The 56417-nt window shown below is 66.3% G+C and carries 54 protein-coding genes, 2 tRNA genes and 1 pseudogene (2 of these 57 running past the window's edge); 20 read left to right on the forward strand and 37 right to left on the reverse strand.

Annotation, left to right across the window (positions count from 1 at the left end; all coding sequences use genetic code 11):
- Positions 1-350: the final stretch of a TonB-dependent receptor gene (locus EIK80_RS19655; protein WP_125158714.1), read on the forward strand. It extends 2380 nt beyond the left edge of the window; the window shows 350 of its 2730 coding nt (coding positions 2381-2730); its start codon lies off the left edge, out of view; the stop codon is at positions 348-350.
- Positions 351-492: 142 nt separating this feature from the next.
- Entirely contained in the window at positions 493-1602 is a 1110-nt protein-coding gene (locus tag EIK80_RS19660) for a hypothetical protein (protein ID WP_125158715.1), read from the forward strand.
- Positions 1603-1608: 6 nt separating this feature from the next.
- Here EIK80_RS19660 and EIK80_RS19665 read toward each other — a convergent pair whose 3' ends face one another.
- The 14 genes from EIK80_RS19665 to EIK80_RS19730 all read right to left on the reverse strand — a co-directional run bounded on the left by EIK80_RS19665 (position 1609) and on the right by EIK80_RS19730 (position 14649).
- Positions 1609-1836 (reverse strand): hypothetical protein, encoded by a 228-nt coding sequence (locus tag EIK80_RS19665; protein ID WP_125158716.1) that lies wholly within the window; start codon positions 1834-1836, stop codon positions 1609-1611.
- 12 nt (positions 1837-1848) lie between these two features.
- Complete coding sequence (locus tag EIK80_RS19670; RefSeq protein WP_125158717.1) at positions 1849-2397, reverse strand: lysozyme; 549 nt, start codon at positions 2395-2397, stop codon at positions 1849-1851.
- A gap of 35 nt (positions 2398-2432) precedes the next feature.
- Complete coding sequence (locus tag EIK80_RS19675) at positions 2433-2819, reverse strand: hypothetical protein (RefSeq protein WP_125158718.1); 387 nt, start codon at positions 2817-2819, stop codon at positions 2433-2435.
- Positions 2820-2825: 6 nt separating this feature from the next.
- Positions 2826-3038 carry a hypothetical protein gene (locus EIK80_RS19680; RefSeq protein ID WP_125158719.1) on the reverse strand — a complete coding sequence of 71 codons (213 nt, stop codon included), beginning with the start codon at positions 3036-3038 and terminating at the stop codon, positions 2826-2828.
- Positions 3039-3040: 2 nt separating this feature from the next.
- Positions 3041-4675, reverse strand: a complete 1635-nt coding sequence (locus tag EIK80_RS19685; protein ID WP_125158720.1) for a hypothetical protein — start codon at positions 4673-4675, stop codon at positions 3041-3043.
- Between the two features lie 4 nt (positions 4676-4679).
- Positions 4680-5591, reverse strand: coding sequence for a hypothetical protein (locus EIK80_RS19690; RefSeq protein WP_125158721.1), 912 nt, complete (start codon positions 5589-5591; stop codon positions 4680-4682).
- Positions 5591-10348, reverse strand: coding sequence for a phage tail length tape measure family protein (locus tag EIK80_RS19695; protein WP_125158722.1), 4758 nt, complete (start codon positions 10346-10348; stop codon positions 5591-5593). The genes EIK80_RS19690 and EIK80_RS19695 overlap by 1 nt, the downstream gene beginning before the upstream one ends.
- Before the next feature lie 59 nt (positions 10349-10407).
- Positions 10408-10866 carry a hypothetical protein gene (locus tag EIK80_RS26155; RefSeq protein ID WP_158624736.1) on the reverse strand — a complete coding sequence of 153 codons (459 nt, stop codon included), beginning with the start codon at positions 10864-10866 and terminating at the stop codon, positions 10408-10410.
- Positions 10752-11195 carry a hypothetical protein gene (locus EIK80_RS19705; protein ID WP_125158723.1) on the reverse strand — a complete coding sequence of 148 codons (444 nt, stop codon included), beginning with the start codon at positions 11193-11195 and terminating at the stop codon, positions 10752-10754. The genes EIK80_RS26155 and EIK80_RS19705 overlap by 115 nt, the downstream gene beginning before the upstream one ends.
- Positions 11196-11284: 89 nt before the next feature.
- Positions 11285-12499 carry a phage tail tube protein gene (locus EIK80_RS19710; RefSeq protein WP_125158724.1) on the reverse strand — a complete coding sequence of 405 codons (1215 nt, stop codon included), beginning with the start codon at positions 12497-12499 and terminating at the stop codon, positions 11285-11287.
- A gap of 95 nt (positions 12500-12594) precedes the next feature.
- Positions 12595-12999, reverse strand: coding sequence for a phage tail terminator-like protein (locus tag EIK80_RS19715; protein ID WP_125158725.1), 405 nt, complete (start codon positions 12997-12999; stop codon positions 12595-12597).
- 313 nt (positions 13000-13312) lie between these two features.
- On the reverse strand, positions 13313-14092 hold the full coding sequence (locus EIK80_RS19720; protein WP_158624737.1) for a hypothetical protein: 780 nt from the start codon (positions 14090-14092) through the stop codon (positions 13313-13315).
- Positions 14013-14228, reverse strand: coding sequence for a hypothetical protein (locus tag EIK80_RS19725; RefSeq protein ID WP_125158727.1), 216 nt, complete (start codon positions 14226-14228; stop codon positions 14013-14015). Before EIK80_RS19725 ends, EIK80_RS19720 begins: the two co-directional genes overlap by 80 nt.
- Positions 14229-14232: 4 nt before the next feature.
- Positions 14233-14649 carry a hypothetical protein gene (locus EIK80_RS19730; protein WP_125158728.1) on the reverse strand — a complete coding sequence of 139 codons (417 nt, stop codon included), beginning with the start codon at positions 14647-14649 and terminating at the stop codon, positions 14233-14235.
- A 175-nt stretch (positions 14650-14824) separates the two neighbouring features.
- Here EIK80_RS19730 and EIK80_RS19735 point away from each other — a divergent pair, with 175 nt between their 5' ends.
- Positions 14825-15169, forward strand: coding sequence for a helix-turn-helix domain-containing protein (locus tag EIK80_RS19735; protein WP_125158729.1), 345 nt, complete (start codon positions 14825-14827; stop codon positions 15167-15169).
- 7 nt (positions 15170-15176) lie between these two features.
- Here the strand turns inward: EIK80_RS19735 and EIK80_RS19740 are convergent, their stop codons facing one another.
- Positions 15177-15359: a hypothetical protein gene (locus tag EIK80_RS19740; RefSeq protein ID WP_125158730.1), complete on the reverse strand. Its 183-nt coding sequence runs from the start codon at positions 15357-15359 to the stop codon at positions 15177-15179.
- A 331-nt stretch (positions 15360-15690) separates the two neighbouring features.
- Between EIK80_RS19740 and EIK80_RS19745 the strand changes: the two genes are divergently transcribed.
- On the forward strand, positions 15691-16830 hold the full coding sequence (locus tag EIK80_RS19745; protein ID WP_125158731.1) for a phosphatidylserine decarboxylase: 1140 nt from the start codon (positions 15691-15693) through the stop codon (positions 16828-16830).
- Between the two features lie 20 nt (positions 16831-16850).
- Here EIK80_RS19745 and EIK80_RS19750 read toward each other — a convergent pair.
- Positions 16851-16926 (reverse strand) — tRNA-Ile (locus EIK80_RS19750).
- Between the two features lie 149 nt (positions 16927-17075).
- On the opposite strand from EIK80_RS19750, the gene EIK80_RS19755 reads away from it, so the two are divergent.
- Complete coding sequence (locus EIK80_RS19755) at positions 17076-17825, forward strand: SIMPL domain-containing protein (RefSeq protein WP_125158732.1); 750 nt, start codon at positions 17076-17078, stop codon at positions 17823-17825.
- A gap of 60 nt (positions 17826-17885) precedes the next feature.
- Here the strand turns inward: EIK80_RS19755 and EIK80_RS19760 are convergent, their stop codons facing one another.
- Both EIK80_RS19760 and panD read right to left on the reverse strand, forming a co-directional pair.
- On the reverse strand, positions 17886-18347 hold the full coding sequence (locus EIK80_RS19760; protein WP_125158733.1) for a hypothetical protein: 462 nt from the start codon (positions 18345-18347) through the stop codon (positions 17886-17888).
- Entirely contained in the window at positions 18347-18703 is a 357-nt protein-coding gene (gene panD, locus EIK80_RS19765) for an aspartate 1-decarboxylase (RefSeq protein ID WP_099576484.1), read from the reverse strand. Before panD ends, EIK80_RS19760 begins: the two co-directional genes overlap by 1 nt.
- 186 nt (positions 18704-18889) lie before the next feature.
- Here panD and EIK80_RS19770 point away from each other — a divergent pair, with 186 nt between their 5' ends.
- Together EIK80_RS19770 and EIK80_RS19775 are read left to right on the forward strand one after the other, a co-directional pair.
- Positions 18890-19546 (forward strand): hypothetical protein, encoded by a 657-nt coding sequence (locus EIK80_RS19770; RefSeq protein ID WP_199743553.1) that lies wholly within the window; start codon positions 18890-18892, stop codon positions 19544-19546.
- A gap of 2 nt (positions 19547-19548) precedes the next feature.
- On the forward strand, positions 19549-20451 hold the full coding sequence (locus EIK80_RS19775) for a M23 family metallopeptidase (protein WP_125158735.1): 903 nt from the start codon (positions 19549-19551) through the stop codon (positions 20449-20451).
- Between the two features lie 63 nt (positions 20452-20514).
- Here the strand turns inward: EIK80_RS19775 and EIK80_RS19780 are convergent, their stop codons facing one another.
- The 7 genes from EIK80_RS19780 to glmU form a co-directional block, all read right to left on the reverse strand.
- A complete protein-coding gene (locus tag EIK80_RS19780) occupies positions 20515-21351 on the reverse strand; it encodes an alpha/beta hydrolase (protein ID WP_125158736.1) in 837 nt (278 codons plus the stop codon).
- A gap of 72 nt (positions 21352-21423) precedes the next feature.
- Positions 21424-23214: a long-chain-acyl-CoA synthetase gene (locus EIK80_RS19785; RefSeq protein ID WP_125158737.1), complete on the reverse strand. Its 1791-nt coding sequence runs from the start codon at positions 23212-23214 to the stop codon at positions 21424-21426.
- Between the two features lie 134 nt (positions 23215-23348).
- Entirely contained in the window at positions 23349-24728 is a 1380-nt protein-coding gene (locus tag EIK80_RS19790) for a class II 3-deoxy-7-phosphoheptulonate synthase (protein WP_125158738.1), read from the reverse strand.
- Between the two features lie 112 nt (positions 24729-24840).
- The gene (locus tag EIK80_RS19795; RefSeq protein ID WP_125158739.1) at positions 24841-26076 is read right to left on the reverse strand and encodes an O-antigen ligase family protein; all 1236 of its coding nucleotides are present in this window, start codon (positions 26074-26076) and stop codon (positions 24841-24843) included.
- Positions 26073-27473 (reverse strand): glutathione-disulfide reductase, encoded by a 1401-nt coding sequence (gor, locus tag EIK80_RS19800; protein WP_125158740.1) that lies wholly within the window; start codon positions 27471-27473, stop codon positions 26073-26075. Before gor ends, EIK80_RS19795 begins: the two co-directional genes overlap by 4 nt.
- Before the next feature lie 42 nt (positions 27474-27515).
- Entirely contained in the window at positions 27516-28199 is a 684-nt protein-coding gene (rpiA, locus tag EIK80_RS19805) for a ribose-5-phosphate isomerase RpiA (protein WP_125158741.1), read from the reverse strand.
- Positions 28196-29581 carry a bifunctional UDP-N-acetylglucosamine diphosphorylase/glucosamine-1-phosphate N-acetyltransferase GlmU gene (gene glmU, locus EIK80_RS19810; RefSeq protein WP_125158742.1) on the reverse strand — a complete coding sequence of 462 codons (1386 nt, stop codon included), beginning with the start codon at positions 29579-29581 and terminating at the stop codon, positions 28196-28198. Before glmU ends, rpiA begins: the two co-directional genes overlap by 4 nt.
- 68 nt (positions 29582-29649) lie before the next feature.
- Here glmU and EIK80_RS19815 point away from each other — a divergent pair, with 68 nt between their 5' ends.
- Together EIK80_RS19815 and EIK80_RS19820 are read left to right on the forward strand one after the other, a co-directional pair.
- Complete coding sequence (locus tag EIK80_RS19815) at positions 29650-30363, forward strand: HAD-IA family hydrolase (RefSeq protein ID WP_125158743.1); 714 nt, start codon at positions 29650-29652, stop codon at positions 30361-30363.
- 48 nt (positions 30364-30411) lie between these two features.
- Positions 30412-30486, forward strand: a tRNA-Val gene (locus EIK80_RS19820).
- Positions 30487-30727: 241 nt separating this feature from the next.
- Here EIK80_RS19820 and EIK80_RS19825 read toward each other — a convergent pair.
- The gene (locus EIK80_RS19825) at positions 30728-31663 is read right to left on the reverse strand and encodes a LysR family transcriptional regulator (RefSeq protein ID WP_125158744.1); all 936 of its coding nucleotides are present in this window, start codon (positions 31661-31663) and stop codon (positions 30728-30730) included.
- 90 nt (positions 31664-31753) lie between these two features.
- On the opposite strand from EIK80_RS19825, the gene EIK80_RS19830 reads away from it, so the two are divergent.
- Positions 31754-32167, forward strand: a complete 414-nt coding sequence (locus tag EIK80_RS19830; protein ID WP_125158745.1) for a hypothetical protein — start codon at positions 31754-31756, stop codon at positions 32165-32167.
- Between the two features lie 95 nt (positions 32168-32262).
- Here EIK80_RS19830 and EIK80_RS19835 read toward each other — a convergent pair whose 3' ends face one another.
- The 3 genes from EIK80_RS19835 to EIK80_RS19845 all read right to left on the reverse strand — a co-directional run bounded on the left by EIK80_RS19835 (position 32263) and on the right by EIK80_RS19845 (position 35606).
- Positions 32263-33285 carry an aldehyde reductase gene (locus tag EIK80_RS19835; RefSeq protein ID WP_125158746.1) on the reverse strand — a complete coding sequence of 341 codons (1023 nt, stop codon included), beginning with the start codon at positions 33283-33285 and terminating at the stop codon, positions 32263-32265.
- The gene (locus EIK80_RS19840; RefSeq protein ID WP_158624738.1) at positions 33282-34289 is read right to left on the reverse strand and encodes an AraC family transcriptional regulator; all 1008 of its coding nucleotides are present in this window, start codon (positions 34287-34289) and stop codon (positions 33282-33284) included. The genes EIK80_RS19835 and EIK80_RS19840 overlap by 4 nt, the downstream gene beginning before the upstream one ends.
- A 399-nt stretch (positions 34290-34688) precedes the next feature.
- Positions 34689-35606 (reverse strand): LysR family transcriptional regulator, encoded by a 918-nt coding sequence (locus tag EIK80_RS19845; protein WP_125158748.1) that lies wholly within the window; start codon positions 35604-35606, stop codon positions 34689-34691.
- A 94-nt stretch (positions 35607-35700) separates the two neighbouring features.
- Between EIK80_RS19845 and EIK80_RS19850 the strand changes: the two genes are divergently transcribed.
- A complete protein-coding gene (locus EIK80_RS19850) occupies positions 35701-36534 on the forward strand; it encodes an SDR family oxidoreductase (protein WP_125158749.1) in 834 nt (277 codons plus the stop codon).
- A gap of 44 nt (positions 36535-36578) precedes the next feature.
- Positions 36579-37073, forward strand: a complete 495-nt coding sequence (locus tag EIK80_RS19855; protein ID WP_125158750.1) for a lipocalin-like domain-containing protein — start codon at positions 36579-36581, stop codon at positions 37071-37073.
- A 33-nt stretch (positions 37074-37106) separates the two neighbouring features.
- On the opposite strand, the pseudogene EIK80_RS26460 reads toward EIK80_RS19855, so the two are convergent.
- The 3 genes and pseudogenes from EIK80_RS26460 to EIK80_RS19870 form a co-directional block, all read right to left on the reverse strand.
- A pseudogene (locus EIK80_RS26460) lies at positions 37107-37894 on the reverse strand (SDR family NAD(P)-dependent oxidoreductase).
- 118 nt (positions 37895-38012) lie between these two features.
- Entirely contained in the window at positions 38013-38927 is a 915-nt protein-coding gene (locus tag EIK80_RS19865; RefSeq protein WP_125158752.1) for an SDR family oxidoreductase, read from the reverse strand.
- A 298-nt stretch (positions 38928-39225) separates the two neighbouring features.
- The gene (locus tag EIK80_RS19870; RefSeq protein WP_125158753.1) at positions 39226-40116 is read right to left on the reverse strand and encodes a LysR family transcriptional regulator; all 891 of its coding nucleotides are present in this window, start codon (positions 40114-40116) and stop codon (positions 39226-39228) included.
- A 120-nt stretch (positions 40117-40236) separates the two neighbouring features.
- On the opposite strand from EIK80_RS19870, the gene EIK80_RS19875 reads away from it, so the two are divergent.
- Positions 40237-40698, forward strand: a complete 462-nt coding sequence (locus tag EIK80_RS19875; RefSeq protein ID WP_199743554.1) for a DoxX family protein — start codon at positions 40237-40239, stop codon at positions 40696-40698.
- 66 nt (positions 40699-40764) lie between these two features.
- Entirely contained in the window at positions 40765-40977 is a 213-nt protein-coding gene (locus EIK80_RS19880) for a 4-oxalocrotonate tautomerase family protein (protein ID WP_125158754.1), read from the forward strand.
- 177 nt (positions 40978-41154) lie between these two features.
- Here the strand turns inward: EIK80_RS19880 and EIK80_RS19885 are convergent, their stop codons facing one another.
- Entirely contained in the window at positions 41155-42078 is a 924-nt protein-coding gene (locus EIK80_RS19885) for an AraC family transcriptional regulator (protein ID WP_125158755.1), read from the reverse strand.
- A gap of 163 nt (positions 42079-42241) precedes the next feature.
- Between EIK80_RS19885 and EIK80_RS19890 the strand changes: the two genes are divergently transcribed.
- From EIK80_RS19890 to EIK80_RS19900, 3 genes are all read left to right on the forward strand, one after another.
- Positions 42242-43558 carry an MFS transporter gene (locus EIK80_RS19890; RefSeq protein WP_125158756.1) on the forward strand — a complete coding sequence of 439 codons (1317 nt, stop codon included), beginning with the start codon at positions 42242-42244 and terminating at the stop codon, positions 43556-43558.
- 107 nt (positions 43559-43665) lie between these two features.
- Positions 43666-44517 carry an SDR family oxidoreductase gene (locus tag EIK80_RS19895; RefSeq protein WP_125158757.1) on the forward strand — a complete coding sequence of 284 codons (852 nt, stop codon included), beginning with the start codon at positions 43666-43668 and terminating at the stop codon, positions 44515-44517.
- Between the two features lie 208 nt (positions 44518-44725).
- The gene (locus tag EIK80_RS19900; protein ID WP_233586890.1) at positions 44726-45517 is read left to right on the forward strand and encodes a MipA/OmpV family protein; all 792 of its coding nucleotides are present in this window, start codon (positions 44726-44728) and stop codon (positions 45515-45517) included.
- Between the two features lie 190 nt (positions 45518-45707).
- Here the strand turns inward: EIK80_RS19900 and EIK80_RS19905 are convergent, their stop codons facing one another.
- Positions 45708-46508 carry an SDR family oxidoreductase gene (locus tag EIK80_RS19905; RefSeq protein WP_233586891.1) on the reverse strand — a complete coding sequence of 267 codons (801 nt, stop codon included), beginning with the start codon at positions 46506-46508 and terminating at the stop codon, positions 45708-45710.
- Positions 46509-46629: 121 nt separating this feature from the next.
- Here EIK80_RS19905 and EIK80_RS19910 point away from each other — a divergent pair, with 121 nt between their 5' ends.
- A complete protein-coding gene (locus EIK80_RS19910) occupies positions 46630-47202 on the forward strand; it encodes a TetR/AcrR family transcriptional regulator (protein ID WP_233586892.1) in 573 nt (190 codons plus the stop codon).
- Between the two features lie 72 nt (positions 47203-47274).
- On the opposite strand, the gene EIK80_RS19915 is transcribed toward EIK80_RS19910, so the two are convergent.
- The 3 genes from EIK80_RS19915 to EIK80_RS19925 form a co-directional block, all read right to left on the reverse strand.
- Complete coding sequence (locus EIK80_RS19915; protein WP_125158759.1) at positions 47275-49044, reverse strand: amidohydrolase; 1770 nt, start codon at positions 49042-49044, stop codon at positions 47275-47277.
- A 72-nt stretch (positions 49045-49116) separates the two neighbouring features.
- Positions 49117-51246, reverse strand: a complete 2130-nt coding sequence (locus EIK80_RS19920; RefSeq protein ID WP_233586898.1) for a TonB-dependent siderophore receptor — start codon at positions 51244-51246, stop codon at positions 49117-49119.
- Between the two features lie 240 nt (positions 51247-51486).
- Entirely contained in the window at positions 51487-54204 is a 2718-nt protein-coding gene (locus EIK80_RS19925; RefSeq protein ID WP_125158761.1) for an AAA family ATPase, read from the reverse strand.
- A gap of 224 nt (positions 54205-54428) precedes the next feature.
- On the opposite strand from EIK80_RS19925, the gene EIK80_RS19930 reads away from it, so the two are divergent.
- Together EIK80_RS19930 and EIK80_RS19935 are read left to right on the forward strand one after the other, a co-directional pair.
- The gene (locus EIK80_RS19930) at positions 54429-56054 is read left to right on the forward strand and encodes a hydantoinase/oxoprolinase N-terminal domain-containing protein (RefSeq protein ID WP_125158762.1); all 1626 of its coding nucleotides are present in this window, start codon (positions 54429-54431) and stop codon (positions 56052-56054) included.
- Positions 56044-56417 carry the 5' end (the start) of a DUF917 domain-containing protein gene (locus tag EIK80_RS19935; RefSeq protein WP_125158763.1) on the forward strand. 730 nt of this gene lie beyond the right edge of the window, so 374 of the gene's 1104 nt are visible here — the first part of the coding sequence; it begins with the start codon at positions 56044-56046; the stop codon falls past the right edge of the window. The genes EIK80_RS19930 and EIK80_RS19935 overlap by 11 nt, the downstream gene beginning before the upstream one ends.

The following is a 56417-nucleotide window of genomic DNA, read 5'->3' on the forward strand; positions in this document are numbered from 1 at the left end:
GCACCCCGATCCCGGGCCTGTCGAAGAAGGTCGCCAACCTGACCGTCTACTACGAGAAGAACGGCTTCTCGTTCCGCGTCAGCGACCGCTACCGCTCGAAGTTCCTGGGCGAGGTCACCGGCTTCGGCAACGGCCGCAACTACCGGATGGTCAAGGGCGAGTCCGTCGTCGACAGCCAGATCGGCTACACCTTCAGCGACGGCCCGATGGAAGGCCTTTCGGTCCTGGCCCAGGTCAACAACCTGACCAACGAGCCCTTCGTCACCTACCAGAACAACGACCCGCGTCAGGTCATCGACTACCAGAACTACGGTCGCACCTATCTCGTCGGCCTGAACTATCGGTTCTAAGCCGACCTCTCCTTCCCCAAGAAGCCTTGGCGCCCCTGTCGGTCCTGCCCGACAGGGGCTCTTTTTCGCCTGAAGCTTCACCTTTCAAGCTCTCTTTAGGATTGAGCCGGATAGTGCCGCCCATCTGGGGGAGCGCACGATCATGCCGACCAAGTCCATCCGTCTGGCCGTCCTGCTGGTGAGCGCCGCCGCCGGATTGAGCGCCTGCGCCACCCGCGACGAGGTCGCCGCCCTGCGCCAGCCGGCCATGCCGCCGGTCGCCGTGGCCAAGGCCTCGCCCGCCCGGGCCTTCTATCGCAACGTCGCCGTCCAGGCCGTCGAGGGCGCGCCCGAGTTCCGCTGGTTCGACGGCGGGGCCGTCGTCACCACCCGTCCGACCCGCGTCCAGGTGGTCGAGAGCCTGACCAACCACCTGCGTCACGCCGAGATGCTGGCCCCCACGCGCCTCGACGCCGAGTACATGCTCTACACCACGTTCGAGGAGTTGCGCGGCCCCAACGTCTGGTGGGGAACCGACAAGCTGGCCTCGGCCCGCGTGACCTTCCGCCTGGTGCGCTGGCGCACCGGCGAGGTGGTCCGCGAAAAGACCCTGGAAGCCTCTTACGAGGCGCGCTGGACCGGGATCACGCCCGACGTCACCCGCGCCGCCATCGCTGGTCCGCTGGGCGTCTCGCGCGACCGCGTGCTGGCCCTGCCCGGCGGCGCCATCGGCGGCGTCGCGCTGGGCTACTACGTCAACCAGAACCTGATCGTGTCAATCTACGACGCGCCCTATGCCGGTCTGGCCGGCGCGGCCCAGGCCGCCGCCATCGGTGGTCCCAGCCGCCTGGGCCCCGGCTTCGACGCCGCCTTCAACACCGCCCTGGCCGTCGGCTCGGCCTCGGGCCGCTTCCAGGACCTGGAGGCCATGCTGGCCGGCGGCGTGATCAGCGCCGCCGGCGCCGCGGCTGGCCCCGTCCCGGCCACCCGCGAGATGTCGCAGCAGGGCGAGGTCACCACCGCCTTCAACGGCCGAGACCGCCGCCTGGCCGCCACGCGCGGCCTGATGGACCTGGCTTTCGACCTTTTCATGAACGAGCTCAGCCAGGATGGTTCGGTGATCTACAAGACCGCCGTCTCGTGCCGCGCCCTGAACGGCGACAGCGACCGGGGCCCCTACCTGGCCGAGACCGCCGGGGCCTACGCCGTCGACTGCCCCGGCGCGCGCTACAACGACGCCAAGACCACGAAGGCGTTTCCGAGCCGGTTTTAGCTGCCGCTAGGGCTTTGGCTCCGCAGCCTCGGCCGGCGCGCAGGTTCGGACGACCTTCAGCGAACCCCCGCCGGGCTGGCTCTTGTCGAGATTGAGATCGAGCGTCCGCTCGCAGCCTTCGTTCAGGATCTTCACCGCCTGGGCCAGGGTGACCGGATCGACGCCCATGCCGGCGCAGGCCGACAGACAGACGGTCAGCAGAAGGCCCGCCATCGGGCCGAAGACGCGCTTCATGGAAAGCTCCTTCTAAGGTTTGGAATTCAGGAAGACGGCCCGCTCGGCCTCGCGCCGGGCGACTAGGCCCGGCAATGCGCGGCCGCCGGCGAAGCGCCACATCCGGAAGGCGTCGGCCGCGCCCTGGATGTCGCCGGCGATCAGCCGCCGGCGCACGCTGCTGTCGGCGAAGTCCGCGGCCCCGCCGATCTCGCCGACGCCGATATTGTAGGCCAGGCTGGTCATCGCCCCGAGCTGGGCGTCGCTCAGCGGCGTCCTTGGGAACAGGGCGATGACCTTGTCGCAGACGGCCTGCGCGTCGGCCTTCAGCAGCGCGTCGGCGTCGCCCCGGACCATCCCGGCCGGCCACCGCGCCCGCCACAGGCGGTAGGCGGTCTCGCGATCTCTCACCGGTCGCCCGCCAGCGAACAGGGCGTGCCCCCAGCCGACGGTATAGATGCCGATGGGGTCAGCCTGGGGCTCCAGAACGGCGGTCTTGCGATCCCCGTCGTGCAACCCCTCGAACCGCTGGATCAGCGCGAGCGCGCAGGCGGGAACGTCCCGCGCCAGGGGCGTGGGCATGATCGATCTCCTTGTGTTTGAGGGGTGTCAGGCGGTCAGGCGACCGCGGGCGTGGGCTCGTCGGCCAGACCGTGGGCCGCCAGAATCCGGCGGTAGGCCGCGACCCTGGCCTCGAGCTGACGTTTCTCGCCCTCGAGCGCGGCGATGCGGGCGTCTTTGTCGGAGATCATGCGGCTGTGCTCGCGGCGCAGGTCGCCCAGCTCGGCCTCGACCTGCTCGAGACGCTGGGCCAGGCGTTCGGCCTCCTCGCGCAGGGTGTGGATCACCCCCGAGGCGGCGTCCTGCGCCATCTGCATCAGATCCGCCTCGGCCTTGCGGGCCATCGCCCGCCGGCCGAGGAGGTCCTTGACCACCGCATAGATCCCCGGCGCGGCCACCACGGCGTAGGGCCATGATTTGGCGATGGCGGTGGGGAGGTCCATGGGGGGCTAGTCCTCCGGCGCTTCGTCCGGCGGCGAGGCCGGCAGGACCGGGTCGGCGATATGCCATGCCCCGCCGACCCACACGGCGACATCATCGCCCTCGACGTCCGGCGGCTCGGGCGCCCGGACCCAGGTCGGGAGACAGCCTTCGCGGGCCTCGATCTCAGCGACGCCGCCGGTCCACTGACCGCAGCCATCGATCTCGTAGATCTTGATCATGATCAGGCCGCCTTGATGAAAGCGTTGAGGCCAACGTCAGCAGAGGTGACCTGCGGAACCTTGAACTCGCCCAGCGAGGTGTCGAGGCCGCTCCAAATCCCGCCGCCGGCGCCATTGCCACCACCTGAAATAATCGTCGGACTGGTGATCGCACCGGAAAGCCTAGCGAAGTAGACGACCGTCCCGACATCGGCAGGTAAGTCATAAGCGACCCAAGCATTCAAGTCGGAAGATGTCGCAACCTTATTGCCGCAAGCGACAAATAAGTTCGTACCGTCGTGGTAGATTTTGTTGATCGATCCGGTAAGCGGAAAGTTAGAAACATCAGAAAAGTTCGTCATGCCATCATTTGATGCCAACAATCTATTCTGAGAAGTTCTAGCTATAAATTTCCCGCCACCCAGGATTATATCATATATATATTCTCCAGAATTCAAAGTTATGGAGAAATTCGCCCAGGAAGATCCGGCATTAGTGGAGTACCTATTCGTAGAGCCGTAGGCCAACCACCTGGAAAATCGACTATCGAAAATTGCCCGATCCACTGCAGGACCAGAAACAGTGGAATAGGCTGACCAGCTCGTCCCGTTGCTGGATTTTGATAAATAGTATTCATTGTCCTGAGAATTATAAGCAAAGGCCAACCACTGCCCGCCACCATAAGCTAAATAGGTAATAGTGCCCGAAGAAAATACATTTCTCAATGTCCAATTATAACCATTGTCCGACGTATAAATGTTATTATCTGTAAACCCAATAAAAATTCCACCTCCATATTGAACGTTATATGTAACAGCTCCTGTAGTAGTGCGGGCGGTCCAGGCCGCACCATCGGGCGATGTGTAGACGCCATTGTTGACATTGGCAAAAAATACGCCATTGGCGACATAGATATAGTTTCCGCTATAGAGGCCCAGCCGACGGACCAGCGGCCGCACATACGACGGGATGATGGCACCCAGGGCGGGATAGCTGCTCTTCTGATAGACGAGGCCGGTGCAGGGCAGCCATCGAGCCCCCAGAGGCCCGGCCGCCTGAAGCACGCAGCCGACCGGAACGCCGAACGCAACCGCCGCCTGCGCCGTGCGCTCGGGCGTCATCATGGTCGTCGCGTCGGTTCCGGCCTCGGCCTGGGCCTGCGTCGCCACCGCCATTGGCCGCCCGGCCGAGAGACCACAGTTCCAGGCCGTGAGCGTACCCGAACCGCCGATCGTGTCGACCTGGACTGTCGCCGCGCCGGTGCCCGAATTGTAGGCTGTCAGGATGCCGCTCATCCAGTTCGTCGGCGAGGTCGAGCTGGCGATGAAAAACCCCTGCCCCGCCACCCAAGCCTTGCCGGTCTGGGTCGTAAAGGTCTTTGCCCCGGTCCCGACCGTCAGCGACGTGCTTGAGGTTCCGTTGGTTCCCGGCGCGCTCAGGGCGCTGGTGGCGCTGGTGACGGCCGCCACCCGATCCGCGTTGGTCTGTATCCGGTCGGCCGCGACCTGGGCGGCGTTCGTGGACACCTCCGTTGCCAGGGCATTGGCCTCGGTCACGAAGGTCGGCATCTGTCCCAGGAAGGCGTCGGCGCGGGTGTTGAAGTTGGCGGGGTCGTTGGTGGAGGGCGGCGTCGGGAGCGCCGTGATTTGTGCGGGCACGGGGTCAGACCTCTTCGAGTTCGAGGGAAATCAGGGCGTCTTCCGGCTGGTCCATCGAGATCGTGAACCGCTTGTAGACGCCGACGATAAGCAGGGCCGAGAAGTAGCCGCTCTCCTGGTCGTCCAGCCCAGACCACAGCGCCGGCACGGCGTTGAGGTCGTCGCGCAGCTGCAGGATCCGATCGACGTCGGTCTTGCGACAGCGCAGGGCCTGGACGGTGCGCGGCACCGAGCGGCGCGGCACGAGGGTGGCGGTTCCGAAGTCGTCGCGGTCGATCTTCGAGAAGTTCAGAGCGTCGCTCTCGGCCTGGTGCTGCGTGGCGCCCAGATAGACCGACGAGCCCAGCACCACCCCGCCGCAGGTCACGCTCCCGTTCGCCCTGGTCAGGGTGATGGTGATGACCGCGTTCGTGTACGGCGGCAGGTCGAAGCGCGCGAACTCCTGCCGGTATCGGAAGGCGCCGTAGAAGTAGTCGTACCAGCCGCTGGTCGGCCGTTTCAGCAGGTTCGCCGAGGCGGTGTAGACGGTCGCGCCTGACACGGTCACCGTCACGGCAACGGTGTCGGCGACGATGCCGACCACGCCGATGGCGTCCACCCGCTTGCCCGGCGTCAGCACCACCGTCAGCGGCGAGGCCGCGCTGGTTCCGGTGTTGCGCAGCAGGTCGAACATCGCCCAGCGGTTGGTCGGGCCGACGTCCAGCCACCAGGTCGCGTTGGCGACCAAAGCCGGGTCCTTGCCGACATTGCTGGCCTTCAGGCTTTCATAGACCCGGTGGCTCGTCGTGTTGATCACGCGATCGCCGACGGCGTAGGTGGTTCCGGCGCTCCAGACCGCCTCCCCCGCCGACGGTTCGGCGCAGGTGGTGCTGGTCAGGATGGCCGGCGTGATCGTGATTGGCGGTAGCGCGCGCATCAGGCGGCCGCCTGGGTCTGCATGGCGCGGCCGCCCTCGGTGACATTGGTCAAGGTTCGCTCCATCTTGTCGTTGCTGGCGGCGATGCGGGCGTTGCTGGCGCGCAGGTCGGCGAGCTCGGCGCGCAGGTTCCGCAGTTCGTTGATCAGGCCCCGGTCGTTCTTCTGGTCGGCGCGCTGGACGTTCACCGCCTCGCCCGGGCTGAGGGCCAGGCCGAAGAACTTGGAATCTGGCGGACCGGAACCGCCCACCTCGAAGCTGCCGCCAGTGGCCAACCGCTTCAAGGTGTGCATGTATTCCAGCTCGCTGTACTTCTGCGGGTCTTTGGCCTTGAGGGTCTGCAGGGTCGAATATTCCTGCGTGCCGGGCTTCTCGTAGGGATTGCCGTTGGCCCAGTATTGCGGATCGCGAAGGGACTCCGCGTAGGCGGCCGCCGTGATCACCGGGTCGTAGTTGTAGAGGCCGTCCAGGGTCTTGTTGCTGGTCACCGGCGCGCCCGCGCCCGGCGTGCCGGTGTTCGGCGGACCAGTCGGCGCGCCGGGGATGGGGATCCCGCCCACCGACACCACGCCCGCGTTGCGGGCTTGGGCGTTGGCGGCCTGCAGCGCGATGATCGCCTGCCGCACCGAGACGACGTTCGTGTTGATCTCGATCAGCCCCTGGACCGAGGCGTCCAGCGCATCGAGCTGCCGCTGAGCGATCGACACCTGGCGGTCGGCCGTATCGGCCGCCTCGTCGACGGCCGAGCGGACCAGACCGACGTCGCGCAGGTAGTCCAGGCTGGTCGAGACATAGTCGCGCGAGGCCGCCGTGAAGGCTTCGCCCTCGCTTTGCAGCCGCCCCATGGCGTCGGGGTCGCCAAGGCGGGCCATGGCCGCCGTCGACAGGAACGACTCCCGCGTCCGACGATATCGCGCGCCGGGATCGGTCCCGGCGATCGTTTCGGTCAGGCTGCCGCTGAAGGCCCGCAGTGACGCAGACAGTTCCTTGAACTTGTCCTTGGTCGCCTGAATGGCGTCCTGCTCGCGCTGATAGGCCTGGGTCAGAACATCCCGCGCGGCCGACACCTTCTCGGCGGCGTCCTGCGCGGCCCAGGTACGCCGCATATAGTCCTGCTGCACCGCGTCCTCGACATCCGCGAGGGCCAGGTCACGCCGGATCTTCTTGGCCTGCTCGGCATAGCCTTGGGCGCCCAGGAGATCGGCCAGGGCGCCTGACCGGCTCGCCGCCATGGCCTTGTCCTTGGCCTCCTTTTCGATGGCGGCGGCGCTGGCCTCGGCCGCATCCTCCACCGCCCAAAGGGACTTGAGCAGCGGCAAAAGCGAGGCGTCCAGCGCCTTGACGGCGTCCTCCTCGGCTGTCCGGGACTTGGCCAGCTTCTGGGCCGGTGTCATGATCAGGTCGTCGATCCGGTCCTGGATCGATTTGGCCTTGTCATCCACCGCGGACTTCGTCGTCTCAGCGGCCGTGGCGACCTTGTCGAAGGCCGGCGCCAGCGCCATCATCGCCGCGTAGAGTTCAGCGCCCTCCCTGGTCGATACATCCAGGCCAAGGACCAGATTCTTGAAGCCTTCGCGCGTCATGTTCGTCGGCAGCCGCAGCTCGGTCAGCTTGTCATTGACCGTGTCCTTCACCGGCTTCAGGCGCTCTTCGTCCGTCAGGAAGTTCTCGCCGAAGAAGGATGTCTGCTCAGTCAGGTTGTCGAGGCCGCCGACCAGATCGACCAGGCGCTCGCGGGCCGCCAGCGAGGCCACGCCGACGTCGTTGAACTTCATGCCGACCGACTTCAGCGTAGTGTCGATGACCTCGTACTGACGCGCGACGCGGACCAGGGTCTCGAAGGCCCCCTCGCCCACCTTCTGGAACGCGGCGATGACCGGCACGGCCGCCTTGGCCATGTCGTCGCCCAGCTTGCCGAAGATCGCGTTCAGAGCCTCCTCGATCTGCGTGCCGGTCATGTCCTTGAAGGACAGCTTGCCGAGGTCGACCTTGAACTTGGCCAGAACGGACTCGACATCGGTCTCGCCCAGCGCCTTGGCGGCGTCGGCCACGCCCTTGCCCAGCGACCTGACCAGCTTGGAGACCTGGTCGACGAAATCGGTGTCCAGCGCGCCGGTCTCTGTGATGACCTTACTCTTGTTCGAGGTGGTGATCCCGAACGCCTTCTTCTTGGTCGTTTCCAGCACCTGCTGGTAGGTCGAGCCCGAGAGCTTGCCATCCGTGATGTCGGCCAGGGTAGCGGCGTCGAACTGGATGCCCTGATCCTGCAGCGTCCGGGTCGTGGATTTCGAGAAGCCCAGGTTCGACAATGACGCCGACGCGCCGGTCTTGCCGAGGCTGAGCCCCTCGGTGCTCAGCATCCCGCCGGCCCCGAACGACCGCGCCAGCGCCGCCGCCACCGCGCCGATCTGGCCGTCGATCGACTTCAGCGACCGGACCATGTCGTTGCCGTATTCCAGGTCCTTGTTCTGATACTTCTCGGCATAGCCGAGGGCCTTTTCCAGGCTGTCGGACTTGGCCTTGGAGTCGCCGAGTGAGGAGCCGGTCCCCTGGGCGTCTTGGCGGGTCTTCATGTCGTTGACGCCGGGGACGGAGCCGCCGCCACCGCCGCTTTTCAGGCCTAGGCCGGCCAGCACGCCCACCATGGCCGCTACAACGGGAAAACCCCATGGTCCAAGGGACTCGAAGATCTTCGCCGCGCCGGCAGCCGCCGACGCCGTCGCCTTGGCGAGAGAGCCCGCCACACCCGCGGCCGTCTCCGAAGCATGCGCCGCCGTGGCCTTGACGGAAGCGACCAGCTGCCAGGCGCGATAGGCCTTTTCGATCGTCGAAATGGCGGCGTAGCCGCTCGAATTCTCCTTAAAGAACCCCTTCGCGGCCGTCGCCATGGAGGCGTAACCCTTGATCGCGACCTCGGTGCGCTTTTCGCTCGTGGCGCCCTCCGCGAGCTTGGCGTTTTCAATACCGAAATTGGCCACCGCGCCGACAAGGTCGCCCACTGCCTTCCCCGGTTTGCCGAAAGCCGCCTCGAGCTGCTTGCCAAGCTCGGGAGCCAACTTGGCCATGGCTTCGAAGTGGCCGAGGGTTTCCGCTAACGCATCCTTGAAGGGCTCCAGCGACTCGGGCTGGGGGATCGCTTTGATGACCTGGTCTTCGAGCTTCTGTGCTTTGAGCAACTCAACTTGCACAGTCTCGACACGACGCACGTCCGAGAAATCGCGAACCGAAGTCTCTGCATCCTTGCAGGCGCACGCGGCGCTGTTGGCGGACGTTCGACTGCTGTTGTTCGAAATCGTGTTGTTGGTGACATTGCTCACGACGTCGTTGTCGTTGACGCCATCCCTGCCGGCGACTTCCACCGCCTTGGGCGCCGGCCCGGCCTCCCGGATGACACGCCTGTTCCGCGCCGCCGCTACGCTCTTGACGACGTTCGCCGCCATCTGATCGTAGGCCTTACCGCCGTCGGCGGCGCCCTGGGCCGCGCCCTTGATCATGGCCTTCCCGAGAGAGGCGGCTGCGCCCGCGTACTTGTTCTCTAGCCGCCCGATCGAGACCGTGTCCAACTCGGGCAACTTGATCGGAATACCCAGCTTGGCAGCCGTCTCGTTGGCCATATGGATCAGATTGTTGACGATGCCGATCGCGGTGTTCGCCAACTTCTCAAGTGCGCCCGCCGCGATATTCACCGTCGAGATGACGAGATCCCCGATCGCCGCCGGCAGAGCACCGAAGGCCGCGCGGATGCCGCCAATGAAGCCGCCAACCACCTGGAAGGCCGCCTTCACGGCTCCCATGATGCCGTCGATGATGCCCTGGTAGAGATTTCCGAAGAAATCCCCGACCGCCCTCAGGGCCGGCCCGACGAAGCCGACAATGGCGTCGGCGACGCTTTTCCAGACTCCCGACAGCACGTCGGCGACACCCTTCCAAGCGGCCGCCAGCACGTCACCCATGGTGACGCCCTTGTTCTTGACCCGCTCCAGCTGTTCTTCGGTGAGATGCAGCTGGTCAAGGTTCTCACCGACCGTCTTGCCGATCTGCTGCGCCGTAATGGCCACGGCCCCGACGGCGACCGCCGCCGCCGCCGCAACGCCCGCGAGCGGCACGGCGAGCGGCTCCACCAACGGCGCCAGGCCAGCGAGCGAAGACCCGATTGCATCGACGATCGGTGTGACCTCAGTAGCGATGCCGCCGAGCATCCCTCGGAAACCGCCACTGGCGTCACGGGCCTTGGAGAAGACATCCCAAAGCGCCGGCCCCTTGTCGATCAAGACCTGGAGCGGATTCGTGCCTTTGCGAAGCTCCAAGACGACGTCGAGCACCGACTTGCCCAGCTTCCGAAGTTCGGACGACTGCGAAGCCGCAGCCGTCGCGCCCGAACTCCGGGCCTTGCTGACGGCCTCTTCCGTCTTGGCGGCTGTTGCAGCTGCTTGCTCCAAGCCCTTTTGGGCCTTGGCGTAGCTGTCGATCGCGGCCGCGCCCAGCACCGAAAGTCCCGCCGTTTCGACGAGCCGCTTATTCACGCCCGACAACGCTTCCTCCAACGAGCCGGCCGCCTTCGTCAGCGAAGAGATCTGCTTTTCCAGTACGGTCAGCCCCGCGAGGCTCGTCGTTGTTCGAGTGTTCAGGGCGGCCATCGCGCCGCCGGTCTTTTCAATCGCGTCTTGAAGCGACTTCTGTGCGCGCTCGTGTTTGCCCGCCGCGTCAGCCGCCGCCTTCGAGCCTTTGGCCAGTTCCTCAAGATCCTTGTCAGCCACAGCGGCTCTCCCAAAAAGTTCGGGCCGCGCCTCCTCGCGAAGGCGCAGCCCGGTGGTGGTCAGCCCTTGCTGGGGGCCGTCATGGTCAGAAGGTGTTCGGCGTCGAGGGTCATGACCGCGCGCCGTTCCCAGGGCTCGAGGCGGACGCCCTCGTCGCGCTCCCAGGCCTGGATCTCCAGGCGCGAGAGGCGGGACGGACCGAAGCCGCCGGATTGGCGGGTCTGGCAGAGGTCGGCGTACCAGGCCCACAGGTGGGCCACGTGCGACGACAGCGGCGGCGGGTTGGCGAGCCGCCAGCTGGCCTCGGGGTCGCCCTGGCGAGCCAGGCTCTCAAGGTGGGTCCGCAGCGGCTCGCCGTCGTCCTGGCGCGCGGCGAGCTCGAACTGCTCGCGGGCGTAGGCGATCAGGCCGCGGACTTGCCCGGCATAAAATTTCCGAGGGTGTTCGACGCCGTGGTGATCTGCTCGGCGATCTCGGAATTGCGGCTGACCAGCCGGAAGGCGTTCTCGGCCGACCACTCCTGCTTGATGCCGCGCCAGCCCACCAGGCGGACGGCGGTCAGGCGGTGGCCGAAGGCGATGTCGTCTTCGATCGGGGTGAACTCCGCCTTCTCGGGATTGCTGCGGCCCGTCATGGCGGCGGCCACGGCCTGCTTCTTGCGGCGGTCGTTGACGAGGCGGTTGACCTCGGACTGCACCTTCTCGGACTGACCGCCCAGCACCTGCAGGAAGACGCCGGAGCCCGAGCCGTCGGCGCGGATGTATTCGACCTCGAACGGGGTGTCGCCAGCGGCTACGGCGTCGAGGTCGTTCAGGTCGAACAGGGTTTCGGTCGAGAACTTGGTCATGGGTATGTCCTTGGAAAAGGACGGCCGGGCGCGACCCGGCCGCTAAGTTGAAGGGGACTTCGAGAGGGAGAGAAGAAGAACCGCGCCGGTTAGGCGGCGCTGTCCTGGATGGCGATGATGGTCTGGTCGGTGGCCAGGGCCGCGCCGCCGGCGCCGTTGATCTGGGCCGTGAACGGATAGGTCCGGATCACCGCCTTCTCGCCGTCGTCCGGGGTGTCGCCGGTCAGCTTGATCATCGGCAGGTTGATGACCACGAAGTCGGCGTTGGCCGTGGCGTCCTCGGTCACCGCCAGCACCAGCGAGGTGGTCGAACGGCCTTCGAAGATGGTCTGCAGGGTCACGTTGTCGAACTTGGCCGTGAACGAGCCCGACACGGCCAGGCGACCGCGCTGGATGTCGTCGACCACGTTCGAGCCCACCACGGCGTCGCTGTGGGCGGCGTTGCCGTTGATGGTCACCTGGGCGCCGGTCACGTTGGTCACGGGAACGCCGTTGACCAGGACCACGCCGTTCACGGCCGTCAGGATGTCGGTGACCGTCTCGGCCGTCGGCGTGGTCAGCACCTGGGCCGCGCCCAGCGTGCGAATGCGGCCGACGGTGTCGAGGCTGATGGTGGCGTTGCCGGTGGCCGGAAGGTTCAGCGCCGCCTGGCCGACTTGCTGGTCGGAATAGGCTTCCGAGCGGCCCAGGTCCGGATACCACTCCTCGAAGGTGTAGTAGTCGTTGGTGTGGCCCGACAGCGGGACCAGCGATTTCTTGCCGGTGACCGAGACCGTGGCACTGGCGATGTTGGCCTCGGCGAACATGGCCGAGCCGTTGACCACGCGCACCGTGGCGACCGTGGCCGTGAGAGCGATGATCAGCAGGTTCTTCTGGGTGTTCAGCGCGTTGAAGGCGCCGGCGGTCAGGCGGATGACGTCACCGATCTTGAAGCCGTCGGTCAGGTACGAGCCGGCCGAACGGGTCAGGGTCCAGTTCTGGCCCGAGGCGGCGACGCTGATCGTGGCGCCGGTGGCCGAGACGCCGGCCGTCATGTCCTTGCGCAGCAGCGAGCCCATAAGGGCGCCGTAGGTGCCCGGAGACAGCAGGCCGTCGATCTTGCCAGCCGGCTTGACCACGCCCAGCCCGACGCCCGTCGACTGCTGGTGGCTGACGATTTCGTTGCTTTCGAAGGTGTCCGGCGGGGCCTGGAACACCGAGCTGGTGCGGCGAACGACCTGGCCGCCCGAGCCGGCGGCGGGCGCGCCGAGGCCGGTCTGCTTCTTGTAGACGGTTTTCTTGTTGATGCCCTGGGCGACTGCCATGGGGTCTTCTCCTGAGACGTTATCGGGATGGGTGGATCAGACGAGGCTCCCAAAGAAGGCGACCTGGGGCCTGTCCCTTCGGGCGGAGACCGCCGTCAGCTGGTGATCGTGGCCAGGAATGGGACCTGGACGGGGACCAGGTAGCGGTCGCCCTCCAGGATCGCGGCCAGGATGATGGGGGTGCGGGCGACCGCGGTGGTCAGGCCGTCGGACGTGAAGGCGGCGCCGCGATAGAAGGTCGAGCGCAGCTGCTCGATGCGCGCGGCGGCGTCGGCCGGACCCGCGCCCTGCGGGTAGCAGAGGGTCACCACGAACAGGCCGCCCTGCTGGAAGCTTCGGCCGTACTCGGTATTGACCGGCTCAGCGAAGGTCATGGACACACGCTGGTAGGGCGTTCCTGAAACCGGCGTGTAGTTCGTGTTCTCCCAGGCCGTGGCCAGGGCGGGGCTCATGGCGGCCAGCGCCGTCTCCAGCGCCGCGCGGATCTTCAGCACGCTCATCGGCGGCGCTCCCTCGTCGAGGCTGGCGGGATCGAGGCGCGGGGAGGCGATCCGGAAGCCATGCGGCGCCCGGCGGCGAGGACGAGGGTCATGTCGGAGGTCCCTGGATCAGCGGACGAGACGAAGAACCCGCCCTCCGGGGAGGAAGAGCGGGTTCACGAGGCCGACCGGCTCACGCTTCGTCGAGCGCGCCGTTTCGGAAGAACAGGAAGGTCTGGAGTTCGGTGTCTGGAGGTCTTGATCGCCGCTGAAGGCGCATCTCCGAGACTGTTTTGATTAAACCCTTCACCTTCCCGAACGTCAATCTATTTGTTCATGAAATGTTCTTATTTTGACGGTCACGCGCGACCTGCTTGGCCAAGGCCACGATCAGATCCAAGGCCTTGATCAGGACTTCGCGATTACGGGCGAAAGCACGGCCAGCGCCCCATACGGACAGGCTGGCCCCCTCGCCCGCCACCGAGCGCAGCAGGCGCAGGGCCACGGGCTTGTCGGCCAGACTCATCGCCACGGCGCGGTCGGCGCGGGCCACGAAGTCCAGCATGCGGGCGCGCCGCAGACGGGCGGCGACGAAGCGGTCGTTGTCGTGACCGCCGCCACTCCCTGGCTCCAGGCTGGCGACGCGCAGGTCACGGCCCCGGGCTTCGAAGCCGCCGCGGTACAGCAGGGCGACGGCGTAGTGGGCGTCGTTGATGTGGCCGCTCTGGCGCAAACTACGCAGGCCGTCGCGGCTGGAGACCCGCAACGAACCGCCGTTGGCCTCGACCACCTCGCCCCGCGCCCGCGCCAGGGCCACGGTCTCGACCAGGCCCGCGGCGATATCGGCCTCTTCGGTTCTCGCCAGCTGGGCGCCGGCGATGCGCATAACGGCCTCGCGCGCCGCCTGGCGGGCGGCGGGACTGATCGCCAGGCCCGCCGCGCGGTCGGCGCGGGCCAGGTCTCGAAGCTCGGCCGAGGTCAGCCCCTCGGGCCGGATGAACTGGACGGAAATGATGGTTCCCCTTTCTATATGGTCAGCGCCCGAAACGGACGCCGCGTCGGCTGTCGGCCAGGGCGTGGCGGCGGGCCTCGCCGGCGCAGACCTGGGCGACAAAATCGTGGCCTTCGCTCTCGGCCAGCATCCGGCCGGCGGCGCGAATGATCGCGCACAGCATCGGCTTGCGCGGCCCGCACGCCCGCACGGCCTTGTCGATAGCGCCCTCGGCGATCTCGTCCTGGAGCCCGCCCATGGGTCTAGGCTTCCAGAGCGGTCCGACCGGCCGGCGTCAGGCCGATCCGGCAAGGCCGGCCGCCCAGGCGCTCGACCAGGCCAAGCAGACGGGCGGCTTGGGCGCGGTCGCTGCCGGCCGACAGGCTGACGGCCATCTCGTCCGCCAGGTCGGCAAGGGTCAGGGGCCCGTCGAGCAGCGCCTCCAGCACAGCCAGGACCTTGGCGGGCGCGACGGGATCGGCGGGCGCGGCCCCGAACAGGCGGGCGCGGATCGCCTCGGACACGGCGTAGCGACCGGGGCGCGGATCGCCCATCAGCAGCGCGGTCAGGACGGCGCGCGGCGGCCGGCGATCGGCGTCGGTGCGGCGCGCGACATAGCCCGGCATAGGGGCGTGAATAGGCGCATGACCGGCGTGACCGGTCGCGTGGAGCGGAATCATCTGGGACTTCCTGCGGCTAGGCCGATGAAGGGAATTTCGCGGGAAGCCGCCCGGCTCGCGTCGCCAGGGCGGAGTTCTCGGAATATCTAATTTGTACCAAATACAAATTTGCATGGCAAGCAAATTTTGTGTTTAATGCCTGGACATTCCCTTTCGCACTCACTCCCGGATTTGCATGACCCCCGACCGGCAGGCCAAGGCGAAGCAGCGCGCGAAGACCTTCATCCGCGCCTGGCGCAAGCATCGCGGCATGAACCTGGAGCAAGCCATCGAACGGTTGGAGCTCGAGGTCGGATATCCCTATTCGGTCGCCCAGCTCTCGCGCGTCGAGCGCGGCGAAACCGGCTATTCTCAGGACGTACTGGAGGCCTTGGCGATCATCTATCGTTGCGAGCCCGCCGACCTGATCATGCGTGATCCGGCAGCCGGCGACGCGATCTGGTCGATCTGGGACCAGTTGCAGCCTGTGCAGCGGATCCAGCTCGTCGAGATCGGACAAACCCTTAAGAAGGCTGGATAATCCCCGCTCATTCCAGCGTCAGGATCTCGCCCTGGCGCTCGATCAGCTTGGGCTTTCCCCAAAGGCCCGATAGCGGCTCGCCGCGCACCCGATAGAGCGCCACGCCCGAGGATCGACGCGCCAGAACCTCCATCTCACGCCGCGCATCCTCTTCGAAATAGCACTCCCGAACCTCGGTCGGCCGGAGCAATCCCCCCCGCCGCCCGAAGGCCTGCACGCAGAAACGCGTTACCGAGAACACGACAACCTCCGCCTTCAACACCCCCACTCTGCACGCCTCCTTCCGATGAGTCGACCGGTGGCGGCAGCCTATGCGTCCGGGTTTGACGCAGGTTAATTTTTGCACTGACAACAAATCGGCGCTCGTTCCTTGTATTTGCATGAACAGCAAATCGGCGCGCCGTGGGCGAGCTTCGCTTTACCCGCGAACAAGAAGAATATACAACTATAAGAAGTTAATTTGAGCCATGCACGAATAGAGCGTTAGCCCGCATCAGCCCAATCCCGTTCGAGGACAGACGATGAGCAAGTGGCATCCCGTGGTCGTGAAGCTGCAGAAACTGATCAGGGACAACGGCTGGGAGGCGCGGTTCGAGAAGGCCGTCGCCCAGGCCCGCGCGTGGAACATCCCGGAACTGGCCGACCTGAAGGACCTCGAGAGCTACTACGTCTATATCAACGACTTCCTGCGCTGGGTCCCCAGCGAGAACGAGCCTGGCCGCGAGGTCTATAACAAGCTCTGCAAGTTCTACTTCGTGCTCGACCAGGATGCGGTGATCGACCTGCAAAACAAGGTCGTCCCGCTGAACAAGGCCGCGCCCCTGACGCCGTTGTCGGCGTGGCTGGTCGACTATGCCGACGCCATGGGCGCCTTCCTCGACACGCCGGAATCCCTGACGCCGGCCTCGCTGGAGAGCTTCCGCAAGTCGCCGAGCTACAATCTGGGCGACTACATCGAGCCGCACGGCGGCTGGAAGACCTTCAACCAGTTCTTCGCCCGCAACTTCAAGCCGGGCTATCGGCCGATAGCGGCGGTCGCCGATCAGAGCGTCATCGTCTCCCCCGCCGACTCCACCTTCGCCGGCCAGTGGGAGATCCGCACCGACAGCCACGTGTCGGTCAAGAACCTGCACTGGAAGATCGAGGAGCTGATGGAGGGCAGTCCCTACAAGGACCGCTTCAAGAACGGCCTTTTCATGCACGCCTTCCTGGGTCCCAACGACTATCACCGCCAGCACGCGCCCGTCGGCGGCACGGTGCTGGAGTCGCGCGTCATCCCGGGCCAGGTCTATCTGGAGGTCGTGGCCGAGCCGGTGGCCGGCGACGAGAACGGCGCCCACAGGCTGAAGCCCCTGCGCGCCTTCGACGCCCCGGACGCCGCCGGCTACCAGTTCGCCCAGGCCCGCGGCCTGATCGTGCTGGACACCCCGATCGGCCTGGTCGCGGTGCTGCCGATCGGCATGTGCCAGGTCTCGTCGGTGATCGTCACCGCCGAGGTCGGCGTCACCCTCCGCAAGGGCGAGGAGCTGGCCTACTTCCAGTTCGGCGGCTCAGACATCATCGTGCTGTTCGAAGCCAAGAGTAACGTCAGCTTCGTCGCCCAGCCGGGGGTGCACTACAAGACGGGCGTGAAGATCGCGGACGCGTATCCGGTGGTGTGAGGGGGCCCCTTGAAGAGGTTTGGTAGGCCTGGAGGGACTCGAACCCCCAACCAGACCGTTATGAGCGGTCGGCTCTAACCATTGAGCTACAGGCCCGCGCGGATACGTGTGAGCGTACGCGAGAGCGGCGGATTAGCATGAGCCGAACGCGGCTTAAAGCTCCGGTTCAGGTTGGAGCTGTCATGAGGAACCCATAGCTGTCCGGCGACGCTTTCCTGCCCTGGACGGACCTGGAGAAAAGAACGATGACCAACACCGCGCGCCACCCCGCCGCCTTCATCCTGCCCGCCCTGATCGGCGGCGCGCTGCTGATGGGCGCCGCCGCGCCGGCCCTGGCCCAGACCAGCGCCGACTCGGCTTTCAAGGCCACGACCTTCAGCCTGTCGGCCTATGGCGAGACCCGCGTGGCGCCGGACATGGCCACCATCACCCTGGGCGTGCAGACCGAGGCCCTGACCGCCGGCGAGGCCCTGAAGGCCAACGGCGCGCGTATGAACCAGGTGATGGCTGCCCTGAAGAAGGCCGGGATCGCCGAGCGCGACGTCCAGACCTCGAACCTCAACCTCAACGCCCAGTACGCCTATGAGCAGAACCAGCCGCCGAAGCTGACCGGCTATCAGGCCTCGAACCAGGTGACGATCACGGTCCGCGACCTGGCCAAGCTGGGCGCGACGGTTGACGCCACGGTCAATGCCGGCGCCAACACGATCAACGGCATCAGCTTCGGCCTCATCAATCCCCAGGCCGCCGAGGACGCCGCGCGCCTGGAAGCCGTGAAGGCTCTGCAGGCCAAGGCCGAGCTCTATGGCCGCGCCACCGGCTACAAGGCCGTGCGCCTGGTCAATCTGAGCGAAGGCGGCGGCTACCAGCCCGCGCCGCCCCCGATGCCGGTGTTCGCCATGGCCAAGCGCGAGATGGCCGACTCGACCAGCATCGCCGCCGGTGAACTGAAGGTTCGCATCGACGTCAGCGCGACGTACGAAGCCGCCAAGTAGGCGCCTAAACAGCGCCCACGAAAAAGCCGCCGCCGGGTTCCGGCGGCGGCTTTGATGTTTCTAGAAGCCGGCCTTGGTGAAGGCCCGCTCGACCCGGTCCTTGATCTCCAGCCCCGGCAGGGCTCGCTCGCCCTCCATGACCGCGACATAGGTCAGGCCGCGCGGCGGCTTGCCCTCGCCGGTCGGCACCGGGCCGATGGACCAGCCGACCGTGGCGCCGTTGGCCCCGCCGCTGGCGCAGCTGATGAAGCGGGCCGGCTTGCCCAGGCTTGCCTTCAGCAAGGTCTCGGCCGTGGTCTGCGCGCCTTCGCAGGACGGCAGGTTGCGCGAACAGGTGACATAGCCGCCGCCACGCCACACTAGCTTGCCGCTGGCGTCGGCGATCACGACGCAGGTCGAGGGCGAGCCGATCGACTTGCCGACCGACTGGGTCAGGAGGGCCTCGTCCACGCCCGAAGGCAACTTCGGCGAACAGGCCGAGAGGCCCGCGGCGGCGAGAACGGCGAGCGCGATACGACGCATCAGGCCGCCTTCTTGATCAGGTTGCCTTCGTCCAGCAGCACGACGGTCGGGGCGTAGTTGCGCGCCTCTTCGGCGGCCATCTGGCAGTAGGTCACGACGATCACCAGGTCGTTCTTCTGCACCAGGCGAGCGGCGGCGCCGTTGACGCCGATCACCTTCGAACCGCGCGGGGCCTCGATCGCATAGGTGGTGAAGCGGGCGCCGTTGGTGATGTTCAGAACGTCGACCTGCTCGTTCGGCAGGATGCCCGAGGCGTCCAGCAGGTCGCGATCGATGGCGATGGAGCCTTCGTAGTCCAGGTCGGCTTGGGTCACCGTGGCCCGGTGCAGCTTGGCCTTGAGCATGGTGAGCAGCATGGCGGGGGCTCTATCTCTTTGAACGAAATGGAATTCTCTAGGCCGCCACACACAAGGCCCGAAAGGAGGTCTCGCCATATAGACACGAACCCAAAACGGTTCAATCGCGCCGTCTCAAGGCCAATGGTTAACACCGTGACCATTTCGCGCTAGGGTTTGAAAGAACGCGGTTCTTCGGGGGAAACCATGCGTCACGGAAAATGGCTGGCGGCGGCGGGAGCCGTCGTCGCGACCTTGGTCGCGGGAGCGGCCTTCATCTCGACCGGCAAGGCGCAGACGCGGGACGCGACCGGCGCGCCAATTCCGGGCGTCGCGGCCGTCCGACCGAACGCCGCCGCCGTCCTCGTCGTCCGGCCGCGCGGCCGGGTGGACTGGCAAGCCGCCGTTGGAGGCCTGCGCCAGTCGGCCAATGTCGGCGAAAGCCTGGCCACCAACCTGAACCGCGAGCAGGTCGACATGACCGCCGTGCCGATCCTGCTGCCCCAGGACGCCAAGCTGACCGCAGGGGCGCGAATCTACAGCTTCGGCGACTATTACACGATCACCAGCAACACCGCTGGCGGCCGCGTCTCGCTGAGCGGCGCGACCACCACCTTGCCGATGCCGGCGTCCAAGCCGCTGAAGATCCAGACCGGGCCGGAGATGCTGACGATCCAGCGCACGGTCGACGGCCAGTTGGCCAGCTGCGTGCGCTATGGCGTGCTCTACACGGTGGAGATCCGCTGCGACGCCGCCGGCGACCCGCGCTGCGCCGATGACAACTATGTGCTGGGCCTGGTCGGCAAGACCACCGCCGTGGTGATGGGCAAGGCGGCCCGCGAAGCGGCCGGGCTGGGAGGTTGACCATGCGCCTCTCCCCGCTCCTGCTGGTCGCCGCCCTGGCCCTGGCGCCGCTGGCCTCCTGCGATGACACCACCAAGCCTCCGGCGCCGGGCGAGACGCCCAAGCCGCCCTCCCCCGAGCCAGGGCCTCCCCAGCCCGACGACAGCCCGGCCGACGGCGGGGCCGAGCAGCCGGCCAGCGAACCCGTGCCGCCCAGCCCCGATCCCGCGCCACAGCCGGCCGATCCGCCCGCGCCCACTCAGGCCACTTTCGACCACGCGCCGGCCGGCGCGATCCCGCCCGGCCAAGGTCCGGGCTATCTGGACCGCACGGTCTGGTCGCCCAACATGTGCTGGCCGCTGGCCGAGGCCGGCTTCCCCAATTCGCAGGTCTACGGTCCCGGCGGCGGCATGGGTCCGGCCGGCAAGCCCAGCCAGTGCGACACGCTGAACTACAGCCTGCCCTGGTATGACACCTTCTGCGAGGCCCGCTCGCGGACGAACCCGCTGTGCGCCGGCGCTGGCACGGGCCACCAGGGGCAGGACATCCGTCCGGCCACCTGCAAGAAGAACCAACACTGGGCCGTGGCCGCCGAGGCCGGCACGATCACCGACATCGGCGCCTACACCGTCACCCTCGTGGCCAAGGCCCAGCCGCACTACACCTACCGCTATCTGCACATGCAGATGTCGACCCTGGCAGTGAAGGAAGGCGACCAGGTCGCCAAGGGCCAGAAGCTGGGCAAGGTCTCGAACGACTTCGGCGGCACGCCGACGACCATCCACCTGCACTTCGAGTTGCGGGCCGGGGTGGCGGGCACGACCACAGACGGCAAGGCCGTCGCCCTGCACACCTTCCTGCCGCCGTATCTCAGCCTGGCCGAGGCCTATCAGCGCAAGCTGAACGGCCAGGCCTGCGGGGGCTAGTGTCTCAATTCCGAAGTTCGCGAGCGCTTGTGGCAAACGCCGGCGAACTTCAAATCCAGCACACTAGCCGACCTCGGCCTTGAGGAAGGCGACCATGTCGGCCAGCAGCGTGGACTTGCCGCGGAACAGGCGCGACAGGGCCAGCACCGGACCGGCGTGGCCCATGTTGGGGTAGTGGCGCTCCTCGACCTTGGCGCCCGCCTCGCGCAGCGCGGCGGCCAGTTTGCGAGTGTTGCGGGGACGGACCACCGTATCCTGCTCACCCGTGGCCAGAAACGCCGCCGGCGCGTCGGCGCGCGCGAAGGCCGCCGGCTGAGTGGCGGCGAGATCGTCCGCCTCGCCGAAGGTGCGGATCGTCACCGGGCTCTCCAGCGGCAGAAAGGCATAGGGACCCGACAGGCCGACGAAGGCGCGGATCACGCGGGGCTCGACCGCCACGGCGCGCAGCCAGCGCGGGTCAAGGGCCAGCATGGCGGCGTTGTAGGCGCCGGCCGAATGGCCGATCAGAACAATGCGGGCAGGATCGCCGTCCAGGCTGGCGGCGTTATCGACCGCCCAGCGCACCGCCGCCGCGCCATCCTCCAGGAAGCCGGGATAGCGGACTTCGGGATAGAGCCGGTAGTCCGGGACCAAGACCAGAAAACCCTGGGCGGCCAAGGCGCGCGCGACCCAGCGATAGTCCTGGCGGCGACCGGTCTCCCAGGAGCCGCCGTAGAGGAAGACCGCCACCGGGGCCGGGCCGTCGACCTTTGCCGGCGCGTAGACATCGAGCCCGCCGCGCGGTCCGTCGGCATGTCGCGCGGCGTGGGTGACGCGCCGCGCCGGGTCCTTCGGCGCGATCAGGGCGAACAGTTGCAAAGGCGAGAAGGCGGCCAGCAGACGCCTGATCGCTCGTTTCATCACGGGTGGCCCTCGACCCGCCTGGCCTTCAGCGCGTTGCAGTCGGCGCCGCCGGCCAGGAGCTTGTCATCGCTAGAGTTTGAAGGCCCCGCTCTCGATCTTGGCGTGCACGGCCTTGGTGATCTTCACATAGCCCTTGGCCGGATCGCGGAAGTACAGCGGATCCCTGGTCTTGGCTGGATCGAAGCCGTCATTGACCAGGTCGACCTTGCGGTATTTGAAGGTGCCGGTCGTCTCGATCTGTTGCTGCAGGCGCACGAACAGCGGACGGGCGTAGCTGGGCAGTTGCTCGTCGACGTACTTGCCGAAAGCCTCGATGTCGAAGCCCTCCTCCACGACGAGCGACGCCATGCCGGCCTTGCCGTCCAGGTCGCCGACCTTGACGCCGTAGACATTGACCTCCAGCACGCCGTCGAAGCCCGCTATGCGTTCGGACACCTCGCTGGTGGCGACGTTTTCCCCCTTCCAGCGGAAGGTGTCGCCGATGCGGTCGACAAAATACATGTAGCCGTCGCCGTCGACCTTCATCAGGTCGCCGGTGCGGAACCAGGCGTCGCCCTTCTGGAAGACGTCGTGCAGCACCTTCTTCTCGGTGGCGGCCTTGTCGGCGTAGCCGGTGTAGTTCGAGCGGGCGTCGCTGCCGATATGGCCGATACACTCCCCGACCTCGCCAGGCGCGACCTCGATGCAGCAGCCGTTGGGGCCGCGGATCGGCATCTCGGTCTCGACGTCGAACTTGACGATGCGGATGTTGAACTTCTTCTTCAGATAGCCGGGGACCCGACCGATCGCGCCCCGCCGGCCATCGAAATTGAACAGCGAGACATTGCCCTCGGTCGCGCCGTAGAACTCCAGCACCTCGCCGACCTTGAAGCGGTCCAGCATGTCGTTCCAGACGTCCGGACGGAGGCCGTTGCCGAAGATCATGCGGATCTTGTGGGCGCGCTCCAGCTCGTGCTCGGGCTGGTTGGCCAGGTAGCGGCATAACTCGCCGATATAGACGAACATCGTGCAGTTCTCGGCGACGATCTCTGGCCAGAAGTGGGTGGCCGAGAACTTCTTTCGCAGCACGATCGAACCGCCGTTCAGCAGGCCGGCGCCCATAGCGCAAAGGCCGCCCGTGGCGTGGTAGAGCGGCAGGGTCACGTAGATACGGTCGGTCTCTTTCGAACCGGTGGAGCCGGCGAAGCCTCGCATATAGAGCTGGGCGCGCATGTGGGTGATGCGCGCGGCCTTGGGCAGGCCCGTGGTGCCGCTGGTGAAGATGTAGAGCGCGGTGTCCTTGGCGACGATGCCGTCGCGGGCCGTCTCGCGGTCGGGGCGCAGCTGGCTGCAGCTCTTCAGGGCCTTGACCAGGTCGCGCTGCTCGCCGTTCACGGGCCCCAGCACCCACTGCTGCATGTGTCGATCCAGCTGGCCCTTGACGTCCTCGAAGCAGGGCGAGGTCTCGGGGTCGACGATGCAATGCAGGGCCTGGGAGATGTTCAGGCAGTGCGCCAGCGCCGCGCCGGTCAGCTGGTTGTTGATCAGCGCCGTGGCCACGCCAACCTTGGTCAGGCCGTACCAGATCGCCAGGTACTCGAGACGATTGGGCATGAACAGCGCCACCGTCTGGCCCTTGGTCAGCCCCTGCCCTTTGGCCCAGTGGGCGTAGCGGTTGGCGATGGCGTCCAGCTCGGCGTAGGTGACCGACTTGCCTTCGAAGGTGATCGCCGGGCGATCGCGCCACTTGTCGACCGCGGCCTCCAGGTCGTCGCAGATCAGGTTCGAGCTGTCGGGAGCGATCGATTTCACGCGCTTGAGCGTCCGGGAAAGTCCCTTCAGAAACCGGATTTCCCGCTTAATTGTCTGACGCAAACGCATTCGTCTCTCCCTCGAACAACCATTGGAGAGCGCCGCGCGGCGGGTCAAGACGCCGCGCGCTGCATCGCGGACCTTTCAATGTTCGCTCAACCTGAACAGCGATCAGTCAAGATCGCCGCATCCCGCGCCGATCGTCAGCCGGCGGCGAGGCGGCGCTGGTCGTCGCGGGCCGACTTCAGCTTCTCGGCCACCAGGAAGGCCAGCTCCAGCGCCTGCTCGCCGTTCAGACGAGGGTCGCAGTGCGTGTGGTAGCGGTCGGCCAGCTCGGTCTCGGAGACCGCGCGCGCGCCGCCCAGGCATTCGGTGACGTTCTGGCCGGTCATCTCCAGGTGGACGCCGCCCGGATGGACGCCCTCGGCCTGGGCGATCTCCACGAAGCTCTTCACTTCGCTCAAGATGCGGTCGAACGGACGGGTCTTGTAGCCGGTCGAGGCCTTCAGCGTGTTGCCATGCATCGGGTCGGTGGCCCACACCACCGAGCGGCCAGCCGACTTGGTGGCCTTCATCAGGCGCGGCAGACGATCAGCGATCTTGTCGGAGCCGAAGCGGCCATAGAGCGTCAGGCGGCCCGGCTCGTTGTTCGGGTTGAGCACGTCGATCAGCCGCAGCAGGTCGTCGCCCTCCATGGTCGGGCCGCACTTCAGGCCGATCGGGTTCTTTATGCCCTTCATGAACTCGATGTGCGCGCCGTCCAGCTGACGGGTGCGTTCGCCGATCCACAGCAGGTGAGCGCTGGTGTCGTACCAGTCGCCCGAGGTGCTATCGACGCGGGTCATGGCCTCCTCGAAGCCCAGCAGCAGGGCCTCGTGGCTGGTGAAGAACTCCACCTGGTGCATGCCCGGATGGCTCTGAGGCGTGACGCCGATGGCGGCCATGAAGGCCAGGCTCTCGGTGATCTTGTCCGACAGCTCGCGATAGCGCGCGCCCTGCGGGCTGTCGCCGACGAAGCCCAGGGTCCAGCGATGGATGTTGTGCAGGTCGGCGTAGCCGCCGCTGGCGAAGGCGCGCAGCAGGTTCAGGGTCGCCGCCGACTGGCCATAGGCCTTCAGCAGGCGATCCGGATCCGGCACGCGTTCCTCGGCGGTGAAGTCCATGCCGTTGATGATGTCGCCGCGATAGGACGGCAGGGTCTCGCCGCCAATCGTCTCGACGGGCTCGGAACGCGGCTTGGCGAACTGGCCAGCGATGCGGCCCACCTTCACCACCGGCTTGCCGCCGGCGAAGGTCAGCACCACCGCCATCTGCAGGATCAGGCGGAAGGTGTCGCGGATATTGTCCGCGTGGAATTCCTTGAAGCTCTCGGCGCAGTCGCCGCCCTGCAGCAGGAAGGCCCGCCCCTCGGCCACGTCGCCAAGCAGGCTCTTCAGGCGGCGCGCCTCGCCGGCGAAGACCAGCGGCGGCATCTGGCGCAGCGTCTGCTCGACCCGCTCTACCGCGCCCATGTCCGGATAATCCGTGGGCATGTGCTTGGCGGGCTTGGCTCTCCAGGCGGCGGGGGTCCAGCGGGCGGTCATGACAAGGCTCGATAACTGAAAGGGCGGCGTAGATACCGCGAAAGGAACCAAAAGGCAAAATCGTGCGGCTGAACACCGCCAATCCACCCGAGCGAGAAACGTGGCGGTCGCGCTACCGGCGTGGAGCGCTCGATTTTTGCGCGACCACACAGCCGATGGCGGCGATGACGCCCAGCGCCAGCCACCACTCCTGCCAGACGCCGAAGCTCAAGCCCCCGATCATCACGTAGGATGTCAGTGTGGCCGCCGCCATGGCGCCGTCGCGGCGGCTTTGGCCAGTCCAGGCCACGATCCGATACAGCACCCAGGCGAAGAACGCCGCCGCCAGGGCCGCGCCCAGCGCGCCCAGCTCCAGCCACAGCTGCAGGGCGGCGTTGTGCGTGTGCAGCGGGATGGCGTTACCGAAGGTCCGGCTGGCGTCGACACCCCAGCCGCGCAGGGCGTGCTCGACGATCTGGTTGGCGGCGAAAGCCCAGATGTTCAGCCGCGCGTCCCACGACGGCGGGGCGATCGCGTGCAGCCACGCGAACAGGCCCGAGCGCACGCCCCACAGCACCACCATCGGCGCGAAGATGAACAGGGTCGAGACCGCCGGGATCATGCCGCGCACGAACGGCTTGCCGATGACCCGCGTCCCCAGCCAGACGGCGCCGCCCAACAACAGGGCCGCGCCCGAGGCGTCGGCGCTGGTGAAGTGAGAGGCGGCCAGGATCATCAGCGCCAGGGTCGCGATCAGCACGTTGCGGCCGCGGAAGCCCCAGGCGTCAAGCAGCCTTACGCAAGGCCAGAACAGCAGCACCAGCGGATAGATCGGCAGCGACACCTTCACCACCGCCAGGTCCGGCCGGATGGGGTCGTGGGTTGCGGCCCGGATCGCCTGGTAGATCCTCGCCCCCATCGCGGCGTCGGCGAAGGTGAAGACCGCCAAGGCGATCATGCCGAACAGCATCACCCGCCCCGCCAGCCGCGCCGAGCGTTGCGACATGGTTCCGAGCACCGCGACGGCGGTCCCGTAGAGGCCCAGTTGCAGCACCAGCTTCAGGGCGGTAAAGGCGCCGATGTCCTTGTCGCGCTTGAGCTCTGACAGCGCCGGGGCGGCCGGGCTCCAGTTCAGGCTGACCAGGGCCCACAGCACCAGCAGAATCAGGGCGAACATCGGCAGCAGCGGCGGGCGCGATCGCGCCAGACCGGGCGTCGCCAGCAGGCCGACCACGCTCAGCAGCGGCGCGAAACCCAGCGGCGCCAGGTAGCCGATCAGCGGCGTCATCACCATCAGGAAGACGGCGAGCGCGCCAAGCCACCGCGTGCGGCGCTCGTGACTTCCGGCAGAAGCTACCGCCAGCGTCATCCAACCCCGCCGACTTCGACCGGCACGTACTTCTCGCGCATCGTGACCAGTTCCTCGGCCAGGGTCGGATGGACCGCGCAGGTCGAGTCCCATTGCTGCTTTGTCACGCCCATCTTCACGGCGATGGCGGCCATCTGGATGATTTCGGGCGAGTCAGGACCCACCACGTGGACGCCGATCACCTTCTGGTCGTCGGCCTTGACCACCAGCTTCATCAGGCACCGCTCCTGGCCGCCGTAGAAGGTGATCTTCATCGGACGGAACACGGAGCGGTAGACATCGACCGTCCCGAAAGCGTGACGGGCCTCGGCCTCGGTCATGCCGACCGAACCGACCGGCGGCTGCGAGAACACCGCCGAGGCGACCAGGTCGTGATCGAAGGTGGTCGGGTTGTCGTAGAATTCGGTCTGGGCGAAGGCCGCGCCTTCGCGGATCGCCACCGGCGTCAGGTTGATGCGGTCGGTGACGTCGCCGACGGCCCAGATGCTGGCGGCGCTGGTCTTGGAGTGCGCGTCGACCGCGATCGCGCCGCTGTCGTTCAGCTTCACCCCGGCCTTCTCCAGCCCCAGGCCCTGGACGTAGGGCTCGCGGCCGGTGGCGAACATCACCGCCTCGGTCTCGAAGGTCAGGTCGCTGGTCAAGGTGCTGAGCAACGTGCCGTCCGCCTGCTTCTCGATGCTGGTGTGCGAACAGCCCAGCACCACCTTGACGCCGCGCTTCTCAAGTTCCTCGGCCAGGTGCGAGCGGACATCGTCGTCGAAGCCGCGCAGGATGTTGGCTCCGCGATAGAGCAGCGTGGTCTCGACGCCCAGGCCGTTGAAAATGCCCGCGAACTCGACGGCTATATAGCCGCCGCCGACGACCAGGATGCTCTTGGGCAGCTTGGGGAGGTGGAAAGCCTCGTCCGAGGTGATCCCGAACTCCGCACCCGGGAAGTCGGGCTTCACCGGCCGGCCGCCGGTGGCGACCAGAATCTTCTTGGCCGTGTAGGTCCCGGCGTCCTTGCTGCCCTCCTTGGGCAGCACCTCGACGGTATGGGCGTCTAGGATCTGGGCGCGGCCGTGCAGCAGGTGCGCGCCAGCCTTCTGCAGGTTGGTGACGTAGATGCCCGACAGGCGGGCGATCTCGACGTCCTTGTCGTGCAGGAAGCCCTTCCAGTCGAACTTGGCGCCTTCGATCGTCCAGCCATAGCCCTTGGCGGTCTTCAGCTGGCTAGTCACCTCGCTGGCGTACACCATGAACTTCTTGGGCACGCAGCCGCGGATCACACACGTGCCGCCGACCCGATATTCCTCGGCCACGGCGACCTTGGCCCCGCTCATGGCGGCCAGGCGCGCCGCCCGCACGCCGCCCGAACCGGCGCCGATGACGAAGAGATCGAAGTCGTAGTCAGCCACAGCGGCCTCCGGGGAGCTTAACGGGTCGGCTTATGTAGGATGTCAGGGAACGAGGCGCACCACGCCGTCGTCCGTGCCGAACAGGGCTTCGTCGGCGAGGTCGAGGAACAGGCCGTGGTCGACCACGCCGGTGACGCTCTTCAGCGCCGCCGCCAGCGCCGTGGGCTCGGCGATGACGCCGGACGCCATGTCGTAGATCAAGTTGCCGCCGTCGGTGACCACCACGCCCCGCTCGGCCATGCGCAGGCGCGGCGGCGGCAGGTCGAACTCGGCGGCGATGTCGGCCAGCCGCCAGCTGGTATGGACGTGACCGAAGCGGACTACCTCGATCGGCAGCGGGAACTTGCCCAGGGCGTCGACCTTCTTGGCCGCGTCGGCGATGACGACACAGCGGCTGGAGGCTTCCCAGACCAACTTCTCGCGCAGCAGGGCCGCGCCACCGCCCTTAATCAGGCTGAGACCCGGACCGACCTCGTCAGCGCCGTCCACGGTCAGGTCGATGGTCTTGACGTCATCCAGCGCCACCAGCGGGATGCCGAGCTCGCGCGCCAGGGCGCCGGTGGCGTCCGAGGTCGGCACGCCGCGGATGTCGCTCAGCTTACGGGCCGCCAGCGCCTTGACGAACCAGGCGGCCGTGGAGCCTGTGCCCAGGCCCACCACCATCCCGTTCTCGACGAGCTCGGCGGCGGCTTCGCCGGAGATGCGCTTCTGGTCGTCGGCGCTCATTGCTTGTCCTTCTTCCTGTCCTTGGCGGCCTGCTTGAGGGCGCGGAACTTCGTCGCCCAGCCGGCCTTGATCTGCTGTTCCGGACGCGTCAGGGCCAGGGCCCCGTCCTCGACGTCCTTGGTGATCACCGAGCCCGAGCCCGTCATCGCCCCGTCGCCGATGCGGACCGGCGCGACCAGGGCGCTGTTGGAGCCGATGAAGGCGCCCTTGCCGACATGGGTCTCGAACTTTTCGAAGCCGTCGTAATTGCAGAAGATCGTCCCGGCGCCGATGTTGGCCTTCTCGCCGATCGAGCCGTCGCCCAGATAGCTGAGATGGTTGGCCTTGGCGCCCTTGCCGACCTTGACCTTCTTGACCTCGACGAAGTTGCCGATGTGGGCCTCGGGCCCGATCTCGGCGCCCGGCCGCAGGCGGGCATAGGGGCCGATCAGCGCCCCCTCGCCCACGGCCGCCCCTTCCAGGTGGCTGAAGGCCTTGATCACCGCGCCGGTGTCGACGCTGACGCCCGGGCCGAAGACGACGAACGGTTCGACCACCGTCCCCGCGGCGATTTTCGTGTCCCACGACAGGTGAACGGTCTCGGGCGCAGGCATGGTCACGCCCTCGGTCATCAGGGCGTTGCGGCGGCTCTTCTGCCAGACCGCCTCGGCGGCGGCCAGTTCGGCTTGCGAGTTGACACCCTGCACCGAAGGCTCCGGCGCGAAGGCCGCGCGGGTCGAGAGCTTGCGATCGTGGGCCAGGCCCACGACGTCGGTCAGGTAGTACTCGCCCTTGCTGTTGTCGTTGCGGACGTCGGCCAGCAGGCTGAACAGCGTGGCGCGGTCGGCGGCCAGCACGCCGGAATTGCAGTGCCTGACCTGCTGGGTGGCGAGGTCGGCGTCCTTCTCCTCGACGATGCGCAGCAGCACATGGCCGGGGGCCAGGATCAGGCGGCCGTAGCCGGTCGGGTTGGCGGCCTCGAAGCCCAGCACCGCCACGTCGGTCCCGCCCGCGATGAGGTCGAACAGCGGCGCGATCACCCCGGCCGTGGTCAGCGGGCAGTCGGCATAGGTGACGACCACATCGCCCTCGAAATCGGCCAAGGAGTCCCGGGCCGCCAGGACCGCGTGGCCGGTGCCCAGCGGCGGATCCTGGATGACCGTCGCGTTCGGACCGAGCCGCTTGCGGGCGCTCTCGCCGACCTGCGGACTGTGCGCGCCGACCACGACGACGATCCGCTGGCAGTTCAGCCCCTCGGCGGCGTCGATGGCCAGGTCCAGCAGGGTGCGGCCGGCGACCTTGTGCAGCACCTTGGGCGTCGGCGACTTCATCCGCGTCCCCTGGCCGGCGGCCAAGATCACGGCGGCGCGCGGACGGGATGGGCTCGAAACGGAATCAGTCATGGACGGGCGACTCCCTGGGACGCTTCCAGCGTTGCATTAGCCGCCCAATTGGCGGAAAGGCCAGACCCATGAGCGAGCTTCATGACCTGAACGGGGCGACGATCGCCTTCGACCTCGACGGAACCCTGGTCGACACCGCACCCGACCTCGTCGGCGCGCTGAACACCATCCTGGCCCAGGAAGCCCTGCCGCCCCTGCCCTTCGACGAGGTGCGGCTGATGGTCGGCCGCGGCGCCCGCGCCCTGCTGGAGCGCGGCTTCGCCGCCGCCGGAGCGCCGCTGGGGGCCGACCGCGCCCCGACGCTCGTGGAGCGCTTCATCGCCGTCTACCTGGACCGCATCGCCGACGAAAGCGCGCCCTTCCCCGGCGTGGTCGAGGTCCTGACCGAGCTGAAGGCCGACGGCGCCAGACTGGTGGTCTGCACCAACAAGCTGACCAACCTGTCGGTCGCCCTGCTGGACGCGGTGGGCCTGACGCCGCACTTCGATGCGGTGATCGGCGCGGACCTGGCCCCCGCCCCAAAGCCCGACGGCCGCCATGTCGCCGCCGCCATCGCGGCCGTGGGCGGCGATGTGGCCCGCGCGGTGATGGTCGGCGACAGCATCAATGACGCCCTGGGGGCCCGCAACGCCGGCGTCCCCGGCCTGCTGGTCTCGTTCGGCTACACGGAGGATCCGGTCGAGACCCTGGGGGCCGATCTGGTCATCCACAGCTTTTTGGATGTGCCCCGGGCCTGCAAGACGCTTTTGGCCTCTTGCCCCGCGCTGAACACCGGGCTATAGGCCCCCTCCTCTCGCGGATCGGTCCTTCACGGACCTCTCCACACCGGCGGATGCGTAGCTCAGCGGGAGAGCACCTCGTTCACACCGAGGGGGTCACAGGTTCAATCCCTGTCGCATCCACCATTTTCCTCAATAAAACAACACGTTAAATACCAGCAACGGCGCGCCGAGCGAGCTTGCGTTTTGCTTGCCACTTATCTGCCAGAAACGATTGCGTGGCGCGTCGTCTCCGTCCGGGTCGATCACGGCATTCAATACGCCGCCGAGGCCTATCGTTCGACCCTAGGCTATATCAGCCCCCGCCGAGGCGGAACGCAGAGCGGCTTAACCCCATCCACTTTCTCGGGGGAGGAGCAGGCCTATGTCATCCGAGATAGCGCCATTCTGTTGCTGCGGCTTGAAGACCATCAAGCACAGAACGAACCCGTGATGGCGTATGGCGCCGCTCAAGTCGAATGGCGTGGATCGCCGTCTCCTCCGCCCGCCACTCCCGCAGGAGTTCTACGACTAGACCATCGCGCAACGGGACCATACCGATCCAGGCCGGAACCCAGGCAAGCCCCAGGCCCAGGCGCATCATCGACCAGATCGCGCCCAAGTCCTCCACCACGATCCGCGGGCGCGGAAGGTGTCGAAACAGCGCGCCGTTGGCCGGATCAACGAATTGCCACGGCATCACCCGCCCTGAGCCTGGATCGCGAAATCCGATCTGATGGTGGGCGTCGAGATCCGTCGGCGATTGCGGGGCGCCCATGATCTCCACATAGCGAGGGGTGGCGCACAGCACCCACGGAAAGCTGCCCAGCGGCGTGGAGACGACATTCGCATAGCCGGCGAGCGAACCGAACCGGATCGCAATGTCGATGCCCTCGGCGGCAAGATCCAAGGCGCCGTCATCGATCTTGAGCTCCAGTTCGATATCGAGATTGGCGCGCAAGATCGAGGGAACCTGCCGCGCGAGCCTGGCGCGAATAAGCGGCGCCGGCGCGCTTAGGCGAATGCGCCCGCCCGTGCCGTTCGACATCGCGTGGTCGAGAGTAGCCTCGAGCCTTTCGGCCTCGCGCAGCAGGTCCCGCGTCCCCTCAAGCAGGCGTTCGCCTTCCGGCGTCAGCGAGATCGCGTGCGTCGTGCGATGGAGCAGCCGCACCCCGTTCGCCTTCTCGAAGCGTGAGACCGCCTTTGACAACGCCGAGGTCGTCGTACCGGCGCGCCGGGCCGCCTCCGCGAACGATCCGGCCTCCACCACGCGGGCGAAATGAAGCAGGTTCAACAGACGCTGAAAGTTGGGCGGTGTGGACACGACGGCAACTCAATCCTGTTCCCGACCTTTCTACACGCACCGTGGGGCCGTCGCGATAATGGTTCTCCGTTAAACTCGAGGCCTAAGGTGATGCAAGCAAACGAACTCGACGACGCTGCTCTGGACAAGGCGGCGCAGGCAATCGGCCAAGGCCCCGTCGTCATGGTCAATCTCGTTAGATTCCGGGACGCACCCGACTACGCCGATGGTTTTGCAGACGCAAAACCGGACTCCCGAAGCGGCTATTATGAAGGGTATGTCGGCGGCTTTTATGCGGCTTGCGAAGAGGTCGGCGTGACACCGCAACTTGTTTATGCAGGCCAGCGCATCCACGGTCTTCTTGCTGGTCCCGACGATGATTGGGACGACATCGTCGTCGTACGCTACGACAGCTTCGCTGATCTTCGGGCAATTCTCGACAGCGAGGTCTACGCCCGTCTCGCCAAACCGCATCGGTTCGCCGTGATCGCCGACTGGCGTTTCATCGCGACGCGGGGGCGTTGAGACGATGGCAACATCGCCGCGAGGGCGGCGCTGCATCGACGTCATCGCAAGCGCTCGCGGCGCTCGCCTCCCCCGATGCGCGGCGACTCGGCGCTTCAGCCTCTCCCGACCAGGGAAGCCGCCGCCGCGACGATCGCCTCGCGGGGATCGCGCGGGGTCCAGCCGAGCACGCGCCGCGCCTTGTCGTTCGAGGTTTTCTTGGCGTAGCCGAGGTCGGCGACGAAGGGGCGCATCTCGGCATTGAATCGCGCGGCGATGCGCACCACGAAGTCGGGGAGCGCGCGCGTCGGGACCCGCTTGGCCGCATCGCCAAGCGCGGACCTGATGATGGCGCCGATTTCCTTCAGACTGAGCGCTGGGCCGTTGGAGAGCAGGAACCGCTCACCAGCCGCCGCCGGGTTGGTCATCGCCATGACGTGCGCGCTGGCGACGTCACGGACATCGACCACGGGTATAAAGAGGTTGGGGACGACTGGCATCGCGCCGTCGAGCATGCGCTGGACGATGTGGTTGGAGCCGGAAACATCCTTGCCCATCACCGGCCCCATGACGGCGACCGGGAGCATCGTGGTCAGTTCCAGGCCGCCGCTCTCGGCGGCGATGAAATCCCAGGCCGCGCGCTCGGCAAGGGTCTTGCTCTTGGCGTAAGCATCGACACCGGACCCATCGAGGATCGTCCAGTCAGCTTCGGTGAACACATGGCCGTCATGCGGATGTCCCCAGCCCACGGCGTGGAACGCGGAGGTCAGGACGACCCGCCTTACCCCCGCGTCGCGCGTCGCGCGCAGCACGCGCAACGTGCCTTCGCGCGCGGGAACGATCACCGCGTCCTCGTCCGCGACTCTCCCCGGTTTTACCGGCGAGGCGACATGCAGGACGATGTCCATGCCGGCCATGGCCTGCGCCCAGCCATCGTCGCCCAGCAGATCGGCCGCGACGAAGCTCAGCCTGTCGGCATGAACCATGCCCGCATCCCTGAGGACGCCGCGCGCCGTCGCTTCCTTGGCCAACGACCGGATGGTGGCGCGGACAACATGGCCTTGCTCCAGAAGGTGGAGGATGCAGTGCCCCGCGATGAAGCCGGAGCCGCCGGTGACAAGAACGTGCTGCGGATTCATGACGGGTTTCCCTTGCGAAGGCGATGCTCGTCGACCCTTTGGCCACGCCAGAGTGTCGGGGTTGTTCGCTCCCAGTGACGGAAGGCCCGGGCGAATGAATTGGGCTCGTCGAAGCCGACCAACATGGAAATGGCCACCGCGTCGAGGTCGGTGGCGGCGAGCAAACGACCCGCCGTGGTCCGCCTCACGCCCGAAAGCTGCTGTTGAAAGTTCGTGCCGAGATCGCGGAGCCGACGCTGAAGCGTGCGGGTGCTGAGATTGAGGCGTCCCGCCACCGCCGCGACGCTTGGTCGTCGCCCCTCGCTCAGTTGCCGTGCGATGGCGACGCACACCTCTCCCACAAAAGCGGGGAAGCCCTCTCCCTCGCCGATGCGCTGCTCCAGACCCTCCAGCACATGCGCGAAAGCGCCGCCCCCTGCGGTGAGGAACGGAACGTCGAGCGCGGCGGCATCAAACACCATGGCGTCGCTCGCGGTCCCGAAGACGATCGGGCAGCCGAAATGGCGACGCAGTAGCGCCTCGTCGATCGAGCGACGTGTCAGTTCGAGCCGTATCGGCGTGATCTTTCCGCCGGCGCCTCGCCAGGCGAGCCGGCGCAGCGAGGCCATCGTCATATCGACGAGGAGGCGTGGGACCGGTCCGTCCGCCTGGAGCCAGCGATATCGAACGACGGCTTCGCCGCCCTTGACCTCGACCTCCACAAGTTCGGGACAGGTCAGGCGTTTGTATCGGGAGAGCGCAACGAGCGCGCTGCGAAAGTCGGGCGCGTGCAAGGCGACGATCGCCGCGACGCCGTAACCGCGCTCGATCCCTTCGTCACCAAAGCGAAGGCCTGCACGGGGGTCTTTGAATTCCTCCTCCGCGGCCGCCCAGATGCGGAAGAAATCGCTCGTCACCCACGCGTTGGACGTCGCTACGCCCGCACGCGAGCACAGGCGCTCGATCGGCGTGCCGAGCGTCGGCAGCACGCCGGTCGGCAGCGAAAAGGTGGATGGACCTTGCATGGAAAGAGCATAAGCGGGCCGGACATTTCGCAACAAATCCGATCGCGCCAATCGATCACATGCCCCGGCGCCTTCCCATTGTCGCCCCAGCTCACGGCTGCGACGCATGCATTGGCGACCGGAGCTGACGGATCGACAATCAGAAAGCCATCAAGCCCGATTTGCCGGCTGTGAGATGCTGCGAGCTTGCGTCAAGGCGGCGCCAAGCGTCGCTTGCCTTGCCTCATCGCCTCGGCCGGCCCCTTCGCCGATGATGGGCGAGCGCCTCACCGCGAGATCACGTTAGGCGACTTCCGCGTCCTGCTTGTAGCTAGAAGCTGGTCGATGATCGCGGCGTATATAGTTCGGCTGGCTTTGTATGGAGGCAACGAGAGTCAAGAGATCACAAGCTACAAGCTCCTATCGGAAGGGCGGCGTCATCGCCCCCCTCTCCAATTGCTTCAACAGGTCGATAAACGCCCGGAGCGGCGACGGCAGGTGGCGGCTACTCGGGTAGTAGAGCGCCAGCCCCGGTGTCGGCGGGCACCAGTCATCAAGAACGGTCACAAGCTCACCCGACTCCAGAAACGGCTTGGCGAAGGGCTCAGGGACATAAGCGACGCCGCGCCCAGCTACAGCCGCCTGCACGAGAAGATCATTGTCGTCCAGGGTGAGGGTGCCCGGCGCGTCGATCGCGACCTCGGCGCCGCGCTTGGCGAACTCCCAGCGATAGCGCTTTCCGCTGGGAAGACGTTGACGGATGCAACGATGCGCCTGCAGGTCGTCAGGCGCCTTCGGCGTTGCGCGCGCCGCAAGATAGGACGGCGCGGCCACCGTGATGAAGCGCACCTCGCCTCCGAACTTCACCGCGACCATGTCCCTCGGCACGGCCTCCAGCAGGCGCACGCCGGCGTCGAAGCCTTGTTCCACGATATCGACGAGCCGCCCCTCCGAGACCAGGTCGAGCTCGACGTCGGGATAGAGATCGAGAAAGCGCGGCACGACGTCTGCCAGCAGGAGGCGGGCGCCGCTCTTGTTCGCATTGATCCGCAATGGCCCGCTGGGGGCGCCGCGTTCTTCAGAGAGTGTGTCGAGCGCCTGATCGAGATCCTGAAGGACCGGGTCGAGTCGTGCGAGCAAGCGTGCGCCGGCCTGGGTGGGCGACACGCTGCGTGTCGTGCGGTTGAACAGCCGCACGCCCAGCTTTGCCTCCAGAGCGATGATCGCGTGGCTGAGCGCGGAACGCGAAACGCCCATGACGTCGGCCGCCCGGCGAAAACTTCGATGGTTGGCCACCGCCACGAAAGCGGCCAGGTCGTTCAGGCTCGGACGTGTCATTCGTGACCGATCTTCACCAGGCCATCCCATTTTGGCGATCTTATATCACCTATGTCCGCGATCTACATCCAAGGCGTACGCACAAGGAGGTCACATGCCGAAGACATGGTTCATCACCGGCGCCACTTCGGGCCTCGGCTTGGAGATGGCGCGACAACTGCTTCCCGAAGGTCATGCGGTGATCGCCACAGCGCGCCGCCCCGACGCTCTGGCGCAGCTCAGGCAGAACCACCCCGCCCGCCTAGAAGTTGTCCAGCTCGACCTTTTGGAACCCGGCGGCATCGCGTCCGCCATCGAGAGTGCTTTTGACCGACACAAGCGGATAGACGTGATCGTCAGCAATGCCGGCTACGGCCTGTTCGGGGCGGCAGAAGAACTCTCCACGACTCAGATCGACCGGCAGATCGCCGCCAACCTTGCCGGATCAATCCACCTGATCCGTGCGGCCCTTCCCTTTCTACGAAAACAAGGCGGCGGCCGGATCGTCCAGGTGTCGTCGGAAGGCGGGCAGATCGCCTATCCGGGCTTCAGCCTCTACCACGCGACCAAATGGGGCATCGAGGGCTTCGTCGAATCCGTCGCCCAGGAAGTGGCGCCGTTCGGCATCGACTTCATCATCGCCGAGCCGGGGCCGACCGGCACGAATTTCGGAACCAACCTCGACCGCGCAGAGCCCTTGGCGGCCTATGAGGAAACGCCTGCAGGCGCCGTTCGCCACGCCATCCGTGACGGAAGCTTCGAGATCAAGGGCGATGCGGCGCGGACCGTCGCCGCAATGATCTCGGCCGCCCAGAGCGACGCGCCGCCACTCCGGTTGGCGCTGGGCAGCACGGCCTATTCCTCTATCTCGCGGGCGCTTGCCGCCCGTCTGACGGCCCTAGAGGCGCAGCAGGCGGTCGCGAAATCCGCCGACCGGCAGGATTTTTAAGCCGCAGCGGCGGCGTGGACCTCATGAAAAGGCGCGGAAACAACATGCCCATTCGACTGGCCCTATCGGCTTTCGCCTTCAGCATCGCGTCTTCTGCCTTCGCGCAGACCGCGGCGGAAAATCAGCTCGTAGGCGCCTGGCGGATGCTGTCGGCGACGATCGATCCCGGCGGAAAGAATATCGCCGCCTACGGAGAAAACCCCAACGGTCTGCTCGTCTTCACCCCTGACATGCACTTCGTGGAAGTTCTGACCGACGCCGACGTCCCGCGATTTGCTTCCAGCGCTCGCGGTGAAGGAACGGATGATGAAAATCGCGTGGCCATGTCACGCAGCATCGGATTCTTCGGCGCCTATACCGTCGACGAAAAAGGAGCGTTCAGCGGAAACCGTGTCGAGGGCGCGACCTTCCCGAACTGGGTTGGCAGCGTCCGAACGCGTGATGATCTGAGCTTGGTCGTCGCCGGCGACCGCATGACAGAGACATTTCGCCGGCCGGAGGGCACTAACATCCGGATCGAGTGGCGGCGGGTAAAATGAGGGAAGTGCGCGAGCGCGAACGGCAAGCGCGCCTCACTCTTCTCGGTGCCGTTCGCCCGCCGACTTGTAGAGCTGCCGCGCCATGAAGGTTCGGGGAAGCAGGCGCCCCAGCAGGGTTGCGACCTTGTTCGCATTGCCGGCCACGACCGACGCCTTGCCGTCGAACAAGGCGCCCAGTCCAATCCGCGCGACGGTTGAAGGTGGAAGCGCCGTCCGCTTTATCGCCGCATTGGGTCGAAACCCTGAAGCTTCATCAAAGCCGGTTTCCATATAGCCGGGCGAAAGAACCGTCGCGCCGACCCGCGGCGCAAGTTCGACATGGAGCGCCTCGCCCAGCGACAGAACATAGGCTTTTGACGCGCCGTAGGCCGCCATCAACGGGGCGGGCATATGGGCGGCGAGGCTCGCCACTAGCAAAATGCGCCCGCCTCCATGCGCCTTCATCCGTTGCGCGTAGGCCTGGGTAAGCGCGGTCAGGGCTAGGATGTTCAGCTGCAGCATGGCCCCCAGCCATTCCGACCCATGCTCGTCGAAACGCTCGTTGAGGCCAAACCCGGCATTGTTGACCAGGATCGACGGCCGAACCTTGTGGGCGTCCAGCGCGGCGATCAATTCCGCTACGCCCTCTGGCTTCGAAAGATCACCGGGCTGAACGATGACCTGGACGTCATGAGCGTCGCGAATGCGGCGGCGACATCTTCCAGGGCGGGACGGTTTCGGGCCGTGAGCACGAGAGGATAGCCCCGCCGCGCCAGGTCTTCCGCCAAAGCCTCGCCCAAACCGCCGGAGGCTCCCGTCACGAGCGCGCAACCTGAATTCATATGCCGGCCCTTTGATGGCCGCGCGCGCTCGTGAAGGCTACACCGCAGATTTTCGCTCGGGCCGGGCCAACGGCTTGGCTCCCGGGCCGAAGCTCAAGAAGCGCTCGCCGCGGGCATCTCACCCGAAGGTCACGTTCGCGAGGCGCAGGGACGTCTCCCAGAGACGGGCGGCGACGGCGGCGTCCAGCGCCTGTTCGGGAGGCTTCTCCTCGGTCGGATAGCCGCGCGTTCCGCTCAGCCGGTCAGGCCCATAATAGGCGCCGTCCCGCGCCGCAGGGTCGGTCGCCGCGTACAATGTGGGCAACGCGCCTTGCCAGGTCGGCTGGAACAGGAAGGGCAGGAAGCGTCGGAATAAGCCGGACGGACTTGATCGGCCCGCGCCATTCAGGATCAGATCGGTTCGTGTGATGCCCGGATGCGCCCCGATGCTCGCGACGCCCCACCCGGCGGCCTTGCTACGTCGGCTGAGCTCCAAGGCGAACAGGATGCACGCCAGCTTCGACTGGCTATAGACCGGCATAGGCTTGTAGGCGCGCTCAGCCTGCAGATCGGCAAAGTCGATCGCGCCACCTCGCGCCGCGATGCTGCCGAGCGTGACGACGCGCGGGCTCTGTCCGCTCTTCAGCAGCGGCAGCAGATGAGCCGTGAGCGCGAAATGGCCAAGATAGTTCGTGCCGAACTGCAACTCGAAGCCGTCGCGGGTTTGTCGACGTTGCGGCGGGGTCATCACCCCGGCATTGTTGATCAGAAGGTCGAGCCGATCCTGCTCGCCCGAGAGCTTTTCGGCGAAGGCGGCGATCGAGGCGAGATCCGCAAGATCCAGTTGCCCAAACCGCACCTTCGCTCCTGGAACGGTCTCCTTGATGCCCGCGACGGCCTCGGCGCCTTTCTGGGCATTGCGCCCGGCGATCACGACGCTGGCGCCGGCGCGGGCCAAGGCCAACGCGTCCTCATAGCCCAGTCCGCCCGTACCTGTGACGACGACCAAGCGGCCCTCTTGCGGCGGGATTTTCTTCGTCGTCCACTTTGTCATGGCAGTCAGGGCCTCCTCGGGGTTGGCTGACGTCGAGCCTGTCGCGGCGCGACGAGCCCGCGTCTCATCTCTTGGCCGAGATGCCTTCGGCGCAGCGGTTTCGCCATGCCGGAACCCTCAAAAAACCTGCCCAATCCTGCACCGAGACAACAAGCTCGGTCGCGGGCACAGCCGCCATGACCGAGCTCCGCGCTTGGAGTTTCTTCTTGAGCGCCTCCAGCACGGGGGCCGGTACGCCGGTGGGCCGGGCCTGTGCGGATCGTCGTCGCTGATGGCGCGAGATCGCCATCCCGCCTGGCTAGGATGTCACGGGAAGGACTTCGCTCAGCCAGTCGATGAAAACCCTGACGCGGGAGGACAAGTGTCGGCTCTGCGGATAGAGCACCGACACCGGCATCGCCGGCGGCGGGAAGCCTTCCAGGACCGGTATCAACTGTCCCGCCGCAATCTGATGCTCAACGCGGTAGCGCGGGACCTGGATCAATCCCAGCCCGGCGACGCCCGCCGCCGTGTAGATCTCCGCGCCGCGGACGACCAGATCGTAGGGCAGCGTCATCTCCCGCACCCTGCCCCCTTCCATGAACTCGAGCGGGTAAGGCTGTCCGGTCGCCGAGGCGGCATAGCCGGCCATCCGGTGGTTCCCAAGATCGTCCGGGGTCATCGGGACGCCATGGCGTTCGAGGTAGGCCGGACTCGCCAGGGTCAGCTGCTCGAAGGTGGTGATGCGGCGGCCGATCAGCGACGAGTCGGTCAACTCACCGGCGCGTACGACGCAGTCGACGCCTTCGGTGATGAGATCGACCATCCGGTCGCCCTCGCTGAGGCTGAGCGAGATCCCGGGATAGCGCGACACGAACTCGGGCAAGGCCGGCAGGATGAAGAACCGCGCGATCGTCCCCTGCATGTCCACCCGCAGAGGTCCCCGGGGTTCGGCATTGCGAAATACACTTTCCACTTCGTCCAGATCGGCCAGGAGCTGAACGCAGCGCTCGTGGTAGAGGGCGCCATCGAGCGTTGGCCTTACCGTCCGGGTGGTCCGTTCGAGCAGCCGGACGCCGAGATCCGCCTCCAGGCGCTGGATGGCATGGGTCGCGCTGGGACGCGGAATCTGCAGATCACGCGCCGCATGAGCAAAACTCCCGCGCTCAACGATCCTGGCGAAAAGCCGCATGACGTCGATGCGATCCATGCCTCAACGCTAAGCCGATTGTTATGCCCTGTAAAACAGTGATGTCGAAATGGGGGATCTAGTGCCGAATTTCGAAACACCTAAACTTCATCCCCGGATCAGCGATCGAAGGAAGCCTGAGTGTCGAACCAACTTCTCATCCCGTCGCTTGCGCCGTTCTACGCGGCCGCCAAGCCGGCGACCTATGCGGTGCTGCGCGCGGCCTTCGGCCTGACGGTCGTCACTCACGGCGTGCCGAAACTGTTCGGCGTCGCGCACGGCTCAATGGCGGACCCGTTAGGCGGCTCGATCAAGCTGATCGCCAACGTCCTCCACCTGCCCTTCGCCCCGCAACTAGCCATGTTCGTCGCGCTGCTCGAGACCTTCGGCGGGCTCGCCGTGGCGATCGGCCTGGCGACCCGGCTCATCGCGCCGATGCTGGGGGTCCAGATGCTCCTCATCAGCATCGCGCTTGGCCCGACCTACCCGTGGATCGACCGTGGCGTCGAGTATCCGCTGATGCTCGGCTTCATCGCCCTGATGATCTCCGTTCACGGCGGCGGTCCCTATTCGATCGACCGTCGCATCGGCCGCGAACTTTGAGGGCAAGGCGGCCGGGAACTCCCTGTTCAATTCAACCGATCAGTCGACCAAACAGGAGCGAACACCATGCCCTTCGTCAATTTCAAGGTGCCCGAAGCCGCGCTCAGCCGCGCGCAGAAGGAAGAGATCGTTCATCGGACCACGGCGATGCTCGTCGAATATTTCTCCGAGGCTGCCCGTGCGCACACCATGGTCCTGATCGAGGAGGTCAAGGATGGCGGCTACGCCCGCGCCGACGAAGTGTTCGTGATTCCGGACGCGTATCGCGCGGGAGGCTGAGCTCCGCAGCGGCGCCACAAACGAAAACGACGATAAACCTGGGCGGGCGACCGCCCGCAATCGCACCGGGAATCGCCCAGGCGTCGCGCAACCGAGCAAGCGATCGGGACCGTGCTCCGCGCGCCGAGGGGCCGCCCGAACCTTATTGTCGGAGCGATCCCCTCGACCTGATAGCGGCTAGGCGGTCTGCAGCCTGCGACCGACATATTCACTGTAGAGGCGCTGCTGGTTCATGACGTCACGCTTCGGAGCGACGCCAAACGTCCGGGAATATTCCCGGCTGAACTGCGACGCGCTTTCGTAGCCGACCTGGTAGGCGGCGTCGGCGACGTTCACATCCTCCATCACCATCAGGCGTCGCGCCTCGAGAAGGCGCAACTGCTTTTGGAACTGCAGCGGCGTCATGGAGGTCATGGCCTTGAAGTGCTGATGGAAGGACGAAAGGCTCATTCGCGCCACTTGCGCCAAGTCCTCGATACGCAGCGTCCGGGCGATGTCCTCATGCATGAGGTGGAGGGCTTTTGCGACCCGGGCGGCGTTGGACTCAGGCTCGGCCAGCTTGCAGAGCTCGCCGCCGTTCGGGCCGGTCAAGAGCCAGTAGCAGATCTCGCGCATGACGGACGGAAAGAGGATCGGGATCGCCTTTGGCGTCTCGCACATCCGTAGCAGACGCAGAACGCACTCGGCCAAGGGCTCATCGACCCGCCGCACGAACAGGCAAGGCCCGGATGTGACGGGGGGCGCCGGCGGGGTATCGAGCTGTTGCAGCACCTCGCGGATCATCGCCACGTCGAGTTCAAGGTTCACACCGATATAGGGCGCGTCGGAACTTGCCTCGATGATGCACCCCGTCGCCGGCAGGGTCATGCCCACCGCCAGACACTCCATCGCCCCGTAACGAAGGGTCTCCTCGCCCAAGGTGATTTCCTTGGCGCCCTGGAGGACGACGCAGAGCGACGGCTTGTAGACCTGCCGCATCCGCATCCGCGCCTTGAACGAGCTGACGATGTTGAAGTTGTCGATGGGCGTAGGGAACACGCCCTGGCCGCCGCCCTGGCCCGCGATATAGACGTTGACCGCCTCAAACAGCGATGACGGCATGCGGACCTCCGGCAGGTTCCGAGGCCAGCGCAACACGCGGCCCTCCGCGACCGCCTTATCGCCCGCTGCAGAATTGGGCAAGTTTTTTGAGGCTTCCGGCATTCTGATCATACGGCGCTCCATCTAGCTTGAAGATGCGAAACAAGCGAGGAGCACGTCGAACATGACAGAACCTGCCGCGCAGTCAATAGAAACGCAAATAAACTTACCAACCGTTTCACAATATCAAAAACAAGAACATGTGCGAGGCGGACGCGTAGTCGCGATTTTCACCACACTTCTTCTTGTCAGCGCCTTTTCTCAGATCGACAGAATACTTCCGTTCATTTTGGCAGAGTCGATCAAATCCGACCTCGGACTGAGCGATACCGAAATGGGCCTGCTGACAGGCCTCGCCTTCGCCCTGTGCTATTCGCTGCTGTCCTTGCCCCTCGCCCGAGCCTCCGATCGAGGATCGCCTCGCTTCGTCCTGGTTTCATGCATACTGCTCTGGAGTGCGATGACGGCGCTCGGCGGCTTGGCGGCCAGCTTTCTTTTGCTGGCGTTCACGCGTTTCGGCGTCGCGTTCGGAGAAGCCGGCGCGGTGCCCGCCGGACATGCGCTGATCGCCCGCAAGATCGGTCCTGAACACCGTGGCCTGGCGATCGGGCTTTTCGCCATGGGCATCCCGCTCGGCACCATGGTCGGCTTCGCCGCCGGCGGGGCGATCGGCGAGACGCTGGGATGGCGCACCGCCCTGGTCGGCGCCGGGGCCATTGGCGGGCTGATCGCCCTGTTGACCTTTCTCGCCGCCGGTCCAACCCCGGCGCTCCAACGTACGGCCGCCAACCGTGAACCTTTCCTTCGGTCCAGCCGGCGCCTGTTGGCGTCCCCGGCGTTCCGCTGGCTGTTTATCGGCGCAATCTTCCTCGGCTTCGCCGCTGCGCCCTTCTATGCCTTTTCCGCGCCGTTCCTCATCCGCACGCACGGTTTCAGCACCAGCCAGGTGGGCCTGGCCTTTGGCCTCCTGCAGGGCCTGATGGGCATTGTCGGCACGCTCTTGGGTGGACGCTGGTTCGACCGCGCGGTCGGTTCGGGGACCGGGAGAGTGCTCGGCCCGCCGGCCGTTCTCTTCCTGATCGCCAGCATGACCACGAGCGGGGCCTTGTTCGCGCCGACCGGGTGGGTGTCGATAGCGCTGATGGTTCCCGGAATGCTGTCTTTCTCGTTCCTGCTGCCATGGGCCTTTGGCGCGGCCCATCTCGTGGCCGGTGAAGGCAGGCAGGCGCAGGCGTCTAGCCTCGTGATGATCGGCTCCGGCCTTCTTGGTCCCGCGCTCGGGCCTGTCATCGTCGGGATGGTCAGCGACGCGGTGACCGCTGCGCAGGGGTCCAATGGCCTCGGCTTTGGGCTGCTGGTCGTCCCGATCGCGAGCGTCCTGACCGGCGTCACCCTGCTGATCGCAAACCGGCGCATCGCCGCTTTGCTGGCGCGAGGGTGACTTTCCCCGCCTCCGATCCGCCCCCAACAGACCCTGGCCTGCCGACCTAGAGGCGCGGCCGCACCCATCGCAAGCAAACCACTCATATCGAGAAAGGAACCATCGCAATGTCCGATGCCGATACCTCACGCCGCACCTTCATGGCCTTCGCGGCCGCCGCTCCCGCGGCGCTCGTCACGGGAGGCGCGGCTTCGGCCCAGACGGCCCCGTTCGGCCCGACCGCTCTTCCCGGCGTCGGCAGGGCGGCTGTCGTCACCGGCTCCTCGCGCGGCATCGGCGCGGCCACCGCCAGGCGCCTGGCGCGCGATGGCTTTGCCGTGACCGTGAACTACCTCACCAACCGCGATCTGGCCGACCGTGTCGTGGCCGACATCAAGGCGGCCGGGGGCCGCGCCATCGTTCGCCAAGCCGATGTCGCCGATCCCGCAGCGGTCAAGGCCCTGTTCGACGCCCATGACCAGGCGTTCGGTGGCGTTGATGTGGTGGTCAACAACGCCGGCATCATGAACGTCGGCCCCTTCGCCCAGATGACGGACGCGGCCTTCGATCGCATGATGGCCACCAATGTCAAAGGCAGCTTCAATGTGCTGCGCGAGGCGGCGCGGCGTACGCGTGACGGCGGCCGGATCATCAGCCTGTCATCGAGCATCATCAAGACGCCGCCCCCGGCGACGGGCGCCTATGCCGCCACCAAAAGCGCCCAGATGCTCTTTTCCAACGTCCTGGCCAAGGAGCTGGCCGGTCGCAACATTTCGGTCAATGCGGTCGCGCCTGGCGCGGTCGACACGCAGCTTCTCCGTCAGCACGGCGAAGCGGCGCTCCGCGGCATTCCCGAACAGACGCCCCTTGGTCGCCTGGGTCTGCCCGAAGACATCGCCGGCGTCATAGCGCTTCTCTGCTCGCGGGACGGCGCCTGGATCGATGCTCAAACCGTGTTCGCCAACGGCGGGTTGGGCTGATCGAGAACCGCCAGCCTGCGGACGGCGCCAGGCGCCAAGCACACCGTTTTGAAATCGGATCAGGGGATCTCCCCTCCCCCTTTCCCCGCCGATTTCAAAGGGAGATCGCCGGCCCCCACCCAGGCGATCTCCCTGGCCACCGAAGGCGCCGGCTTCACGCCGCGCGCCTTTGGTGGCCCCTCCCCATGCCGAAAGGATCGTTATGCTTATGTTTCGCCCGACCATGCTCGCCTGCGCTTTTGCAGCCTTAAGCGCCAGCGTCTCCCAAGCGCAGGAGATCGAAGCCGCCCCGTCCCCGCACGGCGTCGTCGCGATTGGAGCCGGCGTCGCTCCCGAGTTTGACGGCTCAAAGGACGTGCGCGTTCTTCCCGCCATTCTCGCCGACATTCGCTGGCGCGGCGTCAACGTCCAGGTCGGGGGGCAAGGCCTTCGCGCCGACATCGTCTCCAATTCGCGCCTCGCGTTCGGTCCGGTCCTCGGCGTGCGGCTTCCGCGTGACGACGCCGACGGGCGCATCGGTTTGCTACCGGAGATCGACACGGCGATCGAGGCTGGCGCATTCGTCGGATACCGGTTCGGCGGAAACGAAGGAGGACAAGGCGCCTTGGAGACGGAACTTTCCGTCGTCCAGGATGTCTCGGGCGCGCACGATGGTCTGCTCGCGACCGCGCGGGTCAGCTACTTCGCAATCCGCAGCGACACATTTTCGCTGTCGCTGGACGCTCGGACGACCTGGGTGAACCAGGATTATGCGCGCACCTATTTCGGCGTCACCCCCGCCGAGGCCGTCGCCAGCGGGCTGGCGGCCTACCGACCGGGTTCCGGGATCAGGGATGTCGGCATGAGCCTGACGGCGGGATATTGGTTCAGCCCAAGGATCGGCGTCATGGGCGCGGTTGGAGCAAATTACCTCGTCGGCGATTTCGCCGACAGCCCGGTCACTGACGAAGGGCGCCGCTGGCAGCCTATGGGCGCTCTCACGGTCGCCTACCGCTTCTGAGGCCGTCAGTCCGAACCCTCAAGGCCGCCGTGCTGCCATGGCCGGCGCCGAGGGCGTCCTTACGAAATTGTTCCTCCATCGCCTACGCTATGGAGGAACAAGCTCCGCTACAGCGGGCCGGACCAGCTGCGGCGCGCAATCCGCGTGACTGCGGTTCGCCCCGCAACCGGCGGCGCAAGCAGCAATGAACTCAGGCGTTGAAACCGGCGTCCACATTGAGCACCGCGCCCGTAATCAGACTTGCCGCCGGACTGGCAAGGAACGCGACGGCGCTGGCGATTTCACGGGGCTCGCCAAATCGACCCAGCGAGGTCAGGCTCCGCTGATAGTCGGCGTTCTCCCCATGGGCCGGGTTCATGTCCGTGTCGGTCGATCCCGGCTGAACGAGGTTCACGGTGATCCCTTGAGGGCCGAGCTCGCGCGAAAGGCCGCGCGTGAACGACAAAAGCGCCGACTTCGACATGGCGTAGGCCGTTACGCCCGGGAACGGAACACGCTCGGCCAAGGAGGAGCCGATGGAGATGATACGGCCTCCGGATGAGAGGTGCGGTATCGCCGCCTGAGCGAACAGGACCGGCGCGCGAACATTGACGTCGAGCATGGCTTGTAAATCGGCCAGTGACAGCTCCGCCGTCATCCCACCCGTTGCGACGCCCGCGCTGTTGACCAGGATATCGAGCCCTCCAAGGGTGTCGACCGTCTTGGCGACGGCGCGGCGGATGGCTTCCGGGTCGGCGCTGTCGGCCTGGATCGCGAGTCCGCGGCGGCCTTTCTCCTCGATCGACCGGACCACCGTCGCCGCCCGTTCCGCCGAGCTGTGATAGGTGAAGGCCACATCAGCGCCCTTCTCGGCGAGCGCAATCGCGATCGCGGCCCCGATGCCCCGTGAGCCACCGTTGACGAGCGCGCGCTTTCCAAGCAAATCCACGATCTTTTCCTTTATGCAGTGATCGATGCATAAATCGGTAAGTCCGTTGCCGCGCCCGGTCAACCGATTTATACAGTGGTCGATGCACAATGACGCGCCAGCGCCTCCGGCCACTCCGGAGCCGACACCCCCCGCACGCGGTCGGCCGCGGGAATTCGATCGCCAGGAAGCGCTCGCCGCCGCGATGCGCCTGTTCTGGATCAGGGGGTACGAGGCGACCTCGATCGCCGATCTGACGGAAGCGATGGGGATCGGGACAAAGAGCCTCTACGCGGCCTTTGGTTCAAAGGACGCGCTCTACGCCGAAGCGCTCAAATACTATTACACGACCTATGAAGGGCTGGTCTGGACGCGGTTCCGGAAGGCGGCGACCGCGAGAGAGGCGACCCTGGCGTTCCTGCAGGATTCCGCCATAGCCATGACGGGTGGGGACTGCGATCTGCCGCACGGTTGTATGGCGACCCTCGCCACGGTGGGCGGCGAGGGACATGCCGAACTAGCCGAGCTCATGCGAGCCGTCCGCGCGGGAGGTTTTGATATCCTCAAGGCGCGCTTCGACCAGGCAAAGGAAGACGCAGATCTCCCGGCCACGGCCGACACAACCAAGCTGGCGAGATTGGTGCAGACGGTGCAGAGCGGCATGGCGATCCGCGCCCGTGACCGAGCGGACCGCGCCGAACTTGAAGCTGTCGCGGAACTCGCCTTAGCCGGCTGGGACCAAATCACCGCCGCCATCGACGATGGGACCAAAGGCTAGCCCGCGGCGACCCGCCTCTTGAAGACCGTCGCCAGCTCAGCGCCTCCCCGAAGCGTCAGGGCCCGAAGACGGTCATGGCCTTAGCGCCGCCAGCTTTCCAAACACCTCGCGACCCTGGAACAGGGTGACAAGGACCTTGGTCTTGGAGATTTCGGTGGTCGGGATCGCGAAGATGTCGCTGTCGAGCACGATCAGGTCGGCGCTCTTGCCGGCCAGGATCGAACCGGTCTGCTTATCGAGATGATTCACATAGGCGACGTTTAGCGTGTAGGCCTGCACCGCCTGGGCCAGGGTCACGGCTTCATCCGCGAGCAGCGGCTTAGCGTCCTTGTCGCCCGGCGCGATGCGCGTCAGGGCCACTTCGATCCCTTCCAATGGGTTCGCCGACGCCACCGACCAGTCAGCGCCGTAGGCCAGCTTACCGCCTGCTTTCAGGATGCTGTTGGCGGGATAGATGTAGCCGGCGCGCTTGGGGCCGATGCGTTCGATGGTCAGGCGCATATAAGGCTCGTCGCAGGCCCAGAGCGGCTGGAAGATCGCCGTGACCCCGAGTTGGCCAAAGCGGGGTTGATCGACGGGATCCACCACGTTGAGATGGGAGATCATCGGCCGCGTATCGCTCATCCCGTCACGAGCGCGCGCACGCTGGACGGCATCCAGCGCCTCGCGCACGCCCCCATCGCCGATCGCGTGGAAATGGGCCTGCAAGCCCTTTGCGTCGAGCTGGCTCACAGCCTCGGCGAGGGTCTCCAACGGAATCTGCGACGCGCCCTGCTCCGTGGTCCCCTCATAGGGGGCGAGCATGGCGGCGGTCTGTTGGGGGATCACGCCGTCGATGAAGAATTTCACCCCCGTGGCGCGAAGGCCCATATTGCGGGCGCGATCGGTGAGCTTGAGGATATCCGGCAGCTGGTCGAGGCCTCGACCGTTGTTCCATTGAAGGTCGAGCGCGGTGTGGACGGTCAGTTCGCCGCGGTCCTTCACGGCCTTATACGCGTCGAGCACGACGCTGGCGCCGCTTGCGTCCCATTCGACCATGGCGTCATGCCAGGATGTGATGCCCAGGCTGTTGAACAGCTTCACCGTGTAACCGATCGCGGCCTCGCGATCCTTGGCCGTGGGAGGCGGCGTCAGTTTCTCCATCAGCGCCATGGCGGCCTCTTCGAGACCGCCGCCGGGCTCGCCCGTGGCAGGATCTCGATCGATCTTGCCATTGAGCGGATCAGGCGTCTCACGGGTGATGTTCGCCATCTCCAGCGCCTTGGAGTTGACCCACAGGGTGTGGCCGTCCGACTCGAAGATGAGGGGCCGAGCGGTCGTCACGGCGTCGAGGATCTCCTTACGCGGGACGCCATTCGGCGGAAACAGGGCCTGGTTCCATCCGGATCCGAAAACCGTGCCTTGCCCGGGCGACTTGGCGACGCAGTCGGCGATGATCCGCTGATAGTCCTCCAGCGTCTTGCCATCGTGGAGCGAGCATCGCGAATAGCTCAGCCCGCCGAAGACGGGATGGGCGTGGGCGTCGCCGAAGGCGGGCATCAGCAGTCGACCTCCCAGATCGACGACCTTTGTGTTCGGCCTTTTCAGGCGCGCAATCTCGGCGACCGATCCCACCTTGAGGATCTTGCCATCCTTGACCGCTACGGCCTGCGCCCACGGCTTGGCCGTCTCGACCGTATAGACCCGGCCGTTGGTGAGGATCAGGTCGGGGCCCGCCACCGGCGCGGCCTTGGTCTCGCCGCCGAGACTGGCGAGCGCCAGGCTTGCGGCAAAGCCCAGGGCCAGAGACCACCCTTTGCCAAGCCTTGGTGGAACGCGGATGGGAACTTTCTTGTACGACATGAACATTCCTGGACACGACGGAAATGGCCGAAGGGGTGAGCGGCGCTGGCCGCCCGGCCCGGCGATGAGCGGTCAGAAGCGGCGACGAAGCGTGGCCTGGATCGTACGATCCTTGCCAACCACGCAGATGCCGTCCGGCGGCGAGGAACTGGTGCAGCTTGCGTAGTAGCGCGTGTTGAAGATGTTGCTTGCGCTGAGCGACAGGCTCCAGTCCTTGTGTTCAGCCTCGATCAGGGCGTCGACAAGCGTCGCCGATGGGGTGATGAACCGCTGGTAGGAGTCGATCTTGCTGCCAACGTAGCGGACGCCGCCGCCGGCTCGCATGGTCACCTCGTCGGCCACCCGGAACGTCTTGGTCGCCCAGGCCGAGGCCAGATGCTTGGGCACGCCCTCGATCCGCGCGCCCACGCGGGCGGGATCGGTGTCGGCGAGCACCTTGGCCTTGGTGTAGCTATAGGATCCCGTCAGGTCGATATCGCCGGGAACGCGCAGCGTTCCCTCGATCTCGTACCCCTGCGACCCGACCTGGCCGGTCTGGATGAAGTTCTGAATGTTGTTGGGATCCTGCGTCACATAGTTCGACTCCTTGATGTCGAAATACGAGACCGTGACCAGCGCCTGGCTACTCGGCGCCCATTTCACGCCGCCCTCATACTGGCGGCCGGTGCGGGGCTCGAAGGGATTGCCGTAGAAATCACCGCCGGCAACGGGAAGGAAGGATTCCGAATAGCTGACATAGGGCGAGAACCCGTAGCCGACCTCAGCGATGACTCCGGCGCGATAGCTCCAGTTGACGACGGGGTCTTCCTTGACGCCGTTGCGCTTCGAGGTCGCGCGGTCTCGACGCGCGCCCAGCACGATCGAGACACGATCGGCGAAGCGGATCTGGTCCTGCACATAGAGGCCCAACTGGCCGCTCCTGTAGTCCAGGAAGTTGGTGTAGCCCCAGGCGAAGGGAGTCCCGTACTGCGGATCGTAGATGTTCAAAGACGGCGGACTTGGTCCGTTGAAGCAGCCAAACTGTCCCGCGAAACCGTCGCAGGAAAAGCCCTCGTCCTTGTCCTGCTTGAATTTAAAATAGTCCACGCCCGCAAGGACCGTGTGCTGGAACGGCCCCGTATCAAACCGCGCCGCCAGACTGTTGTCGGTGTTGAAGCCCTTGGACTTCTCGCGGTTCACGTAGAACTCGCGCTGCAGCAAGGTCTGGCCGGCATCGTCGAACGGACTGGCGTAGAAGGCTCCAAAGCCGTCGCCGTAGTCGCCGTAGACTTCGCCATAGTCGGTGTTCATGCCGTAGACGCGGCTTCGGCTACTGAACGACAAAACGCTATTGAAGCGATGGTTGACCAACAGGGTTGCCGCCCAAAACTCGGTGTCGGCGCGATTGAAGTCCGGTTCGCCGGCGAAGAAATTGTAAGGCAGTCGCTCAGCGCCGTTCGCGGCGATGCTCTTGGAGATCGGCAGATAGGTCTGCGTGCCCTGATTGTCCTTTTGATAAAGGCCCATCAGGGTGACATCGGTGTGGTCGGTGGGCGACCATTTGACGGACGGGTTGACCAGGATGCGGTCATCCGGCTGCCCCTTCCACTGCAACTCGCCGTCGCGGATCAGACCCACAAACCGGCCCGAGACCGTGTCGCTGAGCGGACCGGTGACGTCGAGCTGCAATTGCTTGCGCTTGTCCGTGCCCAGCTGCGCGCCGATTTCGCCGCCAAATGCGGTCTTGGGCGTCTTGCTGACCGCATTGAGAAGGCCGCCCGCCCCACCCGCGCCATAGAGCACGGCGGAGGGGCCGCGCAGCACCTCGGCGCGCTCCAGGGAGAAGACTTCAAGACGCGCGCCATAGATGAAGTCGGGCATGCGTTTGAGGCCATCGAGATATTGCTCGGTCGGGAAACCTCGCGCCGAAAAGAAGTCGCCCCGCGAATCGGCCCCATTGAGCTCGGTGGCGACGCCGGCGCTGTAGCGGAAGACGTCTTGGAAGTTCACGACCGTGCGGTCGGCGATCTCGGCGCCCGTCACCACGCTGATCGACTGCGGGATTTCGACCAGCTTCGTGTCGGTCTTGGTGCCGGCCACCGCCCGGCTCGCCCGAACAACCACTTCGCTGAGCGGGTCAGTGGCCTCCTGCGCCATGGCGACGCCCGACGCCGCGCCCGCGCAACAGGCCGACAGCAACGCCAGTTTCAGCTTCGGTCGCACCAAACCGCGTCTCCCGATCTGCTCCTTCATAAGTAACCCCCTTGCTAAGATGTCGCCGAGACCCCCGCCCAGGTGTTGAGACACCCTGTGCTTGGCCGCCCGTCAGCATTCAACAGCAGCCCTCGCGAGGGGCCTTGTGATTTTCAGGGTAAGGAGGGAGTGACAACGGGTAAGCGCGTCGGTCCTCGCCCGCAGCGAACCGGACCGCCTCACGTCCGTCCTCGCCCGTCCCGTCCAGTGCTAGAGCTTAGACGGACCTTCGACAGGGATCAGCAATCCGCGTTCACGCGATACGCGCACAGCGTCGCGACGAGTGGTCACGTCGATCTTTCGGAAGATCGACTTGAGGCGGTATTTGACCGTGTCTGGCGACATGCCGATCAATCGCGCGATTTCCTTATTGGAAATGCCCTGACCCAGATGGCGAAGAATGGTGGCCTCAGCGTCGTTGAGGCCGTCCGGTTCGCCGAGCGCGGAGCGAGTGGCGAAGGCCTTGGACAAGGCCTTGAGGAAGCGCCCGCGGAACCGGTCTCCCGAAGCGGCGGACTCATCGCCGCCGCCCAGGAACGGCTCGACGAAGCCGCGCGCGTCAATGAACGGGCGCAAGAGGCCTTGGAACATGGCGATGCCCACGGCTTCGTCAAAGCTGGCCTGGCTCGCGGCGGTTTCGGATGAACAGCGCAAGCCATAGGCCAGCAGAATGTTGACGTCGATCAAAAGCCGCCCGGCCCCATGCCGGCTGGCCCAACGGCGGAGCGCGCGCAGTTCGGCGATAGCCCGAGCGTGGTCGCCGTCCAACAGCGACAGCTTTACCCGGCAAAGAGCCGCCGCGCAGGCGACGGGCCGGTAAACCGGCGACTCCTGCGCCATTTCGTCGGCCAGCGCGTCCAGGCCGATCTGGGCGGCGTAGGCGCGGGCGGCATTCGCGTCGGGGCCGTACTGGACGAGCAGGTCAAGCTGACAGAGGTCAGCCAGCATCGCCAATTGGCGCAAGCTGCGGTGATCGGCGACGCGGCGGGCCCGCGCCAGGGTCGCATAGGCCTCTTCCATCGCACCGTCAGCGGCCGCGGCGCGCGCAGCGGTGAAATAGGCCGCGGCGTAGACGTCCACCCACCCGTCCGACTGCTCCATATGCGTCAGCGCCCAATCGAGCAAACTGCGGGCCTCGGCGCGGCGGTCTTGCTCGTAGAGCAACTCGGCCTCGAAAGCCGCGCAGTTGGCCGCCAGATCTGATCGCTCGCCAAAGCTACTCGTGATCTGCAGCCGCGCGGCCGCCAGGATGGCGACGGCGTCCTCGTGCCGGCCCTGGGCGCGCTTGATGCGCGCCTCCAGGAAACGCGTGAACAGATCGCTGTAGAGCGATCCCAGCGCCTGATAGTGGTCCCGGGCGGCCAGGGTCGGCTCCAGGGCGCGTTCGAGCCAGCCGCCCTCGAGATACTTCGCCCCCAGGGTCTCGGTGAAATTGGCCAGCACGAGATGGTCGTCCGCCGGAAGAGCGCGAAGCAGCGCCTCACGGTCGAGCAGGTCGTCCAGCGAGACGGGAACATTCTCATAGTCGGCCAGAGTGTCGCCGACGACACGGATTTCCGTCCACAGATCCGCCGACAGGTCAACGCCAGCGGCCGCGACGAGGAAGCGATCGTAGTCTGTCCGGGCCCTGGCCACCTCGCCTTGCTTGATGGCCAGATAGACACGGGCCAGCAACAGCCGCGGCCGCCCCACGATGATCGCCTCGCGCAGCTTTTGAAGTCCGCGTTCGAGGATCGGCTGCATTCCTTGTGGGATCAGCCGCCAGCCGCCCGCCTCTTCGATGATATCGGTGAGGATACCATCGTCATTGGCAAGAATGGCGTGATCGACGGCTTCCGCCACCTCCCCGCGTCTTGCAAACCATCGCGCCGCGCGCCTCTGAAGCGAACGAAACTGACCGATGTCACCGCGCGCCAGATGCTCGCGAAGATATTCGGCGAACAACTGGTGGTAGCGATAGACCTTGCGATCTGACGACAGGGGCGTGAGGAAGAGACCTTGCTGCTCCAGACGTTCCAGGATCAGCCATCCGTCATCGCGATCGCATAGAAGGTTCACCACCTCGCCATTCAGCCGGTCAACCAAGGCGGTTCGGATCACGATCTGCCGCATCTCATCGGGCAGGGTCGCCAGCACCTGTTCGGACAAATAGCGGGCAAGCTCGGAGCTGGGACCGCTGAACCGCGACACCAACTGCCTTTGGTCGGCGCCGCGCTTGAGCGACAGGGAGGCGAGCTGAAGGGCGATCGGCCAACCTTCCGTGCGTTCTACGAGGCTTTGGACATCGTCGTCCCCGAACACACCGCCGGCCCGCGCCAACATCGCCTCGGCCTCAGGGGCTGAAAACTTCAGGTCGTCAGCGAGCAGCTCGAGCACCTGCTCGGCCGCCGCCAGGATCGATTGGCCAAGCCAGGGATAGTCTCGCGAGGCGACAACGAAATGGCAGTTGGCGGGCGCCAGACGGATCAGCGCGGTGAGAAATTCAGTCACCGCCGCGCCTTCAGCGCGATGGAGATCGTCCAGGATCAGCACCACAGGGCGCGGCTCTCGAGCGAGCCGGTTGACGATGGCCGAAAGGGCCGCGCGAGACGGTAGATCCGAAGACATCCGCTCGCCGCCTTCGGCCAAGCCCTCCTCGGCGCTATGGGCGTGCTCAGCGCCATCGATGGCGAGCGCGATATATTGGGCCAAGCGCGCGAGATCGGCGTCATCGCGCTCCAGGGTGAGCCAGGCCACCAGGACGGCTTGGCCTTCGAGGCGACCGCGCCATTGGGCGAGCAGACTGGTTTTGCCGTAACCTGCGGGCGCATGAATGACCGTCAGTCGCCGGCTCAGGGCTTCGTCCAGACGTGCGAGCAATAGATCGCGTCGGATCTGAGCGCCCACCCACGTCGGCGGCGCAACCCTAGTATGGATCAGATCATGCACCGACAAATCCCGCCGTTCACTGGATGCGCTTTCAACCAAGCCCAGCAGCTGGCCAGTCGACCCTAGGAGATCGCCGCAGGCTGCTCAAGCGCGTCCAACCGTTTACCCGTCGGGCTGCGAGGCTTACCCGTTCGGCGCCCTCGGTCACCCGTTTGATGCGTTGCGCCCGGCGGCCAGCCTCCTACCCTGCCGCTCTTCTTGAGACGGTGGCGGGGTGCGAACCGGTGCGGATTGGTGTCGATGTCGGCGGTACGAACACCGACGCTGTGCTCATGCGCGGCCACGAGGTCGTGGCCTGGACCAAGCAACCGACCACCGCGGAGGTGAGCCTTGGCGTCGCCGCGGCGATCGACGCAGTCCTGACCCAGGCAGGCGTGCAGGCCCAGGCCATCTCTTCGGTGATGATCGGCACCACCCACTTCGCCAACGCCCTGGTCGAGCGCAACAGGCTGGACAAGGTCGGCGTCCTGCGGTTGGCCAGTCCATCCGGCGAGGCGCTGCCGCCGATGACCGGTTGGCCCGAGGACCTCGCCGCATGCGTCGGCCGGCATGTCTATCTGCTGCGCGGCGGGTATGAGCTCGACGGCCGGGAGATATCGGCGCTGGACGCTGACGCCGTACGCCAAGCCGCGCGCGATCTGCGAGGTAGGGGCGTCGACGCCATCGCCATCTGCAGTGCATTCGCGCCGATCAACGCCGACATGGAGGAACGCGCGGCCGCGATCGTGCGGCGGGAGCATCCCCGAGCCTCCGTCAGCCTGTCCCACACCCTCGGCCGACTCGGCTTCATCGAGCGTGAGAATGCGACGATCCTCAACGCCGCCCTGACCACTCTGGCGGCCGCGGTGATCGCCTCCCTCGAGCAGGCGCTGCATGCGATCGGCGTCGAGGCTCCACTCTATATTTCCCAGAACGACGGCACCTTGATCTCGGCGACGCAGGCGGCCGCCACGCCCGTGCTGACCATCGGGTCGGGGCCGACCAACAGCATGCGCGGCGCGGCCTTTCTGACCGGCGTGAAGGACGCCATTGTCATGGACGTGGGCGGCACCACGACCGACATCGGGGTGTTGAGCAACGGCTTTCCAAGAGAATCCTCAATAGCCGTGGACATCGGCGGCGTCAGGACCAATTTCCGGATGCCGGACATCCTCGCCATAGGCCTGGGCGGCGGCACGCGCATTCACCTCGCCCCCGAACTGTATGACGCGGACGACCTTGGCGCGGACAGCTTCCGGGTCGGTCCCGGCTCGGTCGGCTTCCGCATCACCGAGGAGGGCATGCTGTTCGGCGGCGCGACCTTGACGGCGAGCGACGTGGCGGCGGCGCAGGGCCATGTGCGGTTTGGCGACCCATCCCGGCTTCCGCCCCTGAGCCCGCAGGTGCGGGCGGCGATCTGGACTCGCTTTCAGACCATCCTTGAGGACGGCGTGGATCGGATGAAGACGACCCGAGGCGATGCGACGATCCTGGCGGTGGGCGGCGGCGCCTTCCTGATCCCCGACGCGCTGAAGGGCGCCGCCCGGGTCATTCGCCCGCCGCACGCCGGGGTCGCCAACGCGGTCGGCGCGGCCATCGCGCAGGTCGGCGCGCAGGTGGACCACATCATCGACTACGCCAAGGTCGCGCGCGCCGACGCCCTGCAAGCGATGCGAGACGAAGCGTGCGGCCGTGTCGTCGCCGCAGGCGGCGACGCCGCCAGCGCTCACGTGGTGGAGGTGGACGAAGTGTATTTGAGTTATCTGCCCGGCCGAGCGGCGCAGGTCAGGGTCAGGGCGGTCGGCGATCTGGTCGGCGGTCGCGCGCCGGTCGCGCCCATCGCCGAAAGCGGGGCGCGCCATGCTTATTGATCGGACGGCCCTCGCCGACCTGGCGCTCGGCGCCGCCTTCCTGGGATCAGGCGGCGGCGGAGATCCCTATTATGGCCAGCTCCTGGGAGAGGCCGAGCTGGCGCGGCGCGGGGCCGTCGAGATGATCGCCCTGGACGCCTTGGCCGACGACGCCCTGGTCGTTCCCTGCGGCTGGATAGGCGCGCCGACGGTTTCGGTGGAGAAGTTGCCCAGCGGGCGCGAAGCCATCGCCGGTCTGCGCCGCCTGGAGCAGATCTTCGGACGCCCGATCGATGCGGTGATGCCCATAGAGATCGGCGGCGGCAACGGCCTGGCTCCCCTGTTCGCCGCCGCGCAACTCGACGTGCCCGTGGTGGACTGCGA

Origin of the sequence: Caulobacter sp. 602-1 (assembly GCF_003931565.1) — a bacterium.
GTDB lineage: Bacteria > Pseudomonadota > Alphaproteobacteria > Caulobacterales > Caulobacteraceae > Caulobacter.

Coding starts and splice junctions, on each gene's coding strand:
- EIK80_RS19865 (WP_125158752.1), bottom strand. CDS start 38,927: ATGACAAAGTGGACGACGAAGAAAATCCCGCCGCAAGAGGGCCGCTTG.
- EIK80_RS19785 (WP_125158737.1), bottom strand. CDS start 23,214: ATGCGTTTGCGTCAGACAATTAAGCGGGAAATCCGGTTTCTGAAGGGA.
- EIK80_RS19760 (WP_125158733.1), bottom strand. CDS start 18,347: ATGCGTCGTATCGCGCTCGCCGTTCTCGCCGCCGCGGGCCTCTCGGCC.
- EIK80_RS19680 (WP_125158719.1), bottom strand. CDS start 3,038: ATGATCAAGATCTACGAGATCGATGGCTGCGGTCAGTGGACCGGCGGC.
- EIK80_RS19705 (WP_125158723.1), bottom strand. CDS start 11,195: ATGACCAAGTTCTCGACCGAAACCCTGTTCGACCTGAACGACCTCGAC.
- panD (WP_099576484.1), bottom strand. CDS start 18,703: ATGCTGCTCACCATGCTCAAGGCCAAGCTGCACCGGGCCACGGTGACC.
- EIK80_RS19745 (WP_125158731.1), top strand. CDS start 15,691: ATGAGCAAGTGGCATCCCGTGGTCGTGAAGCTGCAGAAACTGATCAGG.
- EIK80_RS19665 (WP_125158716.1), bottom strand. CDS start 1,836: ATGAAGCGCGTCTTCGGCCCGATGGCGGGCCTTCTGCTGACCGTCTGT.
- rpiA (WP_125158741.1), bottom strand. CDS start 28,199: ATGAGCGCCGACGACCAGAAGCGCATCTCCGGCGAAGCCGCCGCCGAG.
- EIK80_RS19855 (WP_125158750.1), top strand. CDS start 36,579: ATGCCCATTCGACTGGCCCTATCGGCTTTCGCCTTCAGCATCGCGTCT.
- EIK80_RS19780 (WP_125158736.1), bottom strand. CDS start 21,351: ATGAAACGAGCGATCAGGCGTCTGCTGGCCGCCTTCTCGCCTTTGCAA.
- EIK80_RS19795 (WP_125158739.1), bottom strand. CDS start 26,076: ATGACGCTGGCGGTAGCTTCTGCCGGAAGTCACGAGCGCCGCACGCGG.
- EIK80_RS19840 (WP_158624738.1), bottom strand. CDS start 34,289: ATGCAAGGTCCATCCACCTTTTCGCTGCCGACCGGCGTGCTGCCGACG.
- EIK80_RS19775 (WP_125158735.1), top strand. CDS start 19,549: ATGCGCCTCTCCCCGCTCCTGCTGGTCGCCGCCCTGGCCCTGGCGCCG.
- EIK80_RS19690 (WP_125158721.1), bottom strand. CDS start 5,591: ATGCGCGCGCTACCGCCAATCACGATCACGCCGGCCATCCTGACCAGC.
- EIK80_RS19830 (WP_125158745.1), top strand. CDS start 31,754: ATGCAAGCAAACGAACTCGACGACGCTGCTCTGGACAAGGCGGCGCAG.
- EIK80_RS19815 (WP_125158743.1), top strand. CDS start 29,650: ATGAGCGAGCTTCATGACCTGAACGGGGCGACGATCGCCTTCGACCTC.
- EIK80_RS19790 (WP_125158738.1), bottom strand. CDS start 24,728: ATGACCGCCCGCTGGACCCCCGCCGCCTGGAGAGCCAAGCCCGCCAAG.
- EIK80_RS19730 (WP_125158728.1), bottom strand. CDS start 14,649: ATGATTCCGCTCCACGCGACCGGTCACGCCGGTCATGCGCCTATTCAC.
- EIK80_RS19915 (WP_125158759.1), bottom strand. CDS start 49,044: ATGTCGTACAAGAAAGTTCCCATCCGCGTTCCACCAAGGCTTGGCAAA.
- EIK80_RS19885 (WP_125158755.1), bottom strand. CDS start 42,078: ATGCCGTCATCGCTGTTTGAGGCGGTCAACGTCTATATCGCGGGCCAG.
- EIK80_RS19895 (WP_125158757.1), top strand. CDS start 43,666: ATGTCCGATGCCGATACCTCACGCCGCACCTTCATGGCCTTCGCGGCC.
- EIK80_RS19845 (WP_125158748.1), bottom strand. CDS start 35,606: ATGACACGTCCGAGCCTGAACGACCTGGCCGCTTTCGTGGCGGTGGCC.
- EIK80_RS19660 (WP_125158715.1), top strand. CDS start 493: ATGCCGACCAAGTCCATCCGTCTGGCCGTCCTGCTGGTGAGCGCCGCC.
- EIK80_RS19835 (WP_125158746.1), bottom strand. CDS start 33,285: ATGAATCCGCAGCACGTTCTTGTCACCGGCGGCTCCGGCTTCATCGCG.
- EIK80_RS19725 (WP_125158727.1), bottom strand. CDS start 14,228: ATGGGCGGGCTCCAGGACGAGATCGCCGAGGGCGCTATCGACAAGGCC.
- EIK80_RS19850 (WP_125158749.1), top strand. CDS start 35,701: ATGCCGAAGACATGGTTCATCACCGGCGCCACTTCGGGCCTCGGCTTG.
- EIK80_RS19715 (WP_125158725.1), bottom strand. CDS start 12,999: ATGAGCGTGCTGAAGATCCGCGCGGCGCTGGAGACGGCGCTGGCCGCC.
- EIK80_RS19770 (WP_199743553.1), top strand. CDS start 18,890: ATGCGTCACGGAAAATGGCTGGCGGCGGCGGGAGCCGTCGTCGCGACC.
- EIK80_RS19675 (WP_125158718.1), bottom strand. CDS start 2,819: ATGGACCTCCCCACCGCCATCGCCAAATCATGGCCCTACGCCGTGGTG.
- EIK80_RS19880 (WP_125158754.1), top strand. CDS start 40,765: ATGCCCTTCGTCAATTTCAAGGTGCCCGAAGCCGCGCTCAGCCGCGCG.
- EIK80_RS19710 (WP_125158724.1), bottom strand. CDS start 12,499: ATGGCAGTCGCCCAGGGCATCAACAAGAAAACCGTCTACAAGAAGCAG.
- EIK80_RS19755 (WP_125158732.1), top strand. CDS start 17,076: ATGACCAACACCGCGCGCCACCCCGCCGCCTTCATCCTGCCCGCCCTG.
- EIK80_RS19670 (WP_125158717.1), bottom strand. CDS start 2,397: ATGCCCACGCCCCTGGCGCGGGACGTTCCCGCCTGCGCGCTCGCGCTG.
- EIK80_RS19890 (WP_125158756.1), top strand. CDS start 42,242: ATGACAGAACCTGCCGCGCAGTCAATAGAAACGCAAATAAACTTACCA.
- EIK80_RS19735 (WP_125158729.1), top strand. CDS start 14,825: ATGACCCCCGACCGGCAGGCCAAGGCGAAGCAGCGCGCGAAGACCTTC.
- EIK80_RS19900 (WP_233586890.1), top strand. CDS start 44,726: ATGTTTCGCCCGACCATGCTCGCCTGCGCTTTTGCAGCCTTAAGCGCC.
- EIK80_RS19910 (WP_233586892.1), top strand. CDS start 46,630: ATGCGCCTGTTCTGGATCAGGGGGTACGAGGCGACCTCGATCGCCGAT.
- EIK80_RS19870 (WP_125158753.1), bottom strand. CDS start 40,116: ATGGATCGCATCGACGTCATGCGGCTTTTCGCCAGGATCGTTGAGCGC.
- glmU (WP_125158742.1), bottom strand. CDS start 29,581: ATGACTGATTCCGTTTCGAGCCCATCCCGTCCGCGCGCCGCCGTGATC.